Annotated in this window: 56 protein-coding genes, 2 pseudogenes and 1 other annotated feature (1 of these 59 running past the window's edge); of the genes and pseudogenes, 2 read left to right on the forward strand and 56 right to left on the reverse strand. The window is 42.0% G+C overall.

The features are described from left to right. From H5993_RS00905 to gmk, 25 genes are all read right to left on the reverse strand, one after another. Nucleotides 1-722, reverse strand: a 722-nt coding sequence (locus H5993_RS00905) for an IS66 family transposase (protein ID WP_239457929.1), incomplete at its 3' end; no start/stop codon positions are given. Between the two features lie 68 nt (nucleotides 723-790). Next, on the reverse strand, nucleotides 791-1,147 hold the full coding sequence (tnpB, locus tag H5993_RS00910; RefSeq protein WP_098035604.1) for an IS66 family insertion sequence element accessory protein TnpB: 357 nt from the start codon (nucleotides 1,145-1,147) through the stop codon (nucleotides 791-793). Continuing rightward, nucleotides 1,137-1,325, reverse strand: a complete 189-nt coding sequence (locus tag H5993_RS00915) for a hypothetical protein (RefSeq protein ID WP_056994980.1) — start codon at nucleotides 1,323-1,325, stop codon at nucleotides 1,137-1,139. The genes tnpB and H5993_RS00915 overlap by 11 nt, the downstream gene beginning before the upstream one ends. A gap of 382 nt (nucleotides 1,326-1,707) precedes the next feature. Then, nucleotides 1,708-3,156 carry a signal recognition particle protein gene (ffh, locus tag H5993_RS00920; RefSeq protein WP_204775870.1) on the reverse strand — a complete coding sequence of 483 codons (1,449 nt, stop codon included), beginning with the start codon at nucleotides 3,154-3,156 and terminating at the stop codon, nucleotides 1,708-1,710. Between the two features lie 4 nt (nucleotides 3,157-3,160). Further along, nucleotides 3,161-3,502, reverse strand: coding sequence for a putative DNA-binding protein (locus H5993_RS00925; RefSeq protein ID WP_204775871.1), 342 nt, complete (start codon nucleotides 3,500-3,502; stop codon nucleotides 3,161-3,163). Nucleotides 3,503-3,516: 14 nt separating this feature from the next. Further along, complete coding sequence (gene ftsY, locus H5993_RS00930) at nucleotides 3,517-5,016, reverse strand: signal recognition particle-docking protein FtsY (RefSeq protein ID WP_204775872.1); 1,500 nt, start codon at nucleotides 5,014-5,016, stop codon at nucleotides 3,517-3,519. Between the two features lie 12 nt (nucleotides 5,017-5,028). After that, the gene (gene smc, locus H5993_RS00935; protein ID WP_204775873.1) at nucleotides 5,029-8,586 is read right to left on the reverse strand and encodes a chromosome segregation protein SMC; all 3,558 of its coding nucleotides are present in this window, start codon (nucleotides 8,584-8,586) and stop codon (nucleotides 5,029-5,031) included. A 9-nt stretch (nucleotides 8,587-8,595) separates the two neighbouring features. Beyond that, the gene (gene rnc / locus H5993_RS00940; protein WP_180869787.1) at nucleotides 8,596-9,297 is read right to left on the reverse strand and encodes a ribonuclease III; all 702 of its coding nucleotides are present in this window, start codon (nucleotides 9,295-9,297) and stop codon (nucleotides 8,596-8,598) included. Between the two features lie 135 nt (nucleotides 9,298-9,432). Next, nucleotides 9,433-9,675 carry an acyl carrier protein gene (acpP, locus tag H5993_RS00945; protein WP_180869789.1) on the reverse strand — a complete coding sequence of 81 codons (243 nt, stop codon included), beginning with the start codon at nucleotides 9,673-9,675 and terminating at the stop codon, nucleotides 9,433-9,435. Nucleotides 9,676-9,748: 73 nt separating this feature from the next. Further along, nucleotides 9,749-10,762, reverse strand: coding sequence for a phosphate acyltransferase PlsX (gene plsX / locus H5993_RS00950; protein ID WP_204775874.1), 1,014 nt, complete (start codon nucleotides 10,760-10,762; stop codon nucleotides 9,749-9,751). Nucleotides 10,763-10,784: 22 nt separating this feature from the next. After that, the gene (gene recG / locus H5993_RS00955) at nucleotides 10,785-12,818 is read right to left on the reverse strand and encodes an ATP-dependent DNA helicase RecG (RefSeq protein ID WP_204775875.1); all 2,034 of its coding nucleotides are present in this window, start codon (nucleotides 12,816-12,818) and stop codon (nucleotides 10,785-10,787) included. A gap of 86 nt (nucleotides 12,819-12,904) precedes the next feature. After that, nucleotides 12,905-14,590, reverse strand: coding sequence for a DAK2 domain-containing protein (locus H5993_RS00960; RefSeq protein WP_204775876.1), 1,686 nt, complete (start codon nucleotides 14,588-14,590; stop codon nucleotides 12,905-12,907). Between the two features lie 22 nt (nucleotides 14,591-14,612). After that, entirely contained in the window at nucleotides 14,613-14,978 is a 366-nt protein-coding gene (locus H5993_RS00965) for an Asp23/Gls24 family envelope stress response protein (RefSeq protein ID WP_204775877.1), read from the reverse strand. A gap of 143 nt (nucleotides 14,979-15,121) precedes the next feature. Beyond that, entirely contained in the window at nucleotides 15,122-15,310 is a 189-nt protein-coding gene (gene rpmB, locus H5993_RS00970; RefSeq protein WP_180869799.1) for a 50S ribosomal protein L28, read from the reverse strand. Nucleotides 15,311-15,449: 139 nt separating this feature from the next. Further along, nucleotides 15,450-16,124, reverse strand: a complete 675-nt coding sequence (locus H5993_RS00975; RefSeq protein WP_204775923.1) for a thiamine diphosphokinase — start codon at nucleotides 16,122-16,124, stop codon at nucleotides 15,450-15,452. A gap of 58 nt (nucleotides 16,125-16,182) precedes the next feature. Then, nucleotides 16,183-16,836 carry a ribulose-phosphate 3-epimerase gene (rpe, locus tag H5993_RS00980; protein ID WP_204775878.1) on the reverse strand — a complete coding sequence of 218 codons (654 nt, stop codon included), beginning with the start codon at nucleotides 16,834-16,836 and terminating at the stop codon, nucleotides 16,183-16,185. Nucleotides 16,837-16,854: 18 nt separating this feature from the next. Further along, nucleotides 16,855-17,727, reverse strand: a complete 873-nt coding sequence (gene rsgA / locus H5993_RS00985; protein WP_204775879.1) for a ribosome small subunit-dependent GTPase A — start codon at nucleotides 17,725-17,727, stop codon at nucleotides 16,855-16,857. 16 nt (nucleotides 17,728-17,743) lie between these two features. Continuing rightward, nucleotides 17,744-19,657, reverse strand: a complete 1,914-nt coding sequence (gene pknB / locus H5993_RS00990) for a Stk1 family PASTA domain-containing Ser/Thr kinase (RefSeq protein ID WP_204775880.1) — start codon at nucleotides 19,655-19,657, stop codon at nucleotides 17,744-17,746. A gap of 1 nt (nucleotide 19,658) precedes the next feature. After that, a complete protein-coding gene (locus H5993_RS00995) occupies nucleotides 19,659-20,402 on the reverse strand; it encodes a Stp1/IreP family PP2C-type Ser/Thr phosphatase (protein ID WP_180869808.1) in 744 nt (247 codons plus the stop codon). A 19-nt stretch (nucleotides 20,403-20,421) separates the two neighbouring features. Next, complete coding sequence (gene rsmB, locus H5993_RS01000) at nucleotides 20,422-21,771, reverse strand: 16S rRNA (cytosine(967)-C(5))-methyltransferase RsmB (protein WP_204775881.1); 1,350 nt, start codon at nucleotides 21,769-21,771, stop codon at nucleotides 20,422-20,424. After that, on the reverse strand, nucleotides 21,758-22,714 hold the full coding sequence (gene fmt, locus H5993_RS01005; protein ID WP_204775882.1) for a methionyl-tRNA formyltransferase: 957 nt from the start codon (nucleotides 22,712-22,714) through the stop codon (nucleotides 21,758-21,760). The genes rsmB and fmt overlap by 14 nt, the downstream gene beginning before the upstream one ends. A 24-nt stretch (nucleotides 22,715-22,738) precedes the next feature. Beyond that, nucleotides 22,739-25,147, reverse strand: coding sequence for a primosomal protein N' (gene priA / locus H5993_RS01010; RefSeq protein WP_275086986.1), 2,409 nt, complete (start codon nucleotides 25,145-25,147; stop codon nucleotides 22,739-22,741). 15 nt (nucleotides 25,148-25,162) lie between these two features. After that, the gene (coaBC, locus tag H5993_RS01015; RefSeq protein WP_204775883.1) at nucleotides 25,163-26,365 is read right to left on the reverse strand and encodes a bifunctional phosphopantothenoylcysteine decarboxylase/phosphopantothenate--cysteine ligase CoaBC; all 1,203 of its coding nucleotides are present in this window, start codon (nucleotides 26,363-26,365) and stop codon (nucleotides 25,163-25,165) included. Between the two features lie 154 nt (nucleotides 26,366-26,519). After that, nucleotides 26,520-26,780, reverse strand: a complete 261-nt coding sequence (rpoZ, locus tag H5993_RS01020; RefSeq protein WP_180869816.1) for a DNA-directed RNA polymerase subunit omega — start codon at nucleotides 26,778-26,780, stop codon at nucleotides 26,520-26,522. Beyond that, nucleotides 26,777-27,397 (reverse strand): guanylate kinase, encoded by a 621-nt coding sequence (gmk, locus tag H5993_RS01025; protein WP_204775884.1) that lies wholly within the window; start codon nucleotides 27,395-27,397, stop codon nucleotides 26,777-26,779. The genes rpoZ and gmk overlap by 4 nt, the downstream gene beginning before the upstream one ends. Nucleotides 27,398-27,732: 335 nt before the next feature. On the opposite strand from gmk, the gene H5993_RS01030 reads away from it, so the two are divergent. Further along, the gene (locus tag H5993_RS01030; RefSeq protein WP_204775885.1) at nucleotides 27,733-28,062 is read left to right on the forward strand and encodes a hypothetical protein; all 330 of its coding nucleotides are present in this window, start codon (nucleotides 27,733-27,735) and stop codon (nucleotides 28,060-28,062) included. A 234-nt stretch (nucleotides 28,063-28,296) separates the two neighbouring features. Here H5993_RS01030 and recN read toward each other — a convergent pair whose 3' ends face one another. From recN to hrcA, 15 genes are all read right to left on the reverse strand, one after another. After that, nucleotides 28,297-29,982: a DNA repair protein RecN gene (recN, locus tag H5993_RS01035; protein WP_204775886.1), complete on the reverse strand. Its 1,686-nt coding sequence runs from the start codon at nucleotides 29,980-29,982 to the stop codon at nucleotides 28,297-28,299. Beyond that, on the reverse strand, nucleotides 29,960-30,436 hold the full coding sequence (locus H5993_RS01040; protein WP_204775887.1) for an arginine repressor: 477 nt from the start codon (nucleotides 30,434-30,436) through the stop codon (nucleotides 29,960-29,962). The genes recN and H5993_RS01040 overlap by 23 nt, the downstream gene beginning before the upstream one ends. A gap of 27 nt (nucleotides 30,437-30,463) precedes the next feature. Continuing rightward, nucleotides 30,464-31,282, reverse strand: coding sequence for a TlyA family RNA methyltransferase (locus H5993_RS01045; RefSeq protein WP_204775888.1), 819 nt, complete (start codon nucleotides 31,280-31,282; stop codon nucleotides 30,464-30,466). A 5-nt stretch (nucleotides 31,283-31,287) separates the two neighbouring features. After that, nucleotides 31,288-32,160, reverse strand: coding sequence for a polyprenyl synthetase family protein (locus tag H5993_RS01050; protein WP_338033116.1), 873 nt, complete (start codon nucleotides 32,158-32,160; stop codon nucleotides 31,288-31,290). Nucleotides 32,161-32,171: 11 nt separating this feature from the next. After that, nucleotides 32,172-32,471, reverse strand: coding sequence for an exodeoxyribonuclease VII small subunit (locus H5993_RS01055; RefSeq protein WP_204775889.1), 300 nt, complete (start codon nucleotides 32,469-32,471; stop codon nucleotides 32,172-32,174). 1 nt (nucleotide 32,472) lies between these two features. Next, nucleotides 32,473-33,840, reverse strand: a complete 1,368-nt coding sequence (gene xseA, locus H5993_RS01060; protein ID WP_204775890.1) for an exodeoxyribonuclease VII large subunit — start codon at nucleotides 33,838-33,840, stop codon at nucleotides 32,473-32,475. Continuing rightward, complete coding sequence (locus tag H5993_RS01065; RefSeq protein WP_204775891.1) at nucleotides 33,827-34,693, reverse strand: bifunctional 5,10-methylenetetrahydrofolate dehydrogenase/5,10-methenyltetrahydrofolate cyclohydrolase; 867 nt, start codon at nucleotides 34,691-34,693, stop codon at nucleotides 33,827-33,829. The genes xseA and H5993_RS01065 overlap by 14 nt, the downstream gene beginning before the upstream one ends. Nucleotides 34,694-34,879: 186 nt before the next feature. Next, entirely contained in the window at nucleotides 34,880-35,302 is a 423-nt protein-coding gene (nusB, locus tag H5993_RS01070) for a transcription antitermination factor NusB (RefSeq protein WP_204775892.1), read from the reverse strand. Beyond that, nucleotides 35,302-35,733 carry an Asp23/Gls24 family envelope stress response protein gene (locus H5993_RS01075; protein ID WP_180869835.1) on the reverse strand — a complete coding sequence of 144 codons (432 nt, stop codon included), beginning with the start codon at nucleotides 35,731-35,733 and terminating at the stop codon, nucleotides 35,302-35,304. The genes nusB and H5993_RS01075 overlap by 1 nt, the downstream gene beginning before the upstream one ends. Nucleotides 35,734-35,960: 227 nt before the next feature. Beyond that, entirely contained in the window at nucleotides 35,961-37,031 is a 1,071-nt protein-coding gene (locus H5993_RS01080) for a M24 family metallopeptidase (protein WP_204775893.1), read from the reverse strand. 1 nt (nucleotide 37,032) lies between these two features. After that, nucleotides 37,033-38,868 carry a translation elongation factor 4 gene (gene lepA / locus H5993_RS01085; RefSeq protein WP_204775894.1) on the reverse strand — a complete coding sequence of 612 codons (1,836 nt, stop codon included), beginning with the start codon at nucleotides 38,866-38,868 and terminating at the stop codon, nucleotides 37,033-37,035. Between the two features lie 106 nt (nucleotides 38,869-38,974). After that, the gene (gene dnaJ, locus H5993_RS01090) at nucleotides 38,975-40,120 is read right to left on the reverse strand and encodes a molecular chaperone DnaJ (RefSeq protein ID WP_204775895.1); all 1,146 of its coding nucleotides are present in this window, start codon (nucleotides 40,118-40,120) and stop codon (nucleotides 38,975-38,977) included. 64 nt (nucleotides 40,121-40,184) lie between these two features. Further along, nucleotides 40,185-42,044, reverse strand: a complete 1,860-nt coding sequence (dnaK, locus tag H5993_RS01095; RefSeq protein WP_204775896.1) for a molecular chaperone DnaK — start codon at nucleotides 42,042-42,044, stop codon at nucleotides 40,185-40,187. 24 nt (nucleotides 42,045-42,068) lie between these two features. After that, nucleotides 42,069-42,647 (reverse strand): nucleotide exchange factor GrpE, encoded by a 579-nt coding sequence (gene grpE, locus H5993_RS01100; protein ID WP_204775897.1) that lies wholly within the window; start codon nucleotides 42,645-42,647, stop codon nucleotides 42,069-42,071. Between the two features lie 10 nt (nucleotides 42,648-42,657). Then, the gene (hrcA, locus tag H5993_RS01105; RefSeq protein WP_204775898.1) at nucleotides 42,658-43,707 is read right to left on the reverse strand and encodes a heat-inducible transcriptional repressor HrcA; all 1,050 of its coding nucleotides are present in this window, start codon (nucleotides 43,705-43,707) and stop codon (nucleotides 42,658-42,660) included. A gap of 111 nt (nucleotides 43,708-43,818) precedes the next feature. On the opposite strand from hrcA, the gene H5993_RS01110 reads away from it, so the two are divergent. Then, entirely contained in the window at nucleotides 43,819-44,190 is a 372-nt protein-coding gene (locus H5993_RS01110; RefSeq protein ID WP_204775899.1) for a hypothetical protein, read from the forward strand. Nucleotides 44,191-44,274: 84 nt separating this feature from the next. Here the strand turns inward: H5993_RS01110 and H5993_RS01115 are convergent, their stop codons facing one another. The 16 genes and pseudogenes from H5993_RS01115 to H5993_RS01185 form a co-directional block, all read right to left on the reverse strand. Further along, complete coding sequence (locus H5993_RS01115; RefSeq protein WP_239457930.1) at nucleotides 44,275-45,735, reverse strand: UDP-N-acetylmuramoyl-L-alanyl-D-glutamate--2,6-diaminopimelate ligase; 1,461 nt, start codon at nucleotides 45,733-45,735, stop codon at nucleotides 44,275-44,277. Between the two features lie 21 nt (nucleotides 45,736-45,756). Then, nucleotides 45,757-46,539 carry an amino acid kinase family protein gene (locus tag H5993_RS01120; protein WP_204775900.1) on the reverse strand — a complete coding sequence of 261 codons (783 nt, stop codon included), beginning with the start codon at nucleotides 46,537-46,539 and terminating at the stop codon, nucleotides 45,757-45,759. Nucleotide 46,540: 1 nt separating this feature from the next. Beyond that, nucleotides 46,541-48,409: an asparagine synthase (glutamine-hydrolyzing) gene (gene asnB, locus H5993_RS01125; RefSeq protein WP_204775901.1), complete on the reverse strand. Its 1,869-nt coding sequence runs from the start codon at nucleotides 48,407-48,409 to the stop codon at nucleotides 46,541-46,543. Between the two features lie 216 nt (nucleotides 48,410-48,625). Beyond that, nucleotides 48,626-49,561, reverse strand: coding sequence for a riboflavin biosynthesis protein RibF (gene ribF, locus H5993_RS01130; protein WP_204775902.1), 936 nt, complete (start codon nucleotides 49,559-49,561; stop codon nucleotides 48,626-48,628). 1 nt (nucleotide 49,562) lies between these two features. After that, entirely contained in the window at nucleotides 49,563-50,465 is a 903-nt protein-coding gene (gene truB, locus H5993_RS01135; protein ID WP_204775903.1) for a tRNA pseudouridine(55) synthase TruB, read from the reverse strand. Between the two features lie 146 nt (nucleotides 50,466-50,611). Further along, nucleotides 50,612-50,974, reverse strand: coding sequence for a 30S ribosome-binding factor RbfA (gene rbfA / locus H5993_RS01140; protein WP_180869949.1), 363 nt, complete (start codon nucleotides 50,972-50,974; stop codon nucleotides 50,612-50,614). A gap of 24 nt (nucleotides 50,975-50,998) precedes the next feature. Further along, nucleotides 50,999-52,891 (reverse strand): annotated as a pseudogene (gene infB, locus H5993_RS01145) (translation initiation factor IF-2); the annotation flags it as partial. 215 nt (nucleotides 52,892-53,106) lie between these two features. Beyond that, a pseudogene (locus H5993_RS09685) lies at nucleotides 53,107-53,260 on the reverse strand (translation initiation factor IF-2 N-terminal domain-containing protein); the annotation flags it as partial. Between the two features lie 13 nt (nucleotides 53,261-53,273). Beyond that, entirely contained in the window at nucleotides 53,274-53,582 is a 309-nt protein-coding gene (locus H5993_RS01150) for a L7Ae/L30e/S12e/Gadd45 family ribosomal protein (RefSeq protein ID WP_180869953.1), read from the reverse strand. After that, the gene (gene rnpM, locus H5993_RS01155) at nucleotides 53,575-53,871 is read right to left on the reverse strand and encodes an RNase P modulator RnpM (protein WP_180869955.1); all 297 of its coding nucleotides are present in this window, start codon (nucleotides 53,869-53,871) and stop codon (nucleotides 53,575-53,577) included. The genes H5993_RS01150 and rnpM overlap by 8 nt, the downstream gene beginning before the upstream one ends. Before the next feature lie 26 nt (nucleotides 53,872-53,897). Further along, nucleotides 53,898-55,073 (reverse strand): transcription termination factor NusA, encoded by a 1,176-nt coding sequence (nusA, locus tag H5993_RS01160; RefSeq protein ID WP_204775905.1) that lies wholly within the window; start codon nucleotides 55,071-55,073, stop codon nucleotides 53,898-53,900. A gap of 37 nt (nucleotides 55,074-55,110) precedes the next feature. Then, nucleotides 55,111-55,584, reverse strand: a complete 474-nt coding sequence (gene rimP, locus H5993_RS01165) for a ribosome maturation factor RimP (protein WP_204775906.1) — start codon at nucleotides 55,582-55,584, stop codon at nucleotides 55,111-55,113. Between the two features lie 172 nt (nucleotides 55,585-55,756). Then, on the reverse strand, nucleotides 55,757-56,038 hold the full coding sequence (gene rpmA, locus H5993_RS01170; protein ID WP_180872153.1) for a 50S ribosomal protein L27: 282 nt from the start codon (nucleotides 56,036-56,038) through the stop codon (nucleotides 55,757-55,759). A 27-nt stretch (nucleotides 56,039-56,065) separates the two neighbouring features. Then, nucleotides 56,066-56,389, reverse strand: coding sequence for a ribosomal-processing cysteine protease Prp (locus H5993_RS01175; RefSeq protein ID WP_204775907.1), 324 nt, complete (start codon nucleotides 56,387-56,389; stop codon nucleotides 56,066-56,068). Nucleotides 56,390-56,404: 15 nt separating this feature from the next. Beyond that, nucleotides 56,405-56,713 (reverse strand): 50S ribosomal protein L21, encoded by a 309-nt coding sequence (gene rplU / locus H5993_RS01180; RefSeq protein WP_180869963.1) that lies wholly within the window; start codon nucleotides 56,711-56,713, stop codon nucleotides 56,405-56,407. Between the two features lie 12 nt (nucleotides 56,714-56,725). Continuing rightward, nucleotides 56,726-56,796: a sequence feature (ribosomal protein L21 leader region), on the reverse strand. 621 nt (nucleotides 56,797-57,417) lie between these two features. Continuing rightward, a protein-coding gene (locus H5993_RS01185) for a TetR/AcrR family transcriptional regulator (RefSeq protein ID WP_204775908.1) crosses the window boundary here: on the reverse strand, nucleotides 57,418-57,671 show its 3' end. Its footprint extends 385 nt past the window's final position; 254 of the gene's 639 nt are visible here — the last part of the coding sequence; the start codon falls outside the window, past its right edge — the gene reads right to left on this strand; its stop codon occupies nucleotides 57,418-57,420.

Below are 57,671 nucleotides of genomic sequence, written 5' to 3' on the forward strand. Positions count from 1 at the left end.
ATTAGGTTAACCAGTGGTTCAAGGTACGTCTCTGATACTGAAATAACACTTCTGACAAGTGATGATTTATTTACTGGCAATCCCAGCCGTTCCCAAATCTTCTTTTGGCGATGAATTGGTACTGCCAGATTAAACTTATAATTAGCTACTTCAGCCAGAATACTACCAGATACTAAGCTATGGGGGAGTAATAATTGTGGTGTTTTACTACTTTTAATTACCGTTTCGCCAGTCTTCTTCTCGCATTCTTGACACTTATAAGTTTCCTGACAATGGTTAATACAACGAAGTTGTGGTGGAATAAGTTCGACTTCACGACTATTTACTCGCTTACCAATCTTGTTCATTTCGTGCTGACAAGTTGGACATTGGGTATCTTCGAGCGGGGTGAGCTCCTCAACTTGTGGTAAAGAGTCCAAAAAAGCAGCCCGTCCCTGAGAATTCTTTCGTTCCTGGTGACGCACTACCTTTTTCTTTTCAATAACTTCAATTTCAGTTACTTCAGTCTCCGTCAAGTCGATATCACTATCAACTAAGGCAGCTAACTGTTCATCATCAAATAGAGACCCTTGTCCTTTTACAACGGTCTCGAATTTTTCAGTTTTTTTTCCAAAAATCATCCGTTGCAGTTGACGGACCATTTCTTCAAGTTCTTCGTTTCGTTCCAAAGCCTTCTTTAACCGAGCTTTCAATTCCTGATTTTCTTTTTCTGCTGGAGTCATCGTGCGTCACCTCCTTAATATGATCTTCCAGCATTATATCAAAAATTTGGTGTAAGAAAAGCCCTGATTTAATAGAAAATTCCCGTCTTAGCGGGGCTCACGCTCCGTGGTGGAATCGGGTTTATCCCGACTAGTAATTCCTTAATTTGTCTCCTTGTCAGTAACTTAGCTTCTTGACCATGACGCGGCCAACGAAGGTGGCCATTTTCATACCTTTTATAGAGTAAAATGAAGCCTTCACCATCCCAGTACAATCCCTTAAAGCGATCACTCCGTGTTCCACAGAACAAAAATAGTGAATTATCGTAAATATCCAGCCCATAATTTTCTGCAACGATCATTGCTAAACCATCGATACCTTTCCGAAGGTCAGTTTTACCACAAACGAGGTAAACATGATCAGGGGCAGTCCAATTAACTAACATGGTCCAGCACCGTAGTAATGATTTTTGCCGCTAATTCGGAGTCGACTCCTTGAAAAAGAGTCAAGCGGATATGTTTAACGTTTAATTCTATCGATCGATGAGATCGTTTCAGCGGTTTAGTAGCCGGTGTGGCCTTACTTTTGAAAATTGTTTCTACAATGTCTTGTTTTTCTTCCATACAAAGATAACCCCCTAACTGAGATTTGATGTCTTCAGTATAGGGGGTTAGCCATATGATTAATAGACGTGTCGTTATTCACCGCTTACGTTGGATTTTACTGAAGAAGCCGGCCAAGTGATCACTGTTGGTCCAAACGAAATTCAAATCTCAGCCAAGCAATTATAGCTAAATTAATATTGAACGTATTAAAAAAGAGACCGGGAAGAAACTTATGCTTCTTCCCGGTCTCTTTGTCATCTCCGAATGTTACTCAGTAACTAAGGTCAAAAAGCACGGCCTTAGCGGATAAGTGCGAACGAAAGGTCGATTCTAATGAATCAACCTTCGTCCTTCTTATCCCAACCAGGCCGTCAAGGAGCTTTTTTCCCGACCTCTTTAATTATTTTCGCTTTTTCCGCGCCTTTCTTAAGGCCTTCATTCGCTTTTGTTTCTGTTTTTTCATCCGCCGTGCCATCTGGTTCATCGCCATTTGCCCCATCTTACCACCGGGCATTTGGCCACCCATTAGGTTTTGGAGACCATTAAAATTACCGTTCGTAACTTGCTTCATCATCTTCCGCATTTGATTAAATTGCTTAATCATACGGTTGACTTCCACAATTGGCCGCCCCGAACCAGCGGCTAACCGACGCCGCCGACTTGGATTCATCAAATCAGGATTTTGACGTTCCTCTGGCGTCATAGATAAAATAATCGCCTTAATATGGGCAAATTGCTTTGGATCCAAGTTAACGTTTTGTAAGGCTGGATTGTTAGCCATCCCTGGGATCATCTTTAACAGATTTTCCATTGGTCCCATCTTAGTAACTTGATCCATTTGCGCCAAGAAATCATTGTAATCAAAGGTGTTTTCTCGCATCTTTTCCATGGTTTCTTGAGCTTGTTCTTCATCAAAGTTCTTTTGGGCCTTTTCAATTAGGGAAAGCATATCCCCCATGCCCAAAATCCGAGAAGCCATCCGGTCTGGGTGGAAGACATCCAAATCGGTCATCTTTTCCCCTTCACCGACAAACTTAATTGGTTTCCCCGTGACTGCCCGAATTGACATGGCAGCCCCACCGCGGGTATCACCATCAAGCTTAGTTAAAACCACCCCGGTAATATCTAGTTGGTCATTAAAACCTTCGGCCGTATTAACTGCGTTTTGCCCCGTCATGGCATCAACAACTAACAAGATTTCATTTGGATGAGTTAATTCCTTAATCTGAGCCAACTCATCCATCAACTTCTCGTCAATTTGTAACCGCCCGGCCGTATCAATTAACACGTAATCGTTATGGTTAGCATGGGCCTGATCCATCCCGTCCTTAACAATTTGAACTGGATCAACGTTCGTTCCTTCTTCAAAAACTGGAACATCAATTGAGTCCGCTACTTGTTGTAATTGTGTAATGGCAGCTGGGCGGTAGACGTCAGCTGCAATCATTAATGGCCGCGCATGTTCTTCTTCCTTTAATTTTAAGGCTAATTTCCCAGCCGTGGTCGTTTTCCCAGCCCCTTGAAGCCCAACCATCATGATTACGGTTGGAATATGAGGAGCCTTTTCCAAGGCAACTGCAGTCTCCCCCATCATTACCGTTAATTCTTCATTAACGATTTTAACAATTTGTTGGGCTGGGTTTAGCCCCTTAAGAACTTCCGCCCCGGTTGCCTTTTCACGGACCTTTTTAACAAAGTCCTTTACAACTGCGAAGTTAACGTCGGCTTCCAGTAAGGCCAACCGAATTTCGCGCATGGTTTCTCGCAGATCGGCATCGGTAACCTTCGGCTTCTTTCGTAACTTCTCCATCGCCTTTTGGAGGCGTTCTGTTAATCCTTCAAATGCCATTTACTTACTCCTCTTCTAAGGTTGCTAATCCTGCAACTAATTGATTGAGTTTTTGATCTTGGGGATAGTGAGCTTTAACATAAGCCTGTAATTGGTCAAACTGATGATTACGGGCAGTAAATTCTGCTAACAATCCTAACTTTGTTTCATAACCATTTAAAATCTTTTCGGTCCGTTTAATATTATCATAAACTGCTTGGCGTGAAACCCCGAATTCTTCAGCAATTTCACCAAGTGAGTAGTCGTCCACATAATAGAGTTCAAGATATTCATTTTGCTTTTTCGTTAAAAGGGGTTGGTAAAATGCAAACAAAGCATTCACCCGCTCATTTTTCTCAAGCTCCATGGAATAACCCTCCTTTATTTAGTGACAACCAAGCCTTTAAAGAGCCCATAAACAAATTCGGCTGGATCAAAAGTTTGAAGATCATCTACTTTTTCCCCAAGCCCAACATACTTAACTGGTAAATGAAGCTCATTGCGGATTGCTAAAACAATCCCCCCACGAGCTGTTCCATCAAGCTTAGTTAAGACAATTCCGGTAACATCAGTATTTTCTTTAAAAATTTTAGCTTGATTCAACGCATTTTGCCCGGTCGTTGCATCTAAGACAAGTAAAACTTCATGGGGGGCATCCGGAATTTCCCGGGTTAAGATCTTCTTCATTTTTGCTAGCTCATTCATTAAGTTAACTTTATTTTGCAGCCGTCCCGCAGTGTCAACAAACAAGACATCGTAGTCTTCTTCCTTGGCCTTTTTAACTCCATCAAAAACGACGGCAGCCGGATCACCCTTTTCAGGACCAGTTACAATATCAACACCATCACGTTTAGCCCAAACCGCTAATTGTTCCGTTGCTCCAGCCCGGAAAGTATCAGCCGCTGCTAACAAGACTTTTTTCCCTTCGCGTTTAAAAGCCGCTGCCATCTTACCAATGGTAGTTGTCTTACCAGCACCGTTCACTCCGACAAACATAATTACCGTTGGCCCTGCTGAAGCAAAATTAATCCCAACTTTTTCATTTTCACCGGCAGCTTCGTATAACTCAACCATTTTTTCAATAATTACGTTTGAAACATCTTGCTTCGATTTGGCATTTTGTAATTTAACTTCTTCTCGCAAGGAATCTGAAAGTTGCATTGCCATTTCATAACCGACATCAGACTCAATTAATAAATCTTCGAGGTCTTCAAAGAAGTCCTCGTCAACATGCCGGAAGTTAGCTAAGAACTTATTTAGCCGCGCACCAAAACCACTCCGCGACTTTTCTAAACCACGATCGTATTTTTCATCAACCCGACTTTCTTCAGTAGGTGTCTCAGTTTCATCGGTGTCGCTAGTAGACGTTGAAGGTTCTTCTTCAGCTTCAGTCTCAGTCTTGCTCTCACCTGAAACTTGTTCATTTTCGACTACCGGGGCTATGTCCGCTGGCGTTTCACGGTTAATTTCACCACTTACTTTTTCAGCAGTTAGCGTCGCTGCAGTTTGTTTCTCAATTTCGTTTGCTTTAGGTTCAACCTGATTAGGTTCTGAAATCGCTGAATTAGTTTCAAAGTGCTCATCAACTTCATCACTAACTGATTTAGTTTCAGCTGGCTGATCGACTAACTGGTCTTCCCCATTAGCACTCGCGTTTTTTTCTTCTTCGCCTTCCTTTTGGGGTTCTTCATCAGTTGCAGATTGTGCTTCTGATTCAATTGCTGGCGCAGTTTGGGGTTCATTCCCTTGTTTTACCGTGGTCCCTTCACTATTTTCATGTTCAGAAGCCGTCGTAGATTTAACTTGTTCATTTTCTTTCTTAGGTGTGACTTCTTCGTTTTCAGTTTTCTTCTTCCGCCGAAAGATATCAAATAATCCCATTATTTCACTTCCTTACTTCGTTTGAGCAGTTCGGAGGGTCTCATCAACATTAACAGTAATCACCTTTGATACTCCTGATTCCTGCATTGTTACCCCATATAAGACATCGGCATTTACCATGGTCCCTTTCCGGTGAGTAATTACGATAAATTGTGGACCTTGATCACCAAAACGATCAAGGTAAGTAGCAAATCGATCAACATTAACATCGTCAAGTGCAGCTTCAGGTTCATCTAAGATAGCAAATGGAACTGGATGAATCTTTAGAATTGCAAATAACAAGGCCAATGCAGTTAAGGCTTTTTCGCCCCCCGAAAGCAAACTTAGTTGTTGATTCTTTTTACCTGGTGGTTGTGCGTAGATGTCAACCCCAGTCTCAAGCAGATCATGTGGATCCGTTAAAATTAATTTTGCTTGGCCACCAGCAAAAACCTGCTTAAAGGTCGTTTCAAAAGCGGTCGAAAGCTCAGTGAATGTTTTATTAAATCGCTCTTTAACCTCTCGATCCATCTGGTCCATCGTTTGCTTCAATTGAGTTTCTGCATCTTGCAGATCTGCTCGTTGACCAGTTAAGAAATCATAGCGTTCTTTAACGGCTTGATACTCATTAATTGAGGCAACATTAACTTCACCTAGTTCATCCAGCCCCCGCTTTAAGAGCTTGACTTGGCGATGCAATTCTTCTTCTGGGATATCAATCACTTGGGCTTGAGCGGCAGTAAGCGTTTCTTGGTATTGCTCCTGCAAATGGTTTTGACCTTGATCGATTTGCGTTTCTAATTTTAGACGATGCTCGTTAATTCGCGTTAAATCATCATACGCAATTCGCATCAAGTTTTGTAACCGTTCATTTTCTGCGGTTGCATCCCCCAATTTACCTTCAAGAACATCAAGTTGTTGATCAATTTTAGTAACTACCGCTTGCTGAATCTTTAATTCTTGTTTGGCCGTTGTGATTTCAGTTTGACTCGCTGGTTTAACCCGTGTCAAGTCAGTTGTTTGCTTTTCAATTTGTTGTTTAATCGCTACTAGCTGTTCTTGATAAGCTACCATTCTAGCTTCAGTCGTCTTGGCTTCACGCTTAGCTTGACTTAACCGTTCTTTTTCAACTGCAAGCGCCTGTTCAAAATGATGCCGATTTTCAGCTTGGTCCGCCGATTCATTAGCTAACTTATTAATCAAAGCCTCTTTATCAGCAATTATTTGCTTTGTTTGGGCTAATTGATCTTCTAGTTTTTCAGCTGCCACCTGCGTTGACCGATACTCACTTTCAAATTGGTTATGTTCCGTATCGCGCTGATTGGTTTGCAATTTCAAGGCTTCAATTTGGCGCTTAAGCGTCGTAACCCGATTTTGTATGGCGTTAAGCTGATTACGATCATTTTCTAAGGCCAATTGTATATTTTGAACATTTTCAACTGCTTGATTTCCTTGAGATTGGATAGTTTGCCGTTTTGTTTGGAGGGTATGAACCATCACCTCAGCTTTTTGGCTAGCCTCTTTGGCTGCATCGACTGCAACTTCAAATTCTTGTTGTCGTTCTTTTTGCGTCAAGAGACCGACCTTTTGTTGTTTTGCCTTTCCCCCAGTCATTGCCCCACTAGCATTAATCATTTCACCTGCGAGGGTAACGATCCGGAGTTGATGGCGGCTTTGACGAGCAACCTCGGTTGCATGATCCAAATTATCAACAACCACCGTCGTAGCTAGTAAATGCGACATTACAACCTCAAACTTAGGTGCAAACTGAATGAGTTCCATTGCTCGTCCCAATACTCCTGGGTGGTTAGCAACAGTTTGATAAACCGGGGGAACAAATCCGCCCCGTAAAGTATCAAGTGGCAAAATTGTTACCCGACCGCTTCTCGTCCGAGTGAGGTAAGTAATAATTGCTTTCCCAGTTTGTTGGCTATCAACAACTAATTGTTGAAGCTGACTACCCAAGACAGTTTCAATCGCTTGCGTATACTGTTTTGGAACCGTGATGAGCTCACTAACCGGCCCGAATAAACCTTTAAATTGTTCACGATTTCGTAGCACATTTTGAACACCATAAAAGTAACCGGTATAATCAGCTGCCATTGCTTGATAGTTCTTAACTCGCGCTTCTTGAGAATGCAAAGTACCCAATGATTGATACCAATCTTTTTGCGCTTGCTCATATTTTCGTTGAACTTGCGTTAGTTCAGTTTGCAAAGCTTCAACTGCATCCTTGGCACTTATTAAATGTTCTACTTGCTTTCGAACAGCGTTCTTTTGGTCAGCTAACTCCCCCTCAAGCTTACCGAGTTGTCTTTTATGCATCGTTAAATCAGCCTGAACCTGATCAGCTTGGTTTTGACCACGACTTTGCGATTGCTTTAAGAAGGTTTGCTGATTATGCAAGGTCGTTAATTGTTGTAATTGATCAACTTGTTGCTCACGTAAGTCAGCCACTTCTTCCCGTAACTTTGCTTGCCGGGTTTGAGCGTCTTTTAGGCCCAAACCATTCAAATTAACTTCAGCTTGATTTACCTTCTTGTGATGATCGGTGACTGTCTTTTGTACCGCTGTTAACTGTTCATTAACTTGCTCGATTTTTTCTTGAATTGCCCTTGCTTCTTTTTTTAGCCGATCTAACTCCCGATCTTGCTGTTCCCGTTTTACCTGGGCGAGCGATTGACTATTTTGTAATTCACCAAGACCCTGCGTTAATTGCAATACCTTGGCTTGAACAAGATCCTTTTGCTTAATCAAGGCTTGTCGTTGCTGTTGAAGTTGGGTCGTCATCGCATTGGCCGCATGGACTCGTTTTTCGTAATCAGCTGCAAGTTTTTCAGCTGCTACTTTTTCAGCTCGAACTTGCTTAAGTTGTTCTTGAGCCCCTAGAATTTCTCGGACTGTTGCTGTTCGATCAAATTGATCAAGCTTTTGCTTCTGAGCTAAATAATCCTGGGCAAGAGCACTTTGTTCTTCCAACGGATCTAAGCGTTGCTTTAACTCATGGATAATATCGTTAACCCGGTTCAAATTATTATTTGTTTCAGTCAACCGTTTTTGAGCAGTTTCCTTGTCGGCTTTATATTTACCAACCCCAGCAATTGCCTCAATCATTTTCCGTCGATCACTTGGCTTACCGTTAAAAATTTCGGAAACCCGGCCCTGAGAAATAACCGCAAACGATTCTTTCCCAATTCCAGATTCAATAAACAGGTTAACTAAATCTTTTAACCGGACATTTTGGCCGTTAATGAGATACTCACTCTCACCTGAACGGAATAATTTTCGGGTAACCGTCACTTCAGTATATGGGGTGTTTAGAAAATGGTCACTATTGTCTAAGGTTAGTTTAACCACTGCCCGATTTAAAGGGGCCCGGTCTTTTGCACCATTAAAGATTACATCGACCATTTTTTCACCCCGAAGGCTTTTGGCTGATTGTTCACCCATTACCCACCGGATGGCTTCAATGACGTTACTTTTTCCACTACCATTTGGCCCAATGATCCCAGTTACTCCAGGCTGAAATTTAATTACCGTTTTTTCGGCGAAGGATTTAAATCCATCGACTTCTAGTGAAATTAATCGCATTTAATTCCCCTACTTTTTAATTTGCCGTAACGCTTGTAATGCTACTTGCGCTGCGGCCATTTCTGCATGCTTTTTAGACGAACCAGTTCCTTCACCAATTTGCTTTCCATTAGCGCTTACACTAACAGTGAAGACGGGTTCGTTTTCACTCCCCCCTTCATGCAAAAGATGGTATTCAATCTCAACGTCACCATTCCGTTGTAAGAATTCCTGCAAGCTGGTTTTAGCATCAACAGCATGGTCAAACCAACCTTGATCTAGTTTAGGGAAAATAACCCGTTGAATAAACTTTTCAACTGCTGGCCGCCCCTGGTCAAGGTACAAGGCACCAATGAAAGATTCAAAAATATCACATAATAAACTTGGTCGTTTTCTTGCTCCTGCAAGTTCTTCGCCATGACCTAAGCGAATATATTGATCAAAATGACATTCAAGGGCAAACTTAGAAAAACTATCCTCACAAACCATTGCTGCTCGTAAACGGGTTAGCCGTCCTTGCGGTAATTCAGGATAGCGACGATAAATGTACTCCGAAACAAACAATTGGAGAACTGCATCTCCCAAAAATTCGATCCGTTCGTAAAACTTTAAGTGTTCTTTAGGATGTTCATTAACATATGAAGCTTGGGTAAAAGCTTCGGCCAATAAACTTGGATCATTAAAGTCAATTCCAAATTCATCCTTTAAATAGGCTTGTAGTTCTGTAATCATAATTTCCTTTCCGATTTCGCCTCTGAGATAGGCCGAAACATTTCCACCCATCTCACAAATTGAATCTAGCTTAATTCGATTGTTAGAAAAAGGCCCCGACGAAGTTCCCTCCATCGCGACCCAACTTTTGCATTCTTACTTTTGGTGAGCAGCGATGTAGTCAACTACTTCGCCAATTGTACTTAACTTTTCAGCTTCACTATCGTCAATTTGGGCCCCAAAAGTATCTTCTACTTCGAGAACAAATTCAACAAAGTCAATTGAGTCAGCGTTTAAATCTGTTTTAAGATTTAAATCTTCCGTAATCTTTGCGCGGTCAATATCAAAATGATCGGATACAATTGCCGCAATTTGATTAAAGATTTCTTTCTTATCCATTCTCATTAAACCTCTTGATAATAATTAAACTAACCTCTTTATTTTATTAGTTTTTCTACAACTTGTCCACGGTTTACTTATCTTCTTCTGGTTTAAAGTAGGCAACCGTCTCATCAACCACCTTTGATTGAAGCATGGTATAGATTTGGTCAATCGTAGAAACAACCGCTTTTTTATCGGCTGCTCCATGGGCCTTTACTACTGGTGCTTGGATTCCCAACAAAACTGCCCCACCATAGTTTGAAGGCGTCATTACCTTAGCGATTTGCTTAAAGACTGGCTTTAGGAATAAATAACCTAATTTAGCCCGGAGCCCTCCACCAAGAATACCATCTTTAATTAACTTTAAAAGCACCTTGGCGGTTCCTTCAGTCGCCTTTAGAGCAGCATTGGCGGTCCAACCATCAGAAACGACAACATCAGCTTTACCATAAAGTAAATCGCCTGATTCAATATTGCCAACAAAGTTCAGGTCACCCGCTTGGGCTAGTAATTGGTGAACTTCTTTATGGAAGGTGTCACCCTTATCAACTTCCGCCCCGTTATTAAGGAGTGCAATTCGTGGATTCTTAATTCCCAGAACTTTTTGGGCATAAAAACGACCAAGTTGCGCAAATTGAACCAAATTTTTTTCTTTTGATTCAGCATTTGCCCCAGAATCAAGGTAGATAAACCGCTTCGTTCCTTCATCATTCGGTATTGCGATTGGCAACACACTGGTTAAGCCAGGCCGGTCAATTCCCTTAATCCGACCAATTAATAACAAACCAGCTGCTAAAATCGCCCCCGTATTTCCAGCGGAAAAGAAGGCATCAGCATCCGCACGCTTGACCGCCATTGCTGCTTGAACCAAAGAAGAATCCTTCTTTTTCCGAATTGCCCGCACCGGTTCTTCTCCCATTTCAATTTCTTGGCTAGTCGGAATAATTTGAATTCGTTCTTGATTTTGAATGAGCGATTTTACCGCTTGTTCATCCCCAAACAGCATGAATTCAAGATCCGGGTGTTGATCCCGGGCTTGCTCAATTCCTTCGATAATCACCTTTGGCGCATTGTCGCCGCCCATTGCATCAACTGCAATTTTCATCATTTTTCCTCCATCTCTCACCCTAATCAAAGTGAGTTTTTAAATTTTGACTTCTTAAGTATAGAACAAGTGGCTGATTTTCGTCACGTTGATCCCAACCAGGCTGTTCAAGTAAATCAAGAGCATCTTGCCGAGCATACTGCATCATTTTTAGGTCACCAACTGGATCACCAATTTTAAAATCTGGCATTCCAGATTGTTTCTTTCCTAAAACATCACCGGATCCCCTTAACTCAAGATCTCGCTGGGCAACAATAAAACCATCTGTCGTCTCCACCATCGTCTCCATTCGCTTTTTTCCTTCAGGCGTTTTGGGATCAGCAACTAAGAGACAATATGATTGACGAACTCCCCGGCCAACCCGACCACGTAGTTGATGAAGTTGTGCTAATCCAAACCGATCAGCATCATAAATTACCATCACCGTAGCATTTGGATTATCAACCCCAACCTCGATGACCGTGGTGGCAACCAGAACTTGGATTTTACCTGCCTGAAAATCAGCCATAACCGCTTCTTTTTCATCATTAGTCATCCGCCCATGTAACAGGCCAACTTGGTACTTTGGAGCAAACCGGTCGGCAAACTGCTCATACAAAGCCGTTGCATTCTGCACATCCAACTTTTCTGATTCTTCAATTAGGGGACTGACTACATAAACTTGCGCCCCTTGAGCGAGTTGCTTCCGTAAAAAGTCCAATGCTGCTTCCGATTGATCGCTTTTTAGCCAGGTAGTCTTGATTGTTTTTCGTCCTGCTGGTAGCTCATCAATTACGGAAACGTCCATTTCACCATATGCGGTGATTGAAAGGGTTCGGGGAATCGGTGTAGCCGTCATGGCAAGAATATTGGGATGGTCACCTTTTTCTCGCAACAATTTCCGTTGATCAACCCCGAAGCGGTGTTGTTCATCGATGATTGCTAGACCAAGATTAGCAAATTCCACCTGATCTTGAATCAAAGCGTGGGTTCCAATAATTAAATTGCATTGGCCGGCTGCGATTTGGTCTGCTAAAGCTTGGTGTTGTTTAGCTGTTAAAGAACCCGTCAATAAAGCAACGTTTACTGGGGTATTTTCGAAAACTTTTGCTAACTTTTCAGCGTGCTGAGCAGCTAAAATTTCGGTTGGTGCCATCAAAGCAGCCTGATAGCCAGTTAAGATCGTGGTATAAATGGCAATTGCCGCTACAATCGTCTTTCCACTCCCAACATCCCCTTGTAAAAGACGATTCATCTGAAAAGGACTTCGTAAATCGCGACAAATCTCATTAACTACCCGTTTTTGGGCCTTCGTTAATTCAAACGGAATGGTTCGAATAAAAGCGCGTAATTCATCGTTATTGTACAGAAGTTGGGTACCATCAGCCTTTCGCCGGGCGAGACGCATCGATTGTAAACGTAGTTGAAATAAATAAAACTCCTCATAGGCGGCTGTTCGCCGAGCTTGGCGAGCTTGATCGCTAGTTTTAGGAAAGTGCACCCATTGAAACATCGTTGCCCGATCCAATAGTTGATAACGTTGTCGGATTTTCAGTGGGAGTAGCGTTGCAATCACATTCCGATATTGGGTATAAGCAAGTTCGATTAATTGGCGGATCGTCGTCTGCCGGACATGTTTATTTGCCGGATAAATGGTTCCAATCGTCTCTTCACCAGGATTAACCACCAATAATTTTGACCCTATTACTTGTTGACGACCTTGGTTCCAGGTTCCCAGGACGGTCACATCTCCATTTAACGTTAAACGCTCTTTAAAATAAGGTTGATTAAAAAATACCACCATCACCACTTGCTGACCGGTTTGGAGCCGAAAACTAAGACGATTTTTTCGATAGCCAAAACGACTTAACACTGGTTCGGAAACAACGGTCCCATGGATTGTAACCTTTTGCTTATCAACCGTTGTTTCCAAATTAGTTGGTGCAAAATCATCATAACGACTCGGATAATGCATGAGCAAATCTTCAATTGTCTCAATTCCAAGCGTTGCCAACTGTTCAGCTCGTTTTTGTCCTACTCCTTTTAAAGTTGTTACTGGATCTTGCAATGATTTCAATGTCTCACCCCCTAGCAGAGTTTTATAACGGCAAGCAGCCGGGCTGTAAACACTCGCTTACCACCCGGCTGCTAATCTAGCTGGTTCTATTCGACCGAAATTAAGTATGGATATACTGGTTGATCTCCCTCATAAATTTGAACATCAAGTTCATCGTCTTGAGCTAGGATCTTTTTCCTCAAAGTTTCGGCCCCTGCTTGATCACCATCAGCGCCATAAAGAATCGTTACGATTTCGCTATCTTCATCAAGCATTGAAGTAACCATTGCCTCTGCAGCATCCTCAATCGTTTTTTCAACGGCGACAATCTTGCCATCAACAATTCCCATGTAATCATCTTTCTTAATTGTCTTGCCATTTAATTGAGTATCGCGAACAGCAACGGTAACTTCACCACTAGCAACATTTTCAAGTACACTTTCCATCGCCTTTTGGTTATCCACCAAATTTGCTTCTGGATTATATTCGAGTAAAGCACTCATTGCTTGAGCAATTGTCTTAGTATGAACAATCTTAATCGGGATTTCAGCAACTTCGGCTGCTTGCTCCGCAGCCATAAAGATGTTTCCGTTATCAGGTAAAACCAAAGCCTGCTTAGCACCTGACTGATTAATTGCATCTGTGATATCTTGAATGCTTGGATTCATCGTTTGCCCACCAGTAATCACATGGGTGACTCCTAAACTCTTCAAAAGCTTTGAAATTCCATCACCCGAAGCAACTGCAATCACAGCTGTTTCCGCTGGAACTTCATCCTTAGCTTCTTGGGCTACTTCAACCGGCGTTGGATCATCATCCTTCATGATTTCTTCTTGTTGCCACCGCATATTATCGATCTTCACCGTTTGAAGATCACCAAATTGTTGACCCCAAGTTAAAACTTTCCCTGGATGTTCAGTATGCACGTGTACCTTAACAACTTCATCATCATTAATAACTAACAGGCTATCACCAAGTTTAGCAAGATAGTCGTAGAAAGTTTTATAGTCAAACCTTTGAGTAACCTGCTTTCCCTTCCCGATGCGAACCATCATTTGGGTGCAGTAGCCATACTTGATATCTTCCGGATTTAACTTTCCCTGTGCACTTTGATGGTGCTTGGCATTAATCATTTCATCCATCTGAGCATTGTCAGGAATTTCGGTTTCAATTTCTTCACCCGTTAAGGCACCATAAAAGGCATGGAGAACAAAAGCAAGACCTTGACCACCAGAATCAACAACACCAACTTCCTTAAGAACTGGTAACAAATCAGGGGTCTTTTCAAGAGCCACATCAGCAGCTTCCACAATTGCCTTTAAAATGACGACCAAATCATCACTTTCTTTAACCTTATTTAAACCTGCTTGCGCTGATTCACGGACAACGGTTAAGATTGTCCCTTCGGTTGGCTTCATAACCGCCTTGTAAGCCGTCTTAGCCCCATTAGCATATGCGTCAACAAATTCCTTGGCACTTAGGGTTACCTTGGCTTCACATCCCTTAGCAAATCCTCGAAAAATTTGCGACAAAATAACTCCTGAGTTTCCCCGAGCTCCCATTAAAAGGCCCTTGGCAACTGCAGATGCTAATTCACCAACGGCCGTACTTGTGGCTTCTCGCTCGTACTTTGCTCCGCTGGTCATTGACATACTCATATTTGTTCCCGTATCACCATCTGGAACTGGGAAAACATTTAAGGAGTTAATAAACTCAGCCTGTTGATTTAATTTAGCAGCGGCGGCTTGCACCATCTTACCAAATTCCAAGTTAGTAATTGTAGTAACTACCAAAATAAATTCCTCCAGCTATCGACTAATCGTCACCTAACACCCGAACTCCTTGGACGCAAACATTTACTTTGTTTGCAGTAATTCCAAGCATTGATTCAAGGTTATACTTTACTTTTTGTTGAACACTCTTAGAAACTTCTGAAATCTTAGTGCCAAAGCCAACAATAATATTTACTTCCACTGCGATTCCATTCGCATCTTGCTTAATGACGACTCCTTTACTGTAGTTATCGCCTTGCAAAATTAAGTTAACACCATCTTTCAATGGATTACGACTGGCCATTCCAACGACACCATAGTTATCAGTGGCGGCTCCCCCAACGACCGTGGAGATAACATCATTTGCAATGTCAATCATTCCAGCCTTTGTTTTAATCTTTACTGCCATGAAAATGGCCCCCTTTTTTTCTCAAAGTCAACATCATATTACCATAGATGCGGAACTTTAAAAAGTTTGCTTGATTAATGTTGATCTCACCTAATTACCTTAATAATAAAAAAATAAGCCGCCCGCGGGGACGGCAATATTTTTTAATGAACGCGGGTAACCTTACCCGACTTCAGCGTACGGGCTGAAACGTAAACCTTCTTTGGCTTACCATTTACTAAAATGGTTGCTTTTTGCAAGTTTGGCTTCCAGCTACGACGACTTGAGTTCAGGGCGTGTGAACGCTTGTTACCGAAGCGTGTCCGTTTGCCGGTAATAAAATCCTTAGCCATCTGGGGACCCTCCTCTCCTCATCAATTTTCTCAGTAGCGCCTAAGCGCTGTAACTCACCTAAATAATTTACCATAGCAATGCGTACTTTTCAATACTTTTCTTTCAAGTATTTTCACTTGACACTTGAATTTTATCATTTTATCGTAAGCGCGGTGCTGTTGCCAAGCTGTCTCGGCTTTGAATTACGGCAACAACTCCTGAGTTAAACGAAAAGTGATTTACTAAACCATCAAATTCGTTACTCGACCAGGAGATTGGAATTTTAGCGTCAAAGTTTTGTAACTTATATTTTTCGTCCGGTAGGGTCAAACCAGTAACCGCCGTTAAATTAACAAATGCCAGATATTTCATTCCTGGTCGCTTTCGAATTTCATATTTACCAGGCAAATAATACCGCATTTCATTTTGTTGATCAATAATCACTAATTTAGGAATTACAGCTTGAAATTCTGCCATTAACGGAAACATTAGGTTTGAAAGTAGTTGATCTAATCGACCACCAGTTGCCCCAAACAAATTAATCTGGTCAGCCTGAAATTCAGTGAGCGCTACCTTAACTGCTAACTGGGTATCCGTATAATCTTTTTGGGGTGGAAAACGACGAATTTCAGTTACCGCATTTTTTAGCTTCTCCATGGTCTTGGGAAATGTTGAATCAAAATCCCCAATTGCAATTTGTGGAATAATTCCGTGGTTTAGCAAGAAAGTTGCACCAAAGTCAGCGCCAATCCAAGTTTCACCACGATGTTTCTCCATTTCATCAAGCGGAATTTCACTTGCGGGACCGCCAACCATAATATTTATTGGCTGCATCATTTCCACCCTCCATCTCAAAAAGGCTGGTCCAAATCCACGGCCCAACCTTTAATTATTACTTAGTAGCTTCTTTTAAAGCATTAATCCGTTCTGCCGGATCATCAGCATTGTAAACGTATGAACCAGCAACTGCAACTGTGGCTCCAGCTTTGTAGCAGTCAACAACCGTTTCGTTGTTAACCCCACCATCAATTTCAATGTCGAAATCATAACCCTTTTCTTGCTTAATTTGGTTAAGTTCCGCAATCTTTGCGACCGTTTCGGGAAGGAACTTTTGCCCTCCAAAACCAGGGTTAACCGTCATCACTAAAACTTGGTCAACCATATGAAGCACTGGCTTGATCATCTCAACTGGCGTCCCAGGATTAATAACAACTTCAGCCTTAACTCCACCGTTTTTGATAATTTGCAAAGCCCGGTGAATGTGTTGGGTTGCTTCGACCTGTACCCCAATAATATCAGCTCCAGCATCAATAAAGGCTGGCAAAATATGTTCTGGGTTTTGGACCATCAAATGAACATCCAACACCATCTTGGTAATTGGACGAATGGCCTTTACAAAGTTTGGTCCATAAGAAATACTTGGAACAAAAGACCCATCCATCACATCAATATGAAGATATTCAGCTCCTGCCTTATCGACCTTTTCAATATCCTTTTGCAAATTAACGTAATCAGCACTCAAAATTGACGGTGCAACTTTAATCATAAGAAACTCTCCTCGCTCTTAGTAATTTGGCTTTTGGTTAATGATTAAATCATGAAACTGACAATAATCATCATACCTCGACTGCATTATTTTACCATCTTCAAGCGCGCTTTTCACGGCGCAACCCGGTTCTTTTAAATGACGACATCCCCGGAACTTGCACTGTGGCGCTAACGCTTTAAATTCATAAAAAAGATTCGGCAAATCATCAATTGTCATTGGAAAATCTTCATATGAAGAAAACCCAGGTGTATCAGCCACTAACGCCCCATTTACCGATAATAGACTAACCGTTCGAGTCGTATGGCGCCCCCGCTTTAAGGCTTTTGAAATTTCACCCGTTTTTAAATTTAAACTTGGAACTAGGTGATTCAATAAGGTTGATTTTCCAGCGCCAGTCTGTCCCATCATGGTAACAACCTTCCCCTTTAACTCAGCGGTTAGTTGTGCTAGCGTGGTCGAAGCGAATGGTTGGGGATCTAGCCATACTTGATAACCAACATTACGATAACCAGTCGCAACTTTCGCGACAGTGGCATATTTTTCAGGAGTTAATAAATCAGTTTTAGAAAAATACAGTAAGGCTGGAACCCCCTGCCATGCCAATGCGACTAATTGCCGATCCAGTAAATTAGCCGAAAATTCTGGCTCGGTTACCGCTGTTACCACTACAGCGACATCAACATTCGCTACTAGAGGACGAACAAGGGCATTTTTCCGCGGCAAGATTTTTAAAAGGTAACCTTCCTCGCTAAATTCAACCCGGTCACCAACAAGTGGTTTTTGACCTTTTTTTCGAAAATTTCCCCGTGCCCGGGTTCGATAAACCTTGTCATCAGCTAAAATATCATAAAATCCACTTAATGATTGTTGAATAATTCCAGTTTTCAAAAATTACCTCCTTAGTCTAACCCGTAATATTAGTGGCACTCATAATCGTCCGACCATTCCGAATCACTTTATAAGAACCAGTTTCATTATTTCTCAACGTAAATGGAACATAAATTACGGTTTCTTGGTTGATCGTGATGTCTTGGTATTCCATTGTTAGATTGTGGTAGGCATCACTAATGTAAACCTGAACCCGGTTTTCCTTTCTACCACCGTTACCGTCAAAAGGAATACTAATCTGAATGTTCGTCGTCTTTAATTGATCGCCTGATGAAGCAACGGTAACCGTAAGGGTATCCCCTTCTTCTAGGGTACTCCCCGCCTTTGGGGTTTGCGACATTACCCGATTAGTTGCAATCGAAGTCGAAGTCTTCTTTGTTTCCGTTAATTGTAAACCATGCTTATTAGCAAATTCTTGGACATCTTTAATGTCCCTGTTTTTAAAGTTTGGAATCTTTATCTGTTTTCGGCCCTTACTTACGGTTAAAATAACGGTCTTTTGACTTGGCTTAATTGTTTCACCAGCTGAAACGTTTTGTTTAATGACTTGACCCTTAGCGACTTTGTCGGAATAAACATTCTTAACCTTAACCGTAAAGCCAAGATTTTCTAGGCGTTCTTGAGTGTTATCCGCTGAGGTCCCAACAAGATCTTTCATTTTCCACTGTTCAACCCCATCACTTATTAGGAGGTCAACCTTCTTTCCAACGCGGACCTTATCTCCACTTGTCGAACGAATTACCTCACCTTTTGGCGTAGTAGCGCTTAACGAGGAACTAAGCTTACCAACTCGGAGGTGATGTTTTGCAAGAGTTGTTTTCGCTTCAGCCGGAGTTTGACCAGTTAAATCAGGAACGTCAACCGGGCGACTAAAATACCATAATCCGGCAATGGCAATCACAATTAAAGTAGCAATAACTCCTAATCCCAGTTTCAAACGATTAATATGCTGCTTTTTCGGTAATGGTGTGATTGCCTTTGTGTCATCATTCTCACCATCTTTTTCCGTCGCTTGCTGGCGACTAGCAACTTTAATCTCATTCAGGTCCAGTACCCGTGTTTCATCATCATAAGAATCATGTTCCTTAAACCGCGGTTCAGTTTCTCGCCCTGGATTTAATGCGGTTTGCAAGTCTTTAGCCATTTCAGCTGCACTAGCATAACGCTGTTGCGGTGACTTGGCAGTTGCTTTATAGACGACGTTTGCCAATGGCTGTGGAATCGCAGGATTTGTATCGCGAACCGACGGAATCTCATCTCGAAAGTGTTTCAAAGCAATTGCTACTGCTGTCTCGCCTTCAAAGGGAACATGCCCCGTTAGTAATTCAAACAGAATAATCCCCAACGAGTAAATGTCCGACCGTTTTGTCGCAATACTTCCGCGCGCTTGTTCCGGTGACAAATAGTGAACAGAGCCAACTAACGTATTCGTTTGAGTAAGCGAATTAGCAGTTGATGCCATTGCAATTCCAAAGTCAGTAATTTTTATATTTTTATCTTCATCAATTAATATATTTTGGGGTTTTAAGTCCCGGTGGATTATTCCGTGTTGGTGGGCCGTTTCTACGGCAGACAATACTTGCTCCATAATATCAACCACTTGTGGAAGTGGAATTGGGTAATTTTGTTTAATAAAAGCTTTTAAGTCCGTTCCTTCAACATACTGCATGACCATGTATTGCATGCCGTGGTCAGCACCAACATCATAAACCCCAACAATATGGGGATCGTTTAATTGGGTTGCAGCTAAGGCTTCTCGTTCAAATCGCCGTTGAACTTTTGGATCATCTCGTAAATCTAAACGTAGTAGCTTAACTGAAACTTTTCGTTCAAGGACCTGGTCATAAGCTAAATAAACATTTGCCATTCCACCCTCACCGAGTGGACGGAGAATCCGGTACCGGTTATTAAGCTTGTATCCGGGCTTCATATTAATCCCTTTCTTGGTCAAATTCGCTGACTAAGACAGTGATATTATCAAGGCCACCGGCTTGGTTGGCTTGTTCAACTAACGTCTGACATTTCTCAGTGACGGTCGCATCCTTATTCAACAAAATGGCCGTTAATTTTTGGTGTTCAACCATTTTAGATAAACCATCTGAACATAGTAATAATTGATCACCGAGCTCTAAGGTAAAGGCGTTAACGTCAATTTCTGCATCTGCTGAAATTCCAATTGCCCGGGTAATAATATTCTTTTGAGGTGACCGACGCGCCTGTTGTTCGGTAATATCACCATTCTTAACCAATTCATTTACCAAGGAATGATCATTAGTGATTTGGGTTAATTCATGATCATGGAGAATATAACCCCGGCTATCGCCAATATTTGCAACGACAACAATTCCATTGCCAAGGAAAATTGCTGCTACCATCGTTGTCCCCATTCCCTGGTAATTAATTTTTTCATGTGATTTTTTTATTAATAATTGATTAGCAAGGGTAACTTGATCTTGTAACCATTTTTTAGCATGCTTAACCGTTTTTGGTGCACTCTTGCTAAAATTTTGACCAAGCAACTGAACAGTTAATTCTGCTGCGACATCACCGCCACGATTACCGCCAATTCCATCAGCAATAACCGCCAATTGACGCTTACCATTTTTGAGTAGCGCTACACGGTCTTGGTTTTGCGACCGTTGACGGCCGATATCAGATAAGTAATCAACTTTCATGTGACTGTAAATTTCCCTTCTAGTTTTTCCGCCTGAGGGTTGCAATGAAGAACCCATCCGAACCATAGTCGCTAGGGAGGATTGTCAGTGTCTTCGTTGCTCGGTCAGTTTTTAAAGCCCGTGCCGTTTGCGTCTTTTCTAAGGCAAAATTAGGGTGCGTTGTCAAAAAAGCAACGACCGTTTCATCATTCTCTTCATGGAGAATTGTGCACGTGCTATAAATTATTATACCGCCCTTTTTTATTTTTGGGGCCACTGCATCTAAAATTGTTGTTTGAATTTTATGCAATTGCTGACTATCACTAAATTGTTTTTGGTAGCGAATTTCGGGTTTCCGCCGCAACAGGCCCATCCCACTACATGGCGCATCAACCAAGGCTGCATCTAACGTTTGATCAGCCAAAAAAGTTAAATCCCTGGCATCATTTTGCTTTGCAACTACGCGATCACTTAGACCCAGTCTTGCCATATTCTTCTTGATTAGTTTGACCTTATGTTGGTGAATATCTAAAGCAATCACTTTACCGTTTTCAACTTGTGCAGCTAACTGACCGGTTTTTCCTCCCGGAGCACTACAGGCATCCAAAACTAAATTAGCAGTTTTTAAATCAATTGCCGCCGCCATTGCTTCAACTGCTAACATCGCACTCTCATCCTGGACCGTTACCAATCCAGAACGAAAAGCTTGGCTCCCGAGGAGATCCCCTTTAGTCACAATTAAGCCATCCGCAGCCACTTGACTTGGAATTGTTGTTATTCCTTCCATCGCTAATTGGTCAGTAATTTGCCCAACTGTTCCCTTTTGCCGATTGGCGCGAATGCTTAAGCGGGCAGGATCATTAATTGCCTTTCCAATTTTTTGCGCTTCTAGAAGGCCATTTTCATCAACTAATTTTTTCGTTAACCAAAGTGGCAAGCTAGCGGTCAGACTCAATTGTTCAATTGGATCCTCAATTGTTGTCAGATCTGGCCAGTCACTTCGTAAAACAGCATGTAACACTCCAGTTACAAACTTTCGCAATCCTTGGTTACCATGGCCACGAAACTTTGTAATTTCAATTGCCTCATTTGTCGCTGCAAAATCAGGAACCCGTTTTAAATAATGATATTGGTAGAGGGTGATTAATAATAATTCCCTTACCCATGGAACTGGTTCCCGTTTAACAAATGGTTTTAACCAATTTTCAAGGGTTAAGCGATGTTGTAAAGTTCCGTATACCAGATTAGTTAACAAATGCTTATCGGCAACACTTAACTTAGCCTGTTGAATAATCTGATTCAACTCAAGGTTTGAATATGCTTGTTTATTAATAACCCGCTCTAAAACCGTAACTGCTAAATTCCGTGGTGATTGTTTAATGTTTACCATTAGTAATGATTTGTCTCCCAACCTCAAGTCCTTGGTGACCATTCAAATATGCCGTAATTTCCATAGCAGGCTTTCCTGCTGGCTTTAACTGATTAATTCGATAAGTTGTTCCATTACCTGCTGCGATTACTAAAGCATGCTTTTCAACCCGCACAATGGTCCCCGGTGCTTGTTGAGTCTGTTCAGCGAGCGGAGTTACATCAATTAATTTTGTTGCCACCCCATCGATCATCATTTTACCAAGTGGTTTGGGCCGTAAGCCCCGAACCTTAGCGTCAATTAAACGAGCAGGTAAAGTATAGTCAATCCACTCTTGCTCAGTTGTGATGTTTGGAGAAAATACAACTTGGTCTTCGGCTTGTGGAACGGCTTTAATTTTTCCAGCAATTAAGTCTGGTAAAACTTCCATTAGCAAATTCCGCCCAAGTAAACTTAACTTTTCAAACATCGTACCAGCATCGTCAGTTGCTTCAATTGGAATTGCCCGTTGCGCAATCACATCTCCAGCATCCATTTTCTTGACCATGTACATGATTGAAACCCCAGTTTCAGCATCACCATTCATCACCGCATATTGAATCGGGGCCCCGCCACGGTATTTTGGCAACAATGACCCATGCACATTAATTGCTGCAATTTCGGCCGATTCTAGCAAACGGGATGGTAAAAATTGACCATAAGCAGCTGTAATAATTAGGTCTGCATGAAGATTAATCAACGCTTCTAGTTCTTCACTTTTTATCAACTTTTCTGGTTGAAAAATTTGAATTCCCGCTTGACTTGCTAATTGTTTAACTGGTGAAGCTGTCAATTTATGTTTACGTCCAACCCGTCGGTCGGGTTGCGTCAACACTGCCTTAACAGAATAACGATCATCATCTAATAAAGCTTGAAGAATTGGAACCGCAAACTGGGGCGTTCCCATAAAAATAACTGATGTCAAGATTATCATTCCTTTCAAAATAATTCACATAAAGTATTGGGGATCTGGATCGATCATGAAACGTAAATTTCCCTTTGCTTGAGTTTCATGGGCCAATTGCGTTAATGTCGTAATCAAAGTCGGATCGTGACGATATTTAAGTACAATCTGATAATAATACCGATTTTGGGTCCGGGCAATTGGGCGTGGAGTTGGCCCTAACATTACCGTATCAGTTGCTAATTGGCTTGTTTTCAAGCGTTCACTAACTGCTTGGATTAACTTAGCAGCTACAACTTCTTGAGGATCACTTGCCATTAACCGAACCGTGTAGAAGTAGGGTGGGTACTGTGCTTGTTGACGAATTCGCATTTCGGTTGCAAAAAAAGCATCATAGTCATTTTTCTGCGCTAATTGAAGGACATAATTATCCGGATTATAGGTCTGGATAATTACCTCACCATTTTTATCTGCCCGCCCAGCTCGACCGCTAACCTGGGATAATAGATCGAAAGTTCGTTCACTTGCGCGAAAGTCTGGCAAATCAAGGCCAGTATCGGCATTAAGAACTCCCACCAGAGTTACTTGAGGAAAATCTAACCCCTTGGCAATCATTTGTGTCCCTAACAAAATATCAGCTTGATGGTTACCAAATTGCTGCAGTAATTTTTCGTGCATACCTTTCCGGCGAGTAGTATCTACGTCCATTCGGATAATCCGGGCCGCCGGAAGTAACTTATTTAACTCTGCTTGGACCTTTTCGGTTCCTGTACCGTAATAACGAATTTCTTGGCTATGGCAGTTTGGGCAAAAGCGAGGAATAGCTTCCTCATGCCCGCAATAATGACACTTCATACTATGCGAACTCAAGTGTAAAGTTAACGAAATATCACAATTGGGACACTTCAAAACAAATCCACAATCTCGACACATCATGAAAGATGAAAAGCCACGTCGATTCAATAGTAAAATGCTTTGTTCACCTTTTTGGAGACGATCATTTAACCGTGCCAATAAAATTTGGGAAAAATTACTTTCGCCCCCTTGCCGGGGTTCTTGACGCATATCTACAATTTGAATTGGGGGTAACGGTTGCTGATTTACCCGGTGCGGTAAGGTTAAAAGATGATAATTACCAGTTTTTGCTCGAGCATAACTTTCAAGACTTGGAGTGGCCGAACCTAGCAAAACCGTTGCATGATGATATTTGGCACGCCATTTAGCAACTTCTCGAGCTTGATAACGTGGGGCATCTTCTTGTTTATAGCTTACTTCATGTTCTTCATCTAAGATAATGAGGCCAATTTTCTTAAGTGGAGCAAAAATTGCCGAACGGGTACCAACGACGACATCAACTAGTCCCATCTGAATCCGACGCCATTCATCATACCTTTCCCCGTTTGAGAGTGCTGAATGTAAGATGGCAACATTTTTACCAAACCGCGCACGAACGCGACCAACCATTTGCGGAGTCAAAGAAATTTCAGGTACCAACATCAACGCTGTTTGATGGCTTGCTAGCGCCGTTTCGATTGCTCTTAGATAAACTTCGGTTTTACCACTTCCCGTGACTCCCTTTAAGAGAAAAACTGGTGATTGGTCAGTTTTAATTGCTTGGTTAAGGGCATCCACTGCAACTTGTTGGTCGGTATTTAAAGTCACTTGCTGGTCTCGCTCTAAACTTTTTGTCATTGGAGTTCGGTACTGCTCGAGCTTAACTTTTTTTAACCAACCGCGTTTTTCACCAAGAGTAAAAGTTGCCGGGGAGAGCCCTGTTTGTTGCTGCGCTAACTTCAACGGTATCGTTTGCCCCGTTTGCTGTTGGAGATAGACTAAAAGCCGTTTTTGCGCTTTAGCGTTTTTAGGTACTGCTGCCAATAGCTCTTCATAATCTTCAAACTGTAAGCTTGGCTGAATTGCAACCACCATTTTTGCCCTAGCACGATCTTCAACTTGATATTCAATCCTAATTTTGCCTGCCCGTCGTAGTTTTACAAGCTCGTGCATAATATCAGGATCATTTTGAACATCAGCTAGGTCTAAGGAATCTTGGCCATCAAATAAATTTAATTGTTCAGCTTCAGCGACATCATCAGTTAAGCGAACAAGACGGTGGGTCTTAGCCTTTAATAAATTTGGGAGCATCGCATAAAGACAACTTATCCAAAATGAATAAGTTGTCTTCGCTAACCAACGACTCAAAGCAATCATCTCTGGATTTAAAACTGGCTCTAAATCCATCAGCGCAATAATATCCTTCAAATCGCCATCAAACGGTTGCTCTGGGTTGGTATCAACAACAAAACCTTGGACCTCCCGTTTACCACGACCAAAGGGGACAATTACCCGCATCCCCACCATTACTTGGTTGGTTAAACTTTCAGGAACCCGATAAGTATACGGCCGGTTTGTTTGCATCGTTGGGACATCAACAATTACTTGAACAACTTGCAACCAAGAACCCTCCTATCATTTACTTTGCTGCCAACGCTTAGCCAGGATATTAATTAATCGTTCCCCAACTTCTTGCTTACTTAATAGTGGCCATTTTTCTGGTGCCCGATTTGGTTGCAAAATTGTGACTTGGTCAGTTGCAACCCCAAAGCCACTCCCAACTTGACTAACATCATTAGCAACGATATAGTCGGCATGTTTTTTAGCTAATTTGACTTGAGCATTTTGAAGTAAATCATTAGTTTCAGCCGCAAAGCCCATCACGATTTGATGATTCTTTTTTGCTCCCAAAGTTGCTAAAATATCAGGATTTTTAACCAAAGATATCGTTAACTCGTCTTGGCTGATTTGTTTTTTTATTTTCTGATCAGCAACCACTGCCGGTCGGAAATCAGCAACCGCTGCTGCCATCACTAAAGCATCCGCTTTTTCAAACGAAGCTGCTGTTGTTGCTAACATTTCGGCGGTTGTGGTAACCTTTTTGACCATTAAATTCGGGTGATTAGGAAATTCAACTTGAACTTGGCCAATCACTGCAATCACTTTCGCACCAGCTGCAAGAGCAGCCTGAACAACTGCCAAACCCATTTTTCCAGAAGAACGATTCCCAATGAAGCGGACTGGATCAATTGCTTCGCGCGTACCACCTGCCGTAACTAAAATTGTCTTTCCTGCTAAGCGATTTTGATTGGCAAACCATTTATCAACCTGACTAGCAATTTCTTCTGGCTCCATCATGCGCCCTTTCCCAACATAACCTTCCGCTAGCATCCCCGTTTCTGGAGTTAGAATAATCCTCTGATCCAAAACAAGTTGCTTTAAGTTTCGCTGGGTAGCGGGATTAAGCCACATTTGACTGTTCATTGCGGGGGCAAGCATTACGGGTGCCTTTGTTGCTAACAAAGAACTAGAAACAGCATCATCAGCTAGTCCATTTGCCATTTTAGCAATAAGATCAGCGCTTGCCGGAACAACTAACGCTAGTTCGGTCCAGTCCGCTAATTCAATATGAGGAACTGGGCTTTGATTAGTTTGCCATAAATCGGTTAAAACTGGTTGGTGAGTTAAAGCATAAAAAGTATTTGGGGTAACAAAATGCCTACTAGCTGGTGTCATCCCAACGCGAATTTCATGCCCTTGCTTTTGAAGTATCCGGACTAAACTAACAGCTTTAAAAGTTGCTACACTTCCACTTACGTAAACGGCGATTCGTGCCATTTTGATCCCCCTTTTGCATCTAATAACTACACAAAAAGCGCTAACGGCTGGATGAATTACTTTGTATAAGCTATTTGGAGCTTTAATACTCTTTTCGATCCAAAATTCGCTAGCGCTTTATTATTTAATTGTGGTTAAACCTAACAAACAGGTTCTAATCCTCGGAATCGTCAATTGAAACCATCCCAGCTTCAATTTCTTCAAGCGCCATCCCGACAGACTTAGTTGAGTTATAGTGGTTAAGTAGCAATGGCTTATCCATTTCCAAATCAACTGGCTTATCAGAGTCTTGCGCGCGATCCTTATCAAGACGATATTTATCAATTTCATGTGCCCGCTTACTTGCAAGCATAATCAATGAATACCGCGAATCAACTTGCTTTAATAATTCATCAACTGAAGGGTATAAAATCATTGTTTTGCATCTCCTAACATTTCTAAGTAATCTGGCATTACCCGTGGAACCCGCAAACGTTCACTCCGAATAATTTCCTTAATTTTCTCAACTGCATTGGGAACTTCATCATTTACAACCGCATAGTCATAGTTTTGCATCATTTCAATTTCAGAAAAAGCTTTATGAATGCGTTTATTAATAACTTCCATACTATCAGTTCCCCGATGAATTAGACGTTGCTTTAATTCCATTAAATCGGGTGGCGTTAAGAAAATGAAAACTCCATCTGGCCGTTTTGAACGAACTTGCATGGCCCCATTTACTTCAATTTCAAGGAAAACATCTTTTCCAGAATCTAAGGTCTCATCAATGTATTTTAACGGTGTCCCATAATAATTGTCAACGTACTTGGCATATTCCAACATCTGTCCAGACTGGATATTTTTTTCAAATTCTTCCTTTGAAACGAAGAAATAATCAACCCCATTTTTTTCACCTGGACGAGGTTGGCGAGTCGTCATTGAAATCGAATATTGGAAATCATTTCCTGGTTGATCAAAAATTGCCTTCCGAACAGTCCCTTTACCAACACCGGAGGGTCCGGATAAAACTATCAGCATTCCGCGCTTTGTCATTAATCATTAACTCCTAACCATGAACGTGTTACCTTTTATTTTGCAATACTTACCGTCGTAATTCAAGACCTTCGCTCCATAAAAGTATGATCCGATTATTTACATCATCCATTATGAATTAATTTCATTTCCAATCAAACCTAAGAATAGAAAATTTGATCGTTTTTGGTGTTTTTTCATCTTAAATTCAAAACTTCCAGTACTTATTTAACTATATATCTCCCTCTAGTTTCGTTCTTCTTGGATTATCACGAACTAAAATAAATTTAAACTTGAATTTTCAACCGTTTGTTCGTATAATTTATTTACAAACAAAAGTTCGGAGGACGTTCAAAATGCAAAATATCAGTCGTTCATTTTTACATGAAAGAACAGTAAATATGATTTCTCATCTTAAGCCGATTTTCTCAGAACCTTTTTTCGAAGACAAACCTCCTGTCACCCTTCTACCAATTGAACCACTTTTTCAAAGAAAACTATTCTTAAAAAAAGCCATTGCAAGCCAACGCGAGGTCTTCTTACAATTAATGCCAGCTACTGACGGTGGACAGCCAGTAAACGTACGCGGAATAATCCGAAAATTAGATGACCAACGATACCTACTCTCAAAGAAAAATAAAACCTATTTCTTCACCATTAATCAACTACGTTATATTGCGGGTTAATCATACTTAAAAACAGAGCGGGTAAATCATTTAGTTGATACTTAATCTGTTATTCACAAACTAGCCGGGTCTAAAATAATCAGCGACATATTGAAATTTTAGTTAAACATTCCTATGTACTCATTGTTATGACAAGAGGGGCCGAGAAGAAACGTGTGTTTCTTCTCGGCCCCTCTTTCATCTCCGAATGTTACTCAGTAACTACGGTCAAAAAGTTCTTTTCGTTTGCTTTTCTTAGTTTGCTTGCTCCATGCTTAATAATTCTTTGGCATGTTCACGAGTTAACTTAGTAATTTTTTCCCCTGCAAGCATCCGAGCAATTTCATTAATCCGTTTGCTTTCATCTAAAGGAGTCACCGAAGTCGTTGTCCGGTTATTTTTAACTTGTTTCTGGATTAGAAAATGATGCTGAGCGACAGCAGCAACTTGTGGTAAGTGACTTATACAAAGTACTTGTGAACTTTGGGCAATCACTTTAATCTTATCAGCAATTGCTTGAGCCACTCGCCCACTAACTCCCGTATCTACTTCATCAAAAATAATACTAGTAACTCCTTCGTTTTTGGCAAAAATAGTCTTAAGGGCTAACATGACCCGGGACAGTTCCCCACCTGACGCAATCTTAGCGAGCGCTCCCATCCGTTCACCAGGATTAGTTTGCATGTAAAACTCAACTTCATCAAGGCCATCAGCGCGGAAACGGTCGCCTGCTGATTCGACAAAGTGCACAGCAAAAACCGCTCTTTCCATATATAATTCACGTAACTGTTGATGGACTTGATTTTCCAATTTCTGGGCAGCTTGTTTCCGGAGCTCGGTTAGTTGTTTACCTAATTGTTTTAATTCGGTTACTGTTTCAGCTAACCTTTCTTCTTGGTCACTATCATCATTCGCCACTTGTTCCATTTCTTCAAGTTCTGTTTTGATTTGATCATAATAGGCTAACACATCCGGAAGTCGATCACCATATTTGTGTTCGAGATCACCAATCAACGTTAACCGATTTTCAATTTGATCTAATCGGGCGGGATCAAACTCCAAACTATCTAGCACCCGACTCGCTGATTCAGCAGCATCTTGAAGTGAATAGTAAGCATCTCCTAACCCCTTAGCTAAATCTTTAAAAGCGGGGTCGAAGTCGCTAATATCCTCAACGGAAGTTTTCATTTCTGCTACTTGATCCAGAACTGGTGCACCTTCTTCACCATTCAAGCTTGCAACTACCATATTAAGGGCATTATTAATTTGTTGAAAATGTTCCAGGCGATCACGCTCAGTTTCTAATTGTTCTTCTTCATCTGGTCTAAGATTCGCTCCCTCAATCTCGTCAACTTGATAACGAAGCATGTCTAGCCGTTGAGCCCACTGCTGTTCGTTTTCCTTTTTCTTCTCAATTGCGGATGATAATTGTTGGTATTCATGAAAAGTTGCTTGATATTTTTTAAGGATTGGTTGAATTGGCGCTCCGGCAAATTGATCCAACATCCCTAGATGATGTTCCGGTTGCAAGAGTAACTGATGCTCATTTTGACCTTGAATATCAACTAACCCAGCCCCTAATTTTCGCAACGTAGTAGTGTTAATCAAAGTCCCGTTAACCCGGATAATATTCCGTCCATTTTGGTGAATTTCCCGAGAAATAATCAATACCCCATCTTCGTGGTCAATCCCATATTCGTCAAGGAGGGCCAAATAATCTTCATTTTTAGGAACCGTAAATTGCCCTTGTAAAGTTAATTTACCAGCACCTTGCCGGATAAAATCCGTTGATCCCCGACTGCCAGCAAGCAGGCCAACGGCATCGATAATAATTGACTTCCCGGCACCTGTTTCCCCGGTTAAAACTGTCATCTGATCATCAAAAGTAAGATTAAGGTGATTAATAATCGCTAAATTATCAATCGTCAACTCTTGTAACATTTTTCAACCTCATTTTTTCTAAACGGCCTACAAACTGCTTTGCCGCTTCGTCAGATTTACAAACCACCAGAACCGTTGCATCATCACCAATCGCGGTGAAAACTTCGGGAAAGTCTAACCGATTAGTCAACATTGCAACCGCTGGCCCATGCCCAGGATGCATCGTCAACGAAACGAATCGTTCGGATTGTTTTAAAATTTGAAGATAATTTTGAATCGATTGGCGAAATTGGCTGTCCTCGTTTTCCGTCTTTCTGGTTGGTAAACTATACCGATATCCGCCATCAGGGGTTGGCACTTTAATTAACTTAAGCTCTTTAATATCCCGTGAAACAGTTGCCTGAGTGACGTTATACCCCACTTCCGCCAATAAGGTAACCAAATCTTCTTGACGTTCAACCGCTCGTCGTTCAATTAATTGCTTAATTTCATTTTGGCGATTCATCTTTTTCATGATCAAATCCTCCCACAAAATTTTAAACTATTTTGCGTTCAACTCCGCGTGGGCCGCTACAACAACATCTTGAATGTCAATTTTGGGGTCAACCTTTGCTTGATCACCGATTAATTGCAATTGAGCTAAAAATTCAATATTTCCTTGACCACCCTTAATTGGCGAAAACGAAAGTTGCCGAACCGCAAAACCATCATTCACTGCTAAATCAAAGACATGTGCGATAACTTCTTGGTGAACAACCGGATCTTTAATAATGCCGTGTTTTCCAACCTTTTCTCGACCAGCTTCAAATTGTGGTTTTATCAAAGCAACAACATTACTCTTTGGCTTTAAAATTTTAGCAAGTGGCGGCAAAATCAAGCCAAGTGAAATGAAGGAAACATCAATCGATGCAAATTCAGGTTGTCCACGATGAAAATCGGTAAGCTTTGAGTAACGAAAGTTAGTTTGTTCCATCACTTCAACGCGCGGATCGTCACGTAGTTGCCATACCAGTTGATTAGTCCCCACATCAAGTGCATAGCTGAGTTTAGCCCCATTTTGAAGCATTACATCCGTAAAGCCTCCCGTTGAGGAACCAATATCTAAAACTACTAGACCTTGAACTGAAAGGTCAAAGACCTTTAATGCTTTTGCCAACTTCAATCCGCCACGACTAACATATGGCATCTTTTTACCTTTTAAGTGGAGCGTCGTAGTAACAGGAATCTTCTGCCCAGCTTTATCCAACCGTTCGTTATTCTGACCGAGGACTTCGCCAGCCATCACTGCCCGTTTTGCTTGCTCACGAGAATCAAATAATCCTTGTTTTACTAGTAAGATATCAACTCGTTCTTTTTCCATTCCATTTAGTCCTCAAAATAACCTAAAAATTCATCTAAGATCACTGGATTTACTGCCAATTGAGTGGCTAGCGCATCACGTGCCGCTTTAGCATCATTTAAAGCAACTTGTAATGCTTGCTTCGCACCCTCAACCCCAAGGAGACCTGGATAAGTATTCTTATGAGCTTCTGCATCTCGATGAACCTCTTTGCCAACTTGAGCTTCAGTTGCGGTCACGTCCAGTAAGTCGTCTTTAATTTGAAAGGCCAACCCATATGCTTTGCCAAATGCCCGTAAAATATCAATGATGTCCTCAGAAGCACCAGCAATTATTCCCCCGGCAACAGCTGAGTATGCTAAAAGTGCACCGGTCTTTTCTGCATGTAATTTTCTTAACTGATCTAAGGTCAGATGGTGACCCTCTCCCGCAATATCACGAGCTTGACCAGCTACCATTCCCGCCGGACCAGCAGCTTTAGCTAATGCCTGAATTAACCGTAATCGAACCAACTCCGGCAATTCATTTTCGCTTAACCATGAAAATGCTAACGTTAATAATCCATCCCCAGCTAAGGTAGCCATCCCGGCACCAAACTTCTTATGATTAGTTGGCTTTCCTCGCCGGAGATCATCATTATCCATTGCTGGTAAATCATCATGAATTAGGGAATAGGTATGAATTAATTCAACTGCACAAGCAGCTTTAAGAACAGCTGGGGTTATTTCACTCCCTAGTAGTTCACTTACGCCCAAGGTGAGCGCAGGTCGCAAGCGTTTCCCACCAGCAGTCAAAGAATAATCCATCGCCGCCATCAAGGTTGGTTGATCACATTCGCTAACCAGCGCCCCCGTCAAGTATTCATTAATTTTAGTTCTTAATTTTGCAATTTTATGCACGTTATTTGCCCCTAATTTTCTTCGTTTTTGGTAAATTCAGAATGATATCCTTGATTTTGAACTCCATTGTTACTCAGATCGTCACCTACTTCTTCTGCTGGTTGAAGGTTACCATTTTCATCAACCAGTTGCGCCAAAGTTGCTTGAGCTTGATCAAGCTCTTTTTGCAATGTTTGCGCTAATTCCATCCCCTGTTTAAATTCTTTAATCGAATCATCAAGGGTTAATTGGCCCCCTTGAAGATGGTTGACAATCGCTTCTAAGTCTGCAATCCGACTTTCAAAACTTTGCTTTTTTATCTCTGATGCCATTCTAATCTTCCTTTCTTACCTTATCAACTGTAACTTCCGCATTTCCATCATAAAAATGTAAATTTAATTCATCACCATTCTGCAATTGATGGGCTGAAACCACTTGATTATCCCGTGTTGCATAACTATACCCTCGTTCAAGCACTTTCAGTGGACTTAGAGCATCTAACCGGCCAACTAAATTGCGAAAATATTGATTTTGACTTTGAAGAACAAGCCGACTACTTTGTTTTAAGTTCGTAACAAGATGTTGGAGTTGGAGCTGGTTTCGCTTGACCCGATTGACTGGTGATAGGAGCTGCAAACGATGATCAACTTGTTGAAATTGCTCGCGTTTAGCCTGTACTTGCTGACTCTGTAATTGGATTAAGCGTATTTTAAGGTCGTCAACCTGTTGGAGCGGCCGTTCAATCAATCGTTGCGGTTGTGATAGTGGATAACTTTCTTGTAAACGGCGCAGGGTCTGATTAGCTAGTTTTAATTTAGCTTGGATCCCATTGATCAATTCAAGTTGCGAACGTTTTAATTCCGCTCTAACTTCAACTAACTCCCATGCTGAAGCCTTAACTGCCGCAGCAGTAGGCGTTGCTTGACGATCATCAGCTGCTAAATCTGCAATGGTTGTATCGGTTTCATGGCCGACTGAGGAAATTACTGGAATCTTTGAAGCAGCGATTGCTCGTCCCACAACCTCTTCATTAAAAGGCCATAGATCACCCCGCGAGCCACCACCACGGGCTACAATCAGCGTATCAAAGTTACCGCTTGCATTGACGCGCTTAATTTGACTTGCAATCATCGGCGCTGCATCATCCCCCTGAACTTTTGTTGGATAAAAGATCAATTGAATTAAAGGATTTCGTCGTCGAAAAGTGGTGATCATATCATGCTTTACTGCTGCATCATTACTCGTTACAATTGCTACTCGTCGCGGAAATGGTGGAATTGGCTTTTTTGGTGAGTCAAATAACCCTTCTGCTTTTAATTTTTTGTACATTTGTTGAAAGGCGACTTGGAGTGAGCCGGTACCAACTTCTTCCAATTGCTCAACATAAAGTTGATATTCTCCCCGGTTAGGGTAAACAGCAACCCGCCCCCGAACAAGAATTTTCATTCCGTTCTCCATCTTAAATGGTACTTTAGCGAAGGCACTCTGAAACATTACTGCTTTAATTTTGTACTGATCTTTCGGCGCTAAGCCCTCCGTATCATCCTTAATTGCAAAATATTGATGTCGACTTGAAGGCCGATAATCAGTTAACTCTCCAACTACCCAGAGGTTTCGTTGGCTTAGGTATGGGTCGACATCAAATTTTCGACTAATATAACGGGTTAATTGGCCAATTGTGAGCGGATTATCCTTTGGCATTCTCCAAGCTCCATTCTGCTAAATCAACAGTTTGTGACATTAAACTTGCAATCGTCATCGGTCCGACACCACCAGGAACAGGTGTAATCGCACTTGCGACTGCCTTTACCTGTTCAAAATTAACATCCCCAACCAACTTTCCTTCTGGAGTACGATTAATACCAACATCAATCACAACTGCCCCTGGTTTAACCATTGAAGCCGTTAAGAAGTTGGCTTTCCCAGTCGCAACAATTACCAAATCAGCATCCTTGATAATCGCTGCTGGATCAGGCGTTTGTCGGCCAATCATAGTTACCGTCGCATCACGGTTAATCAGCAGAGCCTGCATCGGCCGGCCAACCAAAATACTCCGACCAACAATTGCTACTTTAGCACCGACATAGTTAAAGTTAAGACTGTCAAGCATCGTAATAATCCCCCGTGGCGTGCAAGCAACGGGGTAATTTCCTGGTAGATGATTATACAGCTTTCCCACATTTAGGGGATGAAAACCATCCACGTCCTTTTGTGGATCAATCGCCGCCACCAACGCTTGCCCATTTAGGTGCTTTGGTAACGGCTCTTGGACCAAAATACCGTGGACTTTTGGATCATCATTAAGTGCCTCAATCGTCTGCAATAAAGTTGCTTGATCAACAGTTGCCGGAAAATTTTTTTGAATTGAATAAATTCCCAGCTTTTCTGCTTTTCGTTGTTTATTACGTACATATACGAGACTTGCTGGATCTTCACCCGCCAAAATAACTGCCAATCCGGGTACAATCCCTTTTTGCTTTAATTTTTCTACTCGGTGAGCCGTTTTTTCATTTTCCTGCTTTGCTAGTGCTTTCCCATCAATAATTTTTACCATCACTCTGACCCCTTTCGCTTAAAAAATAAGGGTGGGGAGAAAATATCCTCCTCACCCTCATTAATCTTTGAACGCTATCCTGATCGAAGAAAAACTTGTCAAAACGGACCTAATTAAAACTGGTTTGCTCAGACCCATCATTGTACAAAAACTTAATCCACGATACTTATAATCATTCACTTACCCTTAGTTGCGAGGAAATTCTTTTTCTAGATTTCCAAGTACCCCATTAATAAACTTTCGTGATGTTTCATCACTAAAATCCTTAGCTAATTCTAAGGCCTCATTAATTACGACCGCAGTTGGAACTTCGGAATTATACCGCAATTCGTAGGTTGCTAATCGCAAAATAATCAAATTAGGCCGGGTAATCCGATTCAGCGTCCAACCACTTGCTAGATGGCTTTGAATTAGCTGATCAAGTTCCGCTTGATGATCAATAACCCCAGACACTAATTCTTCAAGAAACCTTGGGACCGGTTCACCTTCATTAAGCGGTAAAACGGCTTCATTTTCATAAAGATCCCGCTTATCTGCTTCTGGATTTGTTTCTAAAGCAAATAAAGCTTTGAAAGCTGCTATCCGAATGCTATGCCGACTAAACCTCACTACTCTTCACCATTACTTTCTTCGTCAAATAAATTATCAGGGTCAACCGTTTGTACTTCTTTTTCAGTTACAATTCCCTGGATATGAACATTAACTTCTTCAACCTTCAAATCAGTCATTGAAGTAATCTGTTGTTTAATCCGTTCTTGAATTTGAGCCGCAACTTTTGGTACTGATACACCATAGTTCAGGTAAACCGCAACATCAAGCGTTAAGGTATCACCTTTAACTGTTAACTTTACGCCCCGCCGATGATCGGAGCGACCAAGTAATTCGCCCACGTTATTCGCAAACGAACCATGCATCTTTGAAACCCCGTCAATTTGACTAGCGGCAATCCCGGCAATGAATTCCAAAACCCGGGGAGCAATTTGAATTTGTCCCAGCGTTTGATCCGCAGTGTTTAAGATGATTGTTGAATCTTCTGCCATCCCATTTTCCTCCGTTTACTAAAGTGTATTTTTATATCAATAATAATTAAAAGTATGTCAAAAAAAGGTGACAACCAAGGTAAACCAATATCATCACCGTTAGTTTACCTTGGCTTATCTAGTTAAAAAACAACTATGATTGTCTTCTAACTTAACTGTTATGATCTATTCTATTGTGGACTAGTTCAGCATAAAAATCAACTAGCCCCTGCCTTATTAGGAAGGACTTACACAGTAATCAGGTCCGTTGAGGCTTTAGTTAATACCTCACAACCGCCATGCGTAATTAAAAGGTCATCTTCAATTCGTACGCCAAACAAACCTGGTAAATAAATCCCTGGTTCAACAGTAATTACTTGGTTATGCTGCAAAACCACTTGTTTTGTAGCTGGCCCATAACTCGCAGGTAATTCATGAACCGTTAAGCCAATCCCATGACCCATTCCATGTTGAAATTCATCACCGTAACCAGCTTCCTCAATTAAATGGCGACCAGCATAGTCAAGCTGATCACCATGCATTCCAGCTTGTGCCTTTTCAATCACGGCTTGCCGGGCTTGGTTAACTAACTTATAAACCGTTTTGAATTCAAAATCTGGTTCACCAACGGCAAAGGTCCGGGTCATATCAGCAGTATAACCATCAACAAAATATCCATAATCAAGCGTCACAACATCGCCCTTTTCGATCAACTTCTTTGAAGCTGTGGCATGCGGCTTGGCTGCATTTGCTCCTGAGGCAACAATGGTTGGAAAAGAAGCTTCGCTTGCGCCATGTTCTTTCATCCAAAAATCCAAATGGTTAGCAACTTCTAACTCTGACATTCCCGGTTTGACCATCCCCAAAACATATTCAAACCCTTGATCATGCAAGGAAGCTGCGTGCCGCAAAGTTTCAACTTCCAGACTTTCCTTTTCAGCCCGATAATTCTCAACTAAATTCGTAAACGGTACGATATCCGCAACCATAAGCTCATCTAATTGATCAAACAAGCCATAACTAATACTACTTTCAAAGCCGAGGACGGTTAAGCCCGATTTTTGCATTATTTCATTAACCGTCCCATAGTAATCACGGGTAATCATCCCAATAACTTCTCGATTATCAAATTCGCGAAGTGCTTCCGCATACCGATCATCAGTAATTAAAATAGCGGCCTTGGTTGTAATTAAAAGTGCCCCGTCACCTTCGATTAGCGGAAAACCGGTTAGGTAAAAAAGATTTTCTTGATTGGTTACCAAAAAAGCATCAATATACAGGTCAGGCAGTCGTTTTTGAATTCGTTCAATTCGCGTCATCCTATTTTCCCTCAATTTCTTCATCGGTTTGCAGGACGGCCATGAAGGCTTTTTGAGGGATTTCAACCTTTCCGACCGCCTTCATTCGTTTCTTCCCCCGTTTTTGCTTTTCCAGTAACTTGGCCCGCCGGTCAGGGTCACCAGTATGAATGCGCGCAGTAACATCTTTCCGATAAGCCTTAATGGTAGTCCGGGCAATAATTTTCGAGCCAATTGCGGCTTGAATTGGAATCTCAAAGTTTTGCCGCGGAATAATTTGTTTCAGCTTAACCGCAATTTCCCTTCCTCGTTCTGCAGAGAAATCTCGGTGCGTAATAAAACTTAAAGCATCAACCCGGTCCCCATTCAAGAGGATATCAATCTTTACCAAGTCGCTGATCCGATAGTCATCAATTTCATAATCCAAGGAAGCATATCCATGAGTACTAGACTTTAACTTATCAAAAAAATCGTAAATAATTTCAGCCAGTGGAATATGATAGATCACATTAACTCGCGTATCACTCAGGTATTCCATCGTATCGAATTGGCCCCGCTTACGTTGGCAAAGTTCCATAACCGGCCCAACGTAATCATTTGGTACCATAATCGATGCTTTTACAAAAGGTTCTTTGATATCCTTAATTGCAGAAACATCAGGCATTTCAGCTGGATTCTCTACTTCTTTCGTTGTGCCATCATGAAGATCCACATGATAGGTTACGGATGGCGCAGTCGTAATTAGGTCGAGATCAAATTCCCGTTCAAGTCGTTCCTGAACCACATCCATGTGTAGCAATCCGAGGAACCCACATCGGAAACCAAAGCCAAGTGCTTGTGAGGATTCAGGTTCAAAAGTCAAAGCAGCGTCATTCAGTTGAAGCTTCTCTAAGGCCTCCCGCAAATCATTAAACTTTGCATTATCGGTTGGATAAAGCCCAGCATACACCATTGGTGTCATTTGTCGGTAACCAGCTAAGGCTTCTTCCGTTGGGTGTGTTGCTGATGTCACAGTATCCCCGACTTGGGTATCCTTGATATCTTTAATTGCCGCTGTAATATAGCCAACATCACCAGCCATCAGAACATCTCGTTCAAGCGGCTTAGGCGAATTAATCCCGACTTCAGCCACTTCATACTCAGAACCGCTGTTCATAAGCTTTATTCGGTCGCCTTTTTTTACCGTTCCTTCAAAGATCCGGATTGAAAGGACCACTCCACGATAATCATCGTATTTAGAGTCAAAGATTAAGGCTTTTAATGGGGCCGTTAAGTCGCCAGTTGGGGCTGGCACATCCTTAACGATTTTTTCAAGTACCTGATCGACACCCAAACCAGTTTTGGCACTAATATCAACTGCCTCATCAGTTTCAAGCCCGATTTCATCTTCAATTTGCTCCCGAGTTCCTGCCGGATCAGCAGAAGGTAAATCTACCTTGTTAATGACTGGTAAAATTGATAGATCATTATCGAGGGCTAAATAAACATTGGCTAAAGTTTGGGCTTCGACCCCTTGAGTAGCGTCAACCACCAAAACAGCGCCTTCACAAGCAGCTAAAGACCGCGAAACTTCATATGAAAAGTCCACGTGGCCTGGGGTATCAATTAAATGGAAAATATAATCTTGCCCATCTTTGGCATGATAGGTTAAAGCAACCGCATTTAACTTGATGGTAATTCCTCGTTCCCGCTCTAGCGGCATATCATCAAGAATTTGGTTTTTCATTTCCCGTTTACTAATTGTATCCGTCATTTCCAATATTCGATCCGCTAAAGTTGACTTTCCGTGATCGATATGGGCGACGATCGAAAAATTTCGGATCCGAGATTGCCGTTCTTTCATTGTTGCTAAATCCATTTTCTCCGCTCACTTTCAATTAAACTATCTAATTATTTAGTATACCAAAGATTACAATGGAATAGAAAAAGCTGAGTGAAACTTTTCGTCTCAACTCAGCCTTAACTTATTTTTCATCAAAGGCATCCCGTAACTTATCGAAAAAGCCGCCTTTATAGCCTTTGACGTGTTCACCAGAAGCAGCCGCAAAGGCCATTAAAGCTTCCTTTTGCCGCTTATTAAGATTTTTAGGGGTCTTAACGTGAATCGTTACGTGTTCATCCCCAGTTCCTTTGCCATTAATAAATGGGACTCCCTTGCCGCGAAGACGGAAATTAGTTTCCGACTCAGTTCCAGCAGGAATTTTTAAGTCAACATCACCATGGACCGTTTTAACTTTAATCTTGTCCCCAAGGGCTGCTTGGGTAAAGGAAATATCTTGGTCGACATAGATTGTCGTCCCATCCCGACGGAAGTCACGACTTGGGGTAACTCGGAAGAGGATATAAAGGTCACCGTATGGGCCACCGTTTTGGCCAACCTCACCTTGACCTTGTAATCGCAATTGTTGACCATCATCGACCCCAGCTGGGACCTTAACCTTCAATTCATGCCGTTCGCTAACATGACCTTGGCCATGACACTTTGCACATTGATCACCTGGACGAACTTCTTGACCCGTCCCATGACAAGTTGGACAAACTTCTTGCGACTGCATCATTCCCATCATCGTCTGACGCTGATGCAAGATGAAGCCTTGCCCACCACATTGGTGACAAGTTACTGGACTCTTACCAGGCTTAGCACCAGTCCCGTGACATACATCACATTGGGTATCCCGCGTATACTTAATGGTGGTTTGCTTACCCTTAATGGCTTCCATAAAATCAAGGGTCATCGTATATTGCAAATCTCGACCTTGTTGAGGCGCTCGGGGATCCCGCCGCCGACCAGCACCACCAAAGAGATCACCAAACAGATCAGAAAAATCACTGAATCCTTGAGCCCCGCCGAATCCTTGGTTACCAAAGCCTTGACCACCAAAACCTCCTTGGGGACCAGCTGAACCAAATTGATCATATTGGGCCCGCTTTTGCGAATCACTTAAAGTTTCGTAGGCTTCGTTGATATCCTTAAACTTTTGCTCAGCCCCCGGTTCATGGTTAACATCCGGGTGGTACTTGGCTGCTAATTTCCGGTAAGCCCGTTTAATTTCAGCTTCAGAAGCGTCCTTTTTGACCCCTAAAATATCATAGTAGTCTTTTTCTGCCATTCTTTTTCCCCGCTTTTAATTCACAAAAGAGGTTGGGCAAAACTCAACCTCCTAAGCAATTTAACTATTTCTTGTCGTCTGGGTTAACTTCTTCAAAGTCACCGTCCACGGTCTTACCGTCATCGTTACCCTTTTGGTTGTCATTACCAGAAGTTGGGTTACCTTGAGCACCACCATTTTGTTGTTGTGCTTGTTGGTATAACTTAACCGTCAAGTCTTGGATAATCTTATTCAAATCGTCCTTCTTCGTCTTCATTGCTTCGATGTCGTTTGCATCCTTAGCCTTTTGAAGAGCTTCCTTAGCATCCTTAGCTTTTTTAATTTCGTCTGCTGATACCTTACCATCAAGTTCTTTTAAGGTCTTATCAGTTTGGAAGAGCAGCTGATCGGTTTCGTTGCGAACATCTGCTTCTTCCTTCTTCTTCTTATCAGCTTCGGCGTTAGCTTCGGCATCCTTCTTCATCCGTTCGATTTCTTCATCCGACAAACCAGAGTTAGACTTGATAGTAATGTTTTGCTTCTTGTGGGTTCCTTGATCTTCGGCAGAAACATTAACAATCCCGTTCTTATCAATATCGAAGGTAACCTTGATTTGCGGAACCCCACGTGGTGCAGGTGGAATATCCGTTAATTGGAAGTTACCAAGCGTCTTGTTATCGGCTGCCATTGGCCGCTCACCTTGAAGAACATGAATATCAACTGCTGGTTGATTATCGGCGGCCGTTGAGAAAATTTGACTCTTTGAAGTTGGAATCGTCGTGTTCCGATCAATCAACTTCGTGAAAACGCCACCCATAGTTTCAATCCCAAGGGAAAGTGGTGTAACGTCAAGTAAAACAACATCCTTAACATCACCTGTTAAGACCCCACCTTGCACAGCAGCCCCAAGGGCAACGGCTTCATCTGGGTTAATGGAGTGGTTAGGTTCCTTTCCAGTTAATTCCTTAACCATTTCTTGAACGGCTGGAATCCGGGTTGAACCACCATTAAGGATAACTTCATCAATATCACTAAATGAAAGATCTGCATCCTTCATGGCATTCAAAACTGGTTGCTTCGTCCGTTCAACCAAGTCATTCGTAAGTTGGTTGAATTGTGCCCGAGTCAAAGTCTTTTCCAAGTGTAATGGGCCATTTTCACCAGAAGTAATAAATGGTAAGCTGATTTGAGCTTCTTGAACTCCAGAAAGGTCCTTCTTTGCCTTTTCAGCAGCGTCCTTCAACCGTTGAAGCGCCATTTTATCTTGAGAAAGATCAATACCATTTTCAGCCTTGAAGTCATCAACTAACCAATCCATGATCTTTTGATCGAAGTCATCCCCACCAAGGTGAGTATCACCGTTCGTGGAAAGAACTTGGAAGACCCCATCCCCAAGTTCAAGGATGGAAACATCAAAAGTTCCCCCACCAAGGTCATAAACTAAAATCTTTTCATCCTTGTCTTGCTTATCAAGCCCGTAAGCGAGAGAAGAAGCAGTTGGTTCGTTGATGATTCGCTTAACATCTAACCCAGCAATCTTACCGGCATCCTTAGTAGCTTGCCGTTGAGCGTCATTGAAGTAGGCCGGAACGGTAATCACCGCTTGCGTAACCGTATCACCAATATAATCTTCAGCATACTTCTTGATGTATTGCAAAATCATTGCTGAGATTTCTTGTGGGGTGTACTTTTTACCTTCAATATCAACTGTGTAACCAGCTTCCCCCATGTGACTCTTAATGGACTTAACCGTGTTAGGGTTCGTTATCGCTTGCCGTTTTGCGACTTCTCCAACTTGAACTTCGCCGTTCTTAAATGAAACCACAGATGGAGTAGTCCGTCCCCCTTCAGGGTTGGTGATAATCTTTGGTTCGTTACCTTCCATGACGGCAACGGCAGAGTTAGTAGTACCAAGGTCGATACCAATAATCTTATTACTTGCCATTTTTTTACCTTCTTTATTTTTTATTTATTGTGCAACAATGACCATTGCCGGCCGCATTACCCGGTCCTTTAGCATATAGCCAGCTTGCAAAACCTTAACAACCGTTTCCGGCTTTTGACCATCCTCAACCGGTACCGTCTGAACCGCTTGGGAGGTTTGGGGATCGAAAGGCTTGTTTAAAGCTTCGATTTCAGTAACCCCATGTTCCTTCAACGCTTGTTCCAAATGATCGTGGACCATTTGAATGCCCTTCTTTAATTGTTTTCCGGCATCATCGGAAACTTCAATTTGGAGAGCCCGCTTTAAATTATCCAAAACCGGCAAAATGCCTTTAACCAAATCTTGCCCGTCATACTTGAGTAAGCTTTCCCGTTCCTTATTAAAACGCTTGGTCATGTTTTGAATTTCTGCTTCTGCCCGTAAGTACTGATCATCTTTTGTACTTACGTCAGCCTGCAGCTTTTCAATTTGTGCTTTTAAAATCGTCACTTGATCATCGGCGGTTGGCTTCGTTTTTGCTTGATCTGACTTAGCCTTAACTTGGTCCGTCGCTTGATCTTGTTTTTCTTCGACTGGTTTTGTCGATTCTTCTTTCTTTGCCATTTAATCCCTCCTAAGAATCATAATAATGATGATAGTAGTTTAGTAACCGTTTTGCAAGTTCGTGCCGAAAAGCATCGACTAACCCAATCGTGCGGGAATACGACATCGTGGTTGGTCCGAGGACAGCAACGATGCCTTCGCCAAATTGATCAACTTGATACTTAGCCGTAATCAAAGAATAATTATCTAACAACTTATCCTTTGCAATTTCAGAACCAATTTTAACGGTGATCCCATTTTCACTCGTATCAGTATCAATAATTGAAGAGAGCCGGTCACTTTGATCAAGTAATTCATAAACAGCCTTCATGGCCTTTGCATCTTGATGCGTATCGATTCCCAATAGGTTAAACCGACCACCAACGTAGAAACGCTCCCCCGAAGCTTGATTAACAATACTATCAAAAATTCTTAAAAAGCCTTCTGGTTGTTGTAAATAATCAGTTATTTGAACCGGGATATCTTCTTGCAATCGTTTAATGACCTCTGTTAAGGGTAAACCAACGAGTTGGTCATTGATTAAACGAATCACTGCTTCAACTGCTTCAGGCTCAACTCGCTTTGGAATTGTAAAAGCTTGACTTTCAACCTCACCACTATCCGTAACCAAAATAGCCAAAACCCGAGCATTCCCCAACGGAACCAAACGAAAACCGCTTAATTTAACGTTTTGCTGTTCAGGTTTTAAGGTAAAGGCCGTGTAAGAGGTCAAGTTTGAGAGAATTTCCGCAGAATGGGAAACAATCTCATCAATTTTTTGAAACTCGGTCCCCAAGGAATTATGAATCATTGCCGAATCATTTTCGGAAATTGCTGTCGGATCAAGTAAATAATCGACATAATAACGATAGCCCTTTTTAGAAGGGACTCGTCCAGAGGAAGAATGCTCTTTTTTAACAAGTCCTTCATGCTCTAAAACTACCATTTCATTTCGAATCGTAGCTGAACTAACCTTAATTGGCAGTTCCTGTGCTAATAACTTTGATCCAACTGGTTGACCAGATACGGTAAACTGACGTACAATCGCCTGGAGGATCAACTCTTGACGTTGTGTTAGCATGTCATCACTTCCTTTTAGCACTTCCAGTTGCTAAGTGCTAAATACAATTAATAATATACCAACCAAAATAGTAAAAGTCAATAAAAGTCAAAACCTTTTGGAGAAAAATTTATGGTAAAAAAATCACAACGTTTTATTCAACCCCACTCAGCCAAAGAAGCAATGCTCTTAATTCAAAAACTCTTTAATCAATATCGAAACGCTCCCTTGACTCAAGAACTTTTAAATTACCATCTCAACCTTTTGCAACGTCTCCAAGGTGATATTAAAGCAGCAACTATTAAGGAAAATAATTCTAAACAACTGGCTGATCTTGAAGAAATGACCCGGGTGATGCAATCCTGGAGTGGTATTCGCTTTACTGGGAAACCCTTTCCTGGCAAGCTTCGTCATTTTCACCTTGTAACTAGTCCCCAACAGCACTTTAAACGTCAAGTTCATAAAATGCATGGCAACGGTAGCCACCGGGCAAGCCGTCACTAATAATAAATCAAAACTCTAAAGCATCATCAAAAAATAAAAGCCAGGGCTAAGTTCATCGCTGAATTTGCTCTGGCTAATTTATTGCTACTTTGCAATTCCCGTTAAAGTTGGCAATTTGGCTCTTAATGCCGCTGTAGCAATCTCAAAATCATCAAAGTGATACTTGGTTTGGCCGATTTGTTGGTAAGTTTCATGGCCCTTACCAGCGATCAAGACTACATCCCCTGGCTGAGCAAGGCGAATTGCTTTTTGAATAGCTTGTTCCCGGTCATAAATTACTAATGGTTGACGTTGATTATTGCTGACCCCCTTTAGCATTGCAGCCATAATTTGGTGGGGATCTTCGTTTCGGGGGTTATCCATAGTGAAAATGGCCTGGCTACTATTGATAGTTGCAATCTGAGCCATCATTGGTCGTTTTGGGGCATCCCGATCACCACCACAGCCAATCACACAATAGACTTTACGTTGTGCAAATTGGTTCAAGGTTTCCATTACCTTTTTAAGGTCGTCAGGGGTATGAGCGTAGTCAACAATCACGGTAATTCCCGTTGTCGTTGGTACTAACTGGAACCGCCCTTTTACCCCATGAACATTCTTGAGGGAATTAATTGCGTCTTGAATCGCAATCCCCGAAGCGAAGGCGGTTGCAATTGCGGCTAAACAATTATAGACATTGAATTGGCCAACTAAGGGGACCGTTACAGTATAGGTTTGATTAAAGGCAACTAACTTAAATTCTACCCCATGCATACTTAAATGGAGCTGTTCCGCACGAAAATCAGCAGTTGGTGCTAGTCCGTAAGTTAAAACTTGGGCGGGAGTATAAGCCGCAAATTCACAACCTACTGGATCATCTTGGTTAATTACCGCCACCTTATCAGGACCTAATTGGCTGAATAAAAGACTTTTAGCCAATTTATATTGTGCCATTGTATGGTGGTATGCTAAGTGATCTTCAGAAAAATTTGTGAAAACCGCAACCTTAAAATCAATCTTCCGCACCCGTTCTTGAACAAGGGCAATCGAAGAAACTTCCATAGCAACGGTTTGAACCTTCTCATCTACCATTTCCCGTAGCCGACGTTGAATAGTCAGTGCATCTGGCGTCGTGTTGACGGTTGGAAAGGTTTGCTGACCTATTTTTTGATACAATGTCCCAATTAAACCGGTTAATTGGTCTTGATCCCGAAAAATTTTTTCAATCAGATGCGTTACGGTTGTCTTACCATTCGTACCGGTTACCCCAATCACTTGTAAACGGCGACTCGGTTGTCCGTAAAAATTAGCCGCTAATTCAGCAAGGGCACGGTGAGTGTCATGAACATATACTACCGGAACATTTGCCTCAACCATTTCTTGAGCAACGATTAGCCGTGCTCCCTTTGCAATTGCTTGACCGATAAGTCGATGGCCATCAATCCGACTTCCTTTAATTGCCACAAAAACCGCTCCCGGACGTACTTTTCGGGTATCCTGGGTTAATTCAGAAACCTCAAAATCAGTAAAGTTAACCGGATCCAAGCGACAATATTTTAAAGGCATTATTAATTACTTTGCTAACATTTAAATCACCCGCCGTTTCTTGGATATCATCACCGAACTAATTAAGGTTCCCACGGTGTCATCAAATTGATCCGTAGCTTGAACCCAAATTGGTAAGTTCGCCTCAGCTGCTAGTAAAACCGCTCGTTCACAAACCACTTGGGCACCTTTCTGAGCCAATTGAATCATCGCTGGATACGATAGCCAAGAAATTACCCGGGCTGAAGTTGGCCCGGTTGGATCGGTATGCATAACTCCAGCAACATTTTTATATAAAATGACCTGATCAGCTTTAAGCGCAACTCCAAGCGCCACGGCAGTGGTATCAGACCCCCCACGACCTAAGGTGGTTACCTTTCCGGTTGCCGTTTGGCCCTGAAAACCAGCGACAACCACCACCTCGTGATTTGCCAAAGCCCGGTTAATTGGACGAGGGTCAACATGGGTAATCCGCGCGGCTTGGTAATCGGTCGTTGTTTGAATCCCTGCTTGGCCGCCACTTAGGCCAACAACATCTAGTCCTTGCTGGCGGAGTTCATTAACCATCACCAACATCGAAATCGTTTCTCCAAGGCTGGTTAATTGATCTAATTCTTGAAAATTCAATTTTCCGGTTTGACCATGAACCAATTCTAAGAGTGAATCGGTTGCGTAGGGATCACCTAACCGGCCCAGTGCTGAAACCACCATCACAACTGCTTTTTGTTTGGCAACCATCGCTTTAACGTGTTGAATCGCGGCTTGCCGTAAATCTGATTTTTGAAGGGAAGTTCCTCCAAATTTTTGGATGATAATCGGTCTCATATTACCAACGCTCCTTTTCGCTTGCCGTTAAAACATACTGTTGATACCAAGTCATAAAAGTTAGCACTGTCCAAAGCTGCCGGGAATAATCCGCCTTTCCCCGACGATGATTCGCTAATAATTTCAGAAAATATGCTTTACGAAAAAATTGATCGGTTGGTGAAGTGATAATAATTTGCCGGGCCCAATCATACATTTCGTCCTTTAGCCAATGCCGAATTGGAACTGGAAAGCCAAGTTTGGGACGCTTTAAAACTGCTACTGGAACAAGTCCTTCGGCGGCCTTACGAAGAATCGCTTTCGTAGTTTTACCTTGGATCCGCATTTCACTTGGAATTTGGCTTGCAACCTGGAACACTTTGCGATCAAGAAAAGGAGTCCGCAGTTCTAAACTAAAGGCCATTGAAGTCCGATCGGCATTACGAAGTAGGTCACCGTTTAACCAGGTATGCAAGTCAATTGACTGCATTTTCGTTAAGGGATCCGCTGTCGCAACTTCTCGATAGTACTTAGCAACTGCTTGCGGTGCTGGATGATGAAGATCATAATTTTTCAAAAACTGGGCTTTTTGTGCTTCATCGAAGATAAAAGCATCCCCTACATATCGTTTCTCCAAGGGAGTGGTCCCCCGAAGTAAGAATGATTTTCCCCGCATGCCTGCTGGCATCAGCGTTGCGATCCAATGAAGAGCGCCATTAATAATTTGCGTCTTTTGAAAGATTCGCAATGATTGGGGTTCGTGATAAATCGGATAACCAGCAAATAATTCATCCGCTCCCTCACCCGTAAGTGCCACGGTAACGTACCGGCGGGTTAATCGGGCTAAGAAAAATTGGGGAACCGCTGCTGGATCGGCTAAAGGATCATCCATTGCCCAAACAAAATATGGGAAGGTAGTCATAAACTCCCCTGGGGTAATCGTAAGTTGGTAATTTTCTACTCCTAAGTGATCGGCAGTCTCGGCTGCAAGGGACAATTCACTATACCCGGGGCGTTCAAATCCAACGGAGAAAGTCTTTAAGTTAGGATGGTATTGATTAGCGATCGCTGCGATAATCGACGAATCAATCCCTCCAGAAAGGAAAGCCCCAACTGGTACATCTGAACGAAGGTGGAGTTTAACTGAATCGATTAAAGCTTTACGTAATCGCTTAACCAAAACGTCTTCCTTTGCTTGAACGGGGGTAAAAGTTGCATTAAAGTACCGTTGTACCCGGGGTTTTTCACCAAGCCGCTTAATTAAATAGTGCCCTGGTTCCAAAGCATGAATTGACGTAGCTAAGGTTTCCGGCTCTGGTACATATTGAAAAGTCATGTAATCTTGTAAAGCTTCATGATTAAATTGACGTTCCCTTAAAATTGGATATAAAGCTTTTTGCTCCGAAGCATAATAGAATTGATCATTTTCTGTTGCAAAATAAAAAGGCTTAATTCCGAAATGATCGCGCGCCGCAAAGAGGACCTTTTCCTCAGTATCCCAAATTACAAAGGCAAACATGCCGCGTAAATGTTGGGGAACCGTCACTCCATATTTCGCATAAGCAGCTAAGAGGACTTCTGAATCTGAATCACCTTGGAATTGATACCCTTCAGTTTTTAACTCCTTTTTCAACTCCAAATAGTTATAGATTTCACCATTAAAAGTTAACAGGTAACGGTCGTTTAAATACGGCATTGGCTGATGGCCTTTCGCTGTTAAATCGATAATACTTAATCGACGAAACCCCATTGTAATGTACTCATCTTGAAAATAACCCGCATCATCTGGCCCCCGGTGAACTAACATGTTATTCATTGTTTTAACAGTTGCAAACTCATTTTTAGGCTGACTTAATGATTGGCTAGAAAGAAGCCCTGCAAACCCGCACATAGTTTTTCCCTCCCGTCTCAACTAAGATTGTTAATCATCTTACTGGAAGGATTTGATTGTTTTATGGTGGCAACATTTAATTCTATATGGTGGTTTATTTAATATTTTCTAAACTTTAATGAAAATTTGGTTGATCTCCGAACATCTTATGAAAATTTATTATAATCAAAAAAACGCCTAGCGGAAAATTCTTTTCCTAGCTAGACGTTTGTTGACTTAAAGCGTTAAAATTTTACGGCTTGCTTGTTCATCAGCCTTGAGCTGAGCGATTAATTCATCAACCCCACTAAACTTAACCTCTCCCCGAAGCCTTTTCACCCATTCAACCTTAACGTGTTCACCGTAAATATTAGCATGAAAATCAAACAAATAAACCTCAATGGTCTTTTGATTATCATCTCCAAAGGTGACGTTATAACCAACACTGGCCATGCCACCATACCATTTACCATCTACATAGAAGCGAACGGCATAAACCCCAACTGCCGGAATTCGCTCAAGCGCATTCCAATTTACATTTGCGGTTGGAAAGCCTAACGTTCGGCCCCGGGCAAAACCATGGACCACAATTCCTGAAGTTTGATAAAGGTAACCTAGCAACTTATTTGCATATTCAACGTTACCTTCGTCAATTAAATGCCGAATCCGAGTTGAACTAACCTTTTCATTAGTCTCACTTAACTTTGGGACTTCAATCACGTCGAAGCGACCAGCCGCATATTCCGGTAATCGGGTCATCGTTGCCTTATCTTTTGGGCCATAGGTGTGATCAAAACCGGCTACCACCGCAACTGCCCCCATTGGGACGAGATATTCATCAACAAAAGCTTGCGGAGATAAATTACCTAACTTAGCAGTAAAATCAACCAAATAAACCCGGTCAACCCCTAAAGAAGCCAACAATTCTAATTTACGCTCATTGGTTGTTAAGTAATGAATGCCTTGGGGAAAAGCCGAATAAATAATTCCCGGCAACTTATCATAAGTTAAAACCGCTAACGGAACTTGCCGTTTAGTTGCCTCTTCTTTTGCACGGTTAATCACTGCTTGATGACCCCGGTGGACACCATCAAAAAACCCCATGGCTAACACGACCGGACCAGCTGGTAATTGGTGTGGTCTTAGGGGATGATGGATGTGAAATACTTCCATGTTACTTTTCCTCACTTAAATCAATCATTTTATCAGGTTTATAATTTTCCCCAACCAACTTGTACAAAGCACGCAATCGCCCTTCGTAGTATACAGCAATTTTAGCTTGGGGATCAGTAAAGATTTGTTGCTTTAGCCATCCGCCATTCTTTACAAGTTGCCATTCTTGCTTTGACAATTCGTAAGTTGGAAAATCCCGGACAGCATACTCGAGAGGATATAAGTTTAATAATTGGGCACTCATTTGGTCTTGAATATCGTCTAAGCTAAGCGTTTGATCAAGTTCAAAGCCCCCGCTCTTTAACCGGGTTAAAGAAGCCATTGTTCCTGGATAACCTAATAACTTTGCTAAATCAACTACTAAAGTTCGGACGTAAGTTCCTTTGGTGCAATCAACAATAAACCGTACTCGTTGGGTCTTTGTAGTTCGATTATAGGTTGATGCCGTCAATTCAAAGCGATTAATCACTACCTGCCGTTTTGGCCGATCAACAGTTTCGCCTGCCCGGGCATACTCATATAATCGGCGCCCATTAACCTTCACTGCTGAATACATCGGGGGAATTTGGGTAATTTTTCCCGTTAACTTAGCCATGGCCGCTTCAATTGTTTGCCGCTCGATTTCGGCCTCAACTGGAGCTTCTTCAATGACCTTTCCTGTTAAATCCTCAGTTTCAGTTGCCTTGCCAATCAGCAATTCACCAGCATATTCTTTCCCCGACGCCATTAATAAATCCACTAATTTAGTTGCTTTGCCAACACAAATCGGTAAAACGCCAGCCACTTCTGGATCAAGGGTACCTGAATGCCCAATCTTTTTTTCATGTAAAATGCGCCGTAACCGGCTAACAGCATCAAAACTTGTCATACCGCGTTCCTTATATAGTGGAATAATACCGTCCATGTTCCTATCCTTTCACCCTTTACTTACAGATACCAAGAAAACCACTAATCACCTTTTAACCCATTGCGGGTATGTTAGCAGAAGAACTCTGTTTATGAGGGTAATTAGTGGCTTTATCTCAAACCTTTAATTTAACCAAGGCCAAATTAAAGTTCATTTTTCTGATGAAGTTCCCGCAATAATTCATCAATCCGATTTCCGTACGCAATTGAAGCGTCCTTTTCGAATCGAATTTGTGGAACTTTAAAAATATTTAAGCGTGGACCAAGTTCACTCCGGATTAGTCCCGTTGCTTTATCTAGACCGGCTTGAGCCTTTTCGTTAACAGATGCCTTGTCAGACAGCAGACTATAGTAAATCGTTGCTTGCTGTAAGTCACCCGTTACGTCAACCCCAGTGATCGTTACGTCTTGGACGCGCGGATCCCGGACCCGTTTCAACAGGATATCGTCAACTTCCCGTTGAATCAATTGGGCTAGCCGTTCTGCCCGGTAACGTTTATTTGGCATATTAACTCCTTTTCTGGGTTGAAGTTACTTAACTGGAATTTCCTTCATTTGATATGCTTCGATAACATCCATTTCCTTAATATCATTGTAATTTTGGATGGTCAAGCCACATTCATAACCAGCTTTAACTTCCTTGACATCATCTTTAAACCGCTTCAAACTACCAAGCTCACCATCGTAGATCACAACACCATCACGAACAAGGCGAACCTTAGCATTCCGAGTGATCTTTCCGGAAGTAACCATTCCCCCAGCAATCGTACCAATCTTTGAAGCCTTGTAAATTTGCCGAACTTCAACTTGACCAATCGTTTCTTCTTCGTAAACTGGTTCAAGCATCCCCTTCATGGCATCTTCGACTTCTTCAATGGCCTTGTAGATTACTCGGTGGAGCCGAATATCAATCCTGTTAGTTTCCGCTTCATTCTTTGCATTCGGTGTTGGCCGCACATTAAAACCGATAATAACGGCATTTGAAGCTTCTGCTAAGGTAACGTCGGATTCGTTAATTGCTCCAACAGCCTTATGAATAATGTCAACCCGAACACCATCAACCTTAATTTTTTGTAAACTTTGGGCTAAAGCTTCAACCGAACCTTGAACGTCAGCCTTGATAATAACTGGTAAGGACTTCATTTGTCCCTTCTTCATCGTTGCAAACAAGTTATCAAGGGTAACGTGAGAAGTCCGGGCCCGCTCTTCTTCTTGTGCCCGCTTTGCCCGTTCTTCACCAGCAGCCCGAGCCGTCTTTTCATCTTCAAAGACGGCAAATCGGTCCCCAGCTTCTGGCACTGCGTTTAACCCAGTAATTTCAACTGGTGTCGATGGCGTAGCTTCTTTGATCCGCCGACCATTTTCGTTAGTCATCGTCCGTACCCGACCAAAGGTGTTACCAACCACGATTGGGTCACCAACGTGAAGCGTTCCTTGTTGAACCAGGAGCGTTGCTACCGGACCCCGTCCTTGGTCAAGCCGGGCTTCAACAACAGAACCGACCGCCCGCCGATTTGGATTGGCCTTTAATTCCATTACTTCGGCTTGTAAGAGGATCATGTCAAGTAATTCGTCAATGTTCTTTCCAAATTTAGCGGAAATCTTAACAAAGATGGTGTCCCCACCCCAGTCTTCTGGAATTAAGCCATATTCGGTTAATTGTTCCGTTACATGATCAGGGTTGGCACCTGGCTTATCAACCTTGTTAACTGCCACGATAATCGGCGTCTTAGCAGCCTTAGCGTGGTTAATGGCTTCGATTGTCTGTGGCATTACCCCATCGTCAGCCGCTACCACTAGGACAGTAATATCGGTGATATTAGCTCCCCGAGCCCGCATTTCGGAAAAGGCGGCGTGACCTGGCGTATCAAGGAAAGTAATTACTTGATCATTGTACTTAACTTGGTAAGCCCCAATTGCCTGGGTAATCCCCCCTGCTTCTTGCGCCGTAATATGAGAGTGCCGGATATTATCAAGCAAAGTCGTCTTCCCATGGTCAACGTGCCCCATTACCGTAACAACTGGCGGCCGGGAAACTAAGTGACTTTCATCCTCATTATCGACATCAAAGAAGCGATCCAAATCAGTAATATCTTCTTGAACCTTTTCCTTTGCTTCAATACCGTAATCAGCCGCTAAAATTTCAATGGTGTCTTTTTCCAAGGACTGGTTTTGATTAACCATTACCCCAAGCATAAAGAGCTTCTTAACGATTTCAGCAGCGGGCCGGTGAAGAATCTTTGCCAAGTCTTGTGCATTCATCCCATCCGTATATTCAAGAACATCTGGTAATGGCTTATCTTTTCGTTGGGTTGGTTGCTTAGGTTGAAGATTCTTCATACGCTGGTTTTGGCGATTACGCTTGCCTTTCTTATTTTTCTTCCCGTTCTTATTGTTGAAACGGTTACCACCCTTATCCTTGTTTTTCTTCTTGGTTTCGTTGTGGTTTGGCTGATTTGCCTTTTCTTTTTTTGCCTTTACTGACGCTGACTTTGGTTGTGGCTTGTTAGGATGTTGCTTTTCTGCCTTAGTATCATGATGCTTATGGTGATCATTTGCTTGTTGTTCATGTTTTGGCTGCTCCTTTGGCTTTGGTTGTGAAACAACCTTCCCATTTGCTGTAGAAGCCGATTGCTGATTACCACTCAAACTCCGTAATTTTGCCGCTTGTTCAGGGGTGACAGAAGACATGTGACTCTTAACTGCTACTCCATTTTCATTGGCCAACTTAACGAGGGCCTTACTAGGCATTTTGAGTTCCTTTGCTAATTCATAAATTCGTTCTTTAGCCATAGGTTCACTCTCCTTACTCAATCTTCAATAATTTTTGAAACTGGTTTGCAAACCCAACCTGCTTAATTCCGATCACGGTTCGCTTTTGGCCAATCGCAATACTTAGCTCTTGCTGGCTAAATTGCTGACAAACCGGTACCCGATAAAAGTTTGCTTTATCAGTGACTTTCTTTTTCGTCGCATTTCCGGCATCACTAGCCAAAAAAATTAATTTGATTTGCTGTGCCCGGAGACTCTTAATCACTGCACCTTCACCAGTCGTTAATTGGCTAGCGCGGCGAGCAAGTCCTAAGAGGTTGAGAATTCGTTGTTGATTATTCATTCCCAAATAACTTTTGCCGGGCAGCTTGGTGATCGGCAAATTGAATTAGTTCATCATAAAGACTTGGATCAATCGTAACTCCGAAAACCTTATCGAAAGTTTTGTTTTGCTTTGCTTTTTTGGCAATTGCAACATCGATCCCAACATAAGCCCCACGTCCCGGCTTCTTTCCAGTTGGATCAAGCGAAACTTCGCCTTCTTTATTTTTTACCACCCGGATTAATTGCCGTTTTGGCATCATTTCACCAGTAACAATGTCTTTACGCATCGGTATTTTTTTCTTTTTCATTTTTTTCACCCCGCTGCTTTATTTAGTTACTCTTCAAATTTTTCAACTGCTTCATCAGATTCATCATCAGTGGTTAAATTATCCAATTCTGATAACGGTTTAATGTCCAAACTGTAGCCAGTTAACTGCGCTGCCAACCGGACATTTTGACCACGCTTCCCAATTGCAAGGGAAAGTTGATTATCTGGCACAATTACCGTGCATCCATGATGAACCCGTTGCCGAGCCTCACCATTTTCATCCGTTTGTTCTAATTCTTCCACTTCACCATTGTTTTCGTCAAACAATACCTCTTTAACTTCAGCAGGATTAAGAGCATTCTGAATGAATAATTCAGGATCTTCTTCATACTTAACGATATCAATGTTTTCGCCGCCAAGTTGATTTACAATCGCTTGAATCCGTGAACCCCGTGGCCCAACACAGGTTCCGACGGGATCGACATTACTATCCCGAGAGAAGACAGCCACCTTAGCCCGATCACCAGCTTCCCGAACGATCCCTTTAATTTCTACAATTCCTTGGCTAATTTCAGGAACTTCTTTTTCAAACAAACGCTTGAGCAGATCCGGTGCTGTCCGACTAACGAAGACCTGGGGTCCCTTAGTTTCTTCAAGTACCCGGGTAACATATACTTGCACATGATCGTGGACCCGGTAGTGCTCATTTGGCATTTGATCATGCTTGTTCATTGCCGCTTCAACACCACCGCCAAGGTTAATGTAAATATAATGCTTGTCTTCACGGGCTACTTCCCCATCAACTAAGTCATCTTGGAGCCGCTTGTATTTATCATAAACGATCCGGCGTTCTTCTTCACGAAGCTTTTGTAAAACCACATTCTTAGCGGTTTGGGCAGCGATCCGACCAAAATTAGCTGGAGTAACTTCTTGGCGTAAATCATCGCCTAGTTCATATCCATGACTAACCATCAATGCATCGCGAAGGCTGATTTCTTCGATTGGATTACTAACCTCTTCTACGACCTTCTTAAATGCGTAAACCTTAAAAGCCCCGGTTTGATCATCAATGACCACTTCCACCCGTGCATTGTTATCGTCATAGTTTTTCTTATAAGCGTTTGCTAAAGCATCGGTTAAAGCGTCAATAATAACGTCTTTTTTGATTCCTTTTTCACGCTCTAATACATCCATTGCTGCCAATAATTCTTGGTAGCTGTTATTCTTTTTCTTGGCTGCCATTTTTATCTCCTAAATCTAACCGATTAACGAGTTTCTACTAAAATTTAATTGCCAACCGCGCCTTTGCAACTTTATCACGCGGAATAACAATTGTCTTATGACGTGTCTTATCAAGATAATCTAAAGTTAATGAATCTGCAGATAGATCTGTTAACGTCCCTTCATAAACTTTCTTACCTTTAATTGCTTGATAAAGCGAAACATGAATGTAGTCATCCACTGCCCGTTCATAATCCTTTTCATTGCGAAGGGGCCGTTCCGCACCCGGTGATGAAACTTCCAAAAAGTAAGCTTGGGGAATTGGATCAGGATCGCAACTATCCAAAGCCGTACTCAATTGATCACTAACCGTTGCACAGTCTTCTATGGTAATGCCACCTTTTTTATCAATGTAGACACGCAAATACCAACTAGGACCTTCTTTTTCAAATCCTACATCATAAAGTTCAAATTGATGCTCAGCTAAAATTGGTTTGACTAGCTCAGTAACGGTATCAATCACACTACTCAAAATAATTCACCTCCAGTTTTATTGCAATAAAAAGAGCGAGCATCCCTGCTCACTCCCTTCCGAAGCTATTAACAATAACAGTTTATCATTTTTACGGTTACTTAGCAAGCTTAAGCCTTGGCTTAACTACAAAAAAGCAGGAAAAGAGTGCTCCTCCTTTCCTGCTTTTTTATTATTCGGCAACTGGGTAAACAGAAACCTTCCGCTTGTTCCGGCCCCAACGTTCAAACTTAACAACGCCATCAACCTTTGCAAACAAGGTGTCATCTCCACCCCGGCCAACATTTTCACCAGGGTTGATGTGAGTACCACGTTGACGGTAGATAATAGAACCTGCCGTAACTACAGAACCGTCTGCAGCCTTAGTACCAAGACGCCGACCAGCAGAGTTCCGACCGTTAGCAGTGGAACCACCCCCCTTGTGGTGGGAGAAGAATTGAAGATCCATTTCCATAAGCATAACTTTCACCTCCAGCAATTTTTAATTATTGAATATTTTGACTTCAATATATTGATTATTATCTCGCGCAGCAATGTCCATCAGACCATTTTGTAGCGATAATAATAACAGTTGTGATTGTGGATCAGCTCCTAACTGATCCACTACTAAATATCCTCCTGTATCCGAGTTAGAAACAACATGTGGCGTTTTGGTAAAACGATCCAAACTATTAACCGTATTGATTGCCAAAGCCGACACCGCTGCACACACAATATCTGGACCCGAAGAATAATCAGCATGTCCCGTTAATTCAAAGCGCGTAATTTTTTGATCTTTGCCAAGATAAAATTTAGCCTTGATCATCTACACCACTCCAAATTAAGCGTTGATAGCGTCAATCGTAACCTTAGTGTATGGTTGACGATGCCCCTTCTTGTTGTGGGTGTGCTTCTTTGGCTTGTACTTGAAAGTAACAACCTTCTTTTCCTTGCCTTGCTTGTCAACCGTCCCTTCAACCGTAGCACCGTCAACGAATGGCTTACCAACCTTAACGTCGTCACCACCAACGAAAACTACCTTGTCGAAAGAAACCTTATCACCTGCTTGGGCGTCAAGCTTTTCAACGTAGATGCTCTTACCTGCTTCTACCTTGTATTGCTTGCCACCAGTAACAATAATTGCGTACATTTTGTGCACCTCCTTGATTCTTAGACTCGCCAGGATAAGTAGCAATGGCTTTAAAACTTACCGCTGTGCGGTTGTAGTTGTTTGGTTCACAAATACAACAATGAAATTCTACCAAGGATCCCTTAGTTCGTCAAGAACTAAAATAAAAAGAGAATGAAAAAAGCTCCTTAACAGCCTGGTTGGGATAAGCAGAACGAAGGTTAATTCATTAGCATCGACCTTTCGTTCGCAATTATCCGCTCACTAAGGCCGTACTTCGGAGCGAATCAGCCAACTGGTTTAGCGTTTGTGAGCCCATGCAAAGCTGAATCAGTTGGGTGCGCCCGCCAGGGAAACAACTTCCATGCAGCTACTGTTTTAACCGTGGTTGCTGAGTAGTACTCAGAGGTAAGAAAGAAAAACGACCTTACCCAAAACTGAATAAAGTCGCAATGGTAGCTTGGATGGATAAGACCCTGAAATGCCTCTTAGCCATTGTCAAGCATCATGGTCGATACGTAATCGGTATCAGGGTTTAAAGCCCTTAGTTGAGGGTTAACCGCTCTTCTTTAAGATACCATTTTTCTGATCTTTAAATTCTTATTTTGATCAAGTTTGTTTAGTGTCCGCTAATTATCGATAACGTTTCACTTGACTAATCGTAGGAAGTGAGGCTGGAAAAAAACGAGTTTCTTCCTAGCCTCTCTTTCTATAATTTTAAATTTTTAAGCTGGTTGGACCCCAAGTTCAATTTGGAGTTGGTCACTAAAAAAGTTACCTACCAAATCATCAACTTCAACGTCACGAGCTAACATTTTTGAAACGTTAATCGTCATATACCTTGAAGTGTAGACAAGGCCCCTTTCGAGCCATCTACCGATTAAACCTAAAACAGCCGAGGCCACAAAATCAACTTGTATTTCAATAGGAACTTCAACTTGTTTTCCAGGAATGGCAACGGTCTTAGTATATTGAAGCA

The organism is Limosilactobacillus alvi (assembly GCF_016900115.1).
Taxonomy (GTDB): domain Bacteria; phylum Bacillota; class Bacilli; order Lactobacillales; family Lactobacillaceae; genus Limosilactobacillus; species Limosilactobacillus alvi.

Coding starts and splice junctions, on each gene's coding strand:
- tnpB (WP_098035604.1), bottom strand. CDS start 1,147: ATGTTAGTTAATTGGACTGCCCCTGATCATGTTTACCTCGTTTGTGGT.
- H5993_RS00915 (WP_056994980.1), bottom strand. CDS start 1,325: ATGGAAGAAAAACAAGACATTGTAGAAACAATTTTCAAAAGTAAGGCC.
- ffh (WP_204775870.1), bottom strand. CDS start 3,156: ATGGCATTTGAAGGATTAACAGAACGCCTCCAAAAGGCGATGGAGAAG.
- H5993_RS00925 (WP_204775871.1), bottom strand. CDS start 3,502: ATGGAGCTTGAGAAAAATGAGCGGGTGAATGCTTTGTTTGCATTTTAC.
- ftsY (WP_204775872.1), bottom strand. CDS start 5,016: ATGGGATTATTTGATATCTTTCGGCGGAAGAAGAAAACTGAAAACGAA.
- smc (WP_204775873.1), bottom strand. CDS start 8,586: ATGCGATTAATTTCACTAGAAGTCGATGGATTTAAATCCTTCGCCGAA.
- rnc (WP_180869787.1), bottom strand. CDS start 9,297: ATGATTACAGAACTACAAGCCTATTTAAAGGATGAATTTGGAATTGAC.
- acpP (WP_180869789.1), bottom strand. CDS start 9,675: ATGGATAAGAAAGAAATCTTTAATCAAATTGCGGCAATTGTATCCGAT.
- plsX (WP_204775874.1), bottom strand. CDS start 10,762: ATGAAAATTGCAGTTGATGCAATGGGCGGCGACAATGCGCCAAAGGTG.
- H5993_RS00965 (WP_204775877.1), bottom strand. CDS start 14,978: ATGGCAGTAAAGATTAAAACAAAGGCTGGAATGATTGACATTGCAAAT.
- rpmB (WP_180869799.1), bottom strand. CDS start 15,310: ATGGCTAAGGATTTTATTACCGGCAAACGGACACGCTTCGGTAACAAG.
- H5993_RS00975 (WP_204775923.1), bottom strand. CDS start 16,124: ATGCAGCCAATAAATATTATGGTTGGCGGTCCCGCAAGTGAAATTCCG.
- rpe (WP_204775878.1), bottom strand. CDS start 16,836: ATGATTAAAGTTGCACCGTCAATTTTGAGTGCTGATTACGTTAATTTG.
- pknB (WP_204775880.1), bottom strand. CDS start 19,657: ATGAAGCCCGGATACAAGCTTAATAACCGGTACCGGATTCTCCGTCCA.
- H5993_RS00995 (WP_180869808.1), bottom strand. CDS start 20,402: ATGAAAGTTGATTACTTATCTGATATCGGCCGTCAACGGTCGCAAAAC.
- rsmB (WP_204775881.1), bottom strand. CDS start 21,771: ATGGTAAACATTAAACAATCACCACGGAATTTAGCAGTTACGGTTTTA.
- coaBC (WP_204775883.1), bottom strand. CDS start 26,365: ATGGCACGAATCGCCGTTTACGTAAGTGGAAGTGTAGCAACTTTTAAA.
- rpoZ (WP_180869816.1), bottom strand. CDS start 26,780: ATGATTTTATACCCTTCAGTTGATGAATTATTAAAGCAAGTTGATTCG.
- gmk (WP_204775884.1), bottom strand. CDS start 27,397: ATGACAAAGCGCGGAATGCTGATAGTTTTATCCGGACCCTCCGGTGTT.
- H5993_RS01030 (WP_204775885.1), top strand. CDS start 27,733: ATGCAAAATATCAGTCGTTCATTTTTACATGAAAGAACAGTAAATATG.
- recN (WP_204775886.1), bottom strand. CDS start 29,982: ATGTTACAAGAGTTGACGATTGATAATTTAGCGATTATTAATCACCTT.
- H5993_RS01040 (WP_204775887.1), bottom strand. CDS start 30,436: ATGAAAAAGATGAATCGCCAAAATGAAATTAAGCAATTAATTGAACGA.
- H5993_RS01045 (WP_204775888.1), bottom strand. CDS start 31,282: ATGGAAAAAGAACGAGTTGATATCTTACTAGTAAAACAAGGATTATTT.
- H5993_RS01055 (WP_204775889.1), bottom strand. CDS start 32,471: ATGGCATCAGAGATAAAAAAGCAAAGTTTTGAAAGTCGGATTGCAGAC.
- xseA (WP_204775890.1), bottom strand. CDS start 33,840: ATGCCAAAGGATAATCCGCTCACAATTGGCCAATTAACCCGTTATATT.
- H5993_RS01065 (WP_204775891.1), bottom strand. CDS start 34,693: ATGGTAAAAATTATTGATGGGAAAGCACTAGCAAAGCAGGAAAATGAA.
- H5993_RS01075 (WP_180869835.1), bottom strand. CDS start 35,733: ATGGCAGAAGATTCAACAATCATCTTAAACACTGCGGATCAAACGCTG.
- H5993_RS01080 (WP_204775893.1), bottom strand. CDS start 37,031: ATGACGCGAATTGAACGAATTCAAAAACGACTGCCTGACCTGTATATT.
- lepA (WP_204775894.1), bottom strand. CDS start 38,868: ATGGATTTAGCAACAATGAAAGAACGGCAATCTCGGATCCGAAATTTT.
- dnaJ (WP_204775895.1), bottom strand. CDS start 40,120: ATGGCAGAAAAAGACTACTATGATATTTTAGGGGTCAAAAAGGACGCT.
- dnaK (WP_204775896.1), bottom strand. CDS start 42,044: ATGGCAAGTAATAAGATTATTGGTATCGACCTTGGTACTACTAACTCT.
- grpE (WP_204775897.1), bottom strand. CDS start 42,647: ATGGCAAAGAAAGAAGAATCGACAAAACCAGTCGAAGAAAAACAAGAT.
- hrcA (WP_204775898.1), bottom strand. CDS start 43,707: ATGCTAACACAACGTCAAGAGTTGATCCTCCAGGCGATTGTACGTCAG.
- H5993_RS01110 (WP_204775899.1), top strand. CDS start 43,819: ATGGTAAAAAAATCACAACGTTTTATTCAACCCCACTCAGCCAAAGAA.
- H5993_RS01115 (WP_239457930.1), bottom strand. CDS start 45,735: ATGCCTTTAAAATATTGTCGCTTGGATCCGGTTAACTTTACTGATTTT.
- H5993_RS01120 (WP_204775900.1), bottom strand. CDS start 46,539: ATGAGACCGATTATCATCCAAAAATTTGGAGGAACTTCCCTTCAAAAA.
- asnB (WP_204775901.1), bottom strand. CDS start 48,409: ATGTGCGGGTTTGCAGGGCTTCTTTCTAGCCAATCATTAAGTCAGCCT.
- ribF (WP_204775902.1), bottom strand. CDS start 49,561: ATGGAAGTATTTCACATCCATCATCCCCTAAGACCACACCAATTACCA.
- truB (WP_204775903.1), bottom strand. CDS start 50,465: ATGGACGGTATTATTCCACTATATAAGGAACGCGGTATGACAAGTTTT.
- rbfA (WP_180869949.1), bottom strand. CDS start 50,974: ATGCCAAATAAACGTTACCGGGCAGAACGGCTAGCCCAATTGATTCAA.
- H5993_RS01150 (WP_180869953.1), bottom strand. CDS start 53,582: ATGAATAATCAACAACGAATTCTCAACCTCTTAGGACTTGCTCGCCGC.
- rnpM (WP_180869955.1), bottom strand. CDS start 53,871: ATGAAAAAGAAAAAAATACCGATGCGTAAAGACATTGTTACTGGTGAA.
- nusA (WP_204775905.1), bottom strand. CDS start 55,073: ATGGCAGCCAAGAAAAAGAATAACAGCTACCAAGAATTATTGGCAGCA.
- rpmA (WP_180872153.1), bottom strand. CDS start 56,038: ATGGAAATGGATCTTCAATTCTTCTCCCACCACAAGGGGGGTGGTTCC.
- H5993_RS01175 (WP_204775907.1), bottom strand. CDS start 56,389: ATGATCAAGGCTAAATTTTATCTTGGCAAAGATCAAAAAATTACGCGC.
- rplU (WP_180869963.1), bottom strand. CDS start 56,713: ATGTACGCAATTATTGTTACTGGTGGCAAGCAATACAAGGTAGAAGCA.